This window comes from Parafrankia sp. FMc2 (assembly GCF_041008525.1).
Classification (GTDB): domain Bacteria; phylum Actinomycetota; class Actinomycetes; order Frankiales; family Frankiaceae; genus Parafrankia.
Window position 1 is genome coordinate 1 of sequence record NZ_JBFLUG010000064.1, and the last position, 45298, is coordinate 45298.

The following is a 45298-nucleotide window of genomic DNA, read 5'->3' on the forward strand; positions in this document are numbered from 1 at the left end:
CTTTCGCGAAGCTCTGCGGCGTGAGCCCTATTCCGGCGTCCTCCGGGAGAACGCACCGGCATCGACTCAACCGCGGCGGGAACCGTCAGGCCAACGCCGCGCTCTATCGAACAGTCATCGTCCGCATGAGATGGCATCAGCCTACCATCGACTACGTCGAGCGGCGCACCGCAGAAGGGCTCACGAAGCGTGAGATCATCCGCTGCTTGAAGAGGTATGTCGCCCGGGAAGTTTATCGCCTTCTACCGCCACCGGCCGCTTCCGGTAGCAGCCACGAGAAGGAATCTTCATCGGCACCTCAGGCCGCTTGACATCTATAGGAGCATCAATGCGGTGACCGAGTCGTTCTTTGCGACTCTCGAATGCGAACTCCTCGACCGCGCCACCTTCGCCACCCACGACCAGGCCCGCGGCGCCATCTTCGACTTTATCGAGGGCTTCTACAACCGGCGGCGCCGTCACTCCACCAACGGATACCTCGGCCCCCACGAGCACGAAAACCGCTTCTACGAGTACGATAAGGCCGCATAACCCTTCAAAGCCCTACAGTACCTGTGAACGGAACCGGGCCAACTTCACACTGGTGGGTGATCCAGCCGATGACCTTCTCGCTGTCGTCGGTGAGGACGGGATCCGTCGACCCCGGAGCCGGTGAGTGCGTGCGGGGCGGTCGCGAGGGAGGTGCCGGTGGTGAAGGTCGGGGCGCGACGGCGAGATCGGCGACCGTACGCGGCTTCGTCGCCGGGATCCCTCGGCCGGATGTGAGGCAGTCCTCGGCGGTCACCGCCGCCACGGCCTGCGGATGTGCGGCATGTCTGGGACGATGCTGGTCAGGTGAGCCGGGAAGTCTGGTCGGCATCCGTTGATGCATGTCCAGAAGGGGTCCCTAGTGCCGCGACTGTCTGCCCTGGTTCCTGCTCGGTTGCGTCGGACCACGCCCGCGCCGTTGCGCAGTCGTGACGAGTTCGCCGAGTTCCTGCGACAGGAGACCACCGGCGGTGTGTTCCTGCTGGGCGCGACCGTTCTCGCGTTGGTGTGGGCGAACGTCGCGGCCGGTAGTTACGACGACGTGTGGCATGCCGACCTGGGGTTCGGCCCGTCGTGGTTGCATCTGGACGGGCTGACTGCCGCCGAGTGGGCGGCGGACGGGCTGCTGGCGATCTTCTTCTTCGTGGCGGGGCTCGAACTCAAACGCGAGCTGGTGGTCGGTGAACTCAGCGACCGCCGCTCGGCGACGCTGCCGGTGGTGGCCGCGCTGGGTGGCATGGTGGCGCCGGCGGTGATCTATCTGGCGGTGTCCCGGGGGGCGCCGGGGGCTTCGGACGGCTGGGCGATTCCGGTGGCGACGGATATCGCTTTCGCGCTCGGGGTGCTGGCGTTGGGCGGGGCGCACGTGCCGACGTCGGTGCGGGCGTTCCTGCTGGGGCTGGCCGTCGTCGACGACCTCGGCGCGATCGCGCTGATCGCGATTCTGTTCACGGCGAGTCTCGAGGCCGTCTGGCTGCTCGTCGCGGCGGTCGGGATCGGGGTGTACGCGTGGGGGCAGCGGCGTCGCTGGACGTCGCCGCTGCTCTACGTGCCGCTCTCGGTGGCGGTGTGGGTGGCCGTGCACGCCAGCGGGGTTCACGCGACCGTCGCCGGGATCGCGTTGGCGCTGGCGACCCGGGTGCGGGCCGACCCCGAGGAGGAGTGTGCACCGGGCGTCCGGCTCGAGCACCGGCTCCACCCGGTCTCGGTCGCCGTCGTGGTGCCGATCTTCGCGGTGTCGGCGGCCGGGGTGTCGTTGGCACCGGCGGCGTTGCGCGACGTGGTGACCGAGCCGATCACGCAGGGAATCGTCGTGGGTCTTCTCGTCGGCAAGTTCGTCGGCGTGCTCGGGGCTTCGTGGCTGGCTGTCCGCGTCGGCCTGGCACGGCTGCCGACTGGTCTGGCCTGGCGTGACGTCCTGCCCGTCGGGCTGCTGGCCGGTATCGGCTACACCGTCAGCCTGCTGATCGCGTCGTTGGCGCTGCCCGACGAGGAGTCGGTGGAACGCGCGGCGACGGCGGTCCTGGTGGCGTCGGCACTGGCGAGCGTCGCCGCACTGACGGTGCTGCGACGGCAGGGCCGCAAGGCCGCGCACTCCTCGCCCGCCGGCGGCCCCGAGTAGGTCTCTGGACAGATCAGACGAGGCCGGCGGGCTTCCCAGGTCGCGGGCCGGACCACTGCCGGGCCGGACCACTGCCCAGAATCTCCGCTGAGTCCTGCTGCGCAACGCGGCACCGTCTCCTGCCTGGGCGAGCAGCTCGGCCAACCAGGGTGCAGCTCTGACCTGGCTAGAAGCGGTGAGTGATCTTGCTTTTGGCGAGGGCGGAGCCGGCCTTGGCGGCTTTGACGTACCAGAGGCGGGCGAGTTGCTCGTCGCCTCGGCGTCCGTACATCGCGCCGACATTATGCATGGCGTCGGCGTCGCCGGTGTCGGCCGCGCGCTGGAACCAGTGCTGGGCCTGCCCGTCGCCGCGCAGTTCCAGCAGCCGTCCGAGGTTGGACATGGCGCGGGGATCGTCGTGGGCGGCTGCTTGCCGGTACCGGTGTTCGGCTCCGATGAGGTCGCCGCGTTGCTCCAGCAGCCAGCCCAGGTTCGTCGTGCCCTGGAGGTGCCCGGCCCGTGCGGCACGTTCGTAGAGCTCTTCGGCTTCGGCGTTGCGTCGCTGGCTTTCGCGTACGACGGCGAGGTTGGCGCAGGCGTTGACGCTGCCCTCGTCGACGGCCTTGCCCAGCCACGCTTGGCCTTCAGCGTCGCCGCTGGGCCGCTGGCTGAGCATCCAGCCCAGGCTGTCCATGCCGTCGGGATCGCCGGCGGCGGCGGCCCGCCGTAGCCAGGGTTCGGCCTCCGCCACCATCCCCTCAGCGGCCAGCCAGGTCCCCGCGGTGGCCATGCCGTGCGCATCGCCGGTGATCGCTGCGGACAGCAGCCGCGCGGCCTCACCGGTGAGCATCTGCCGCAACGGCGGCCCTGCGGCGGTGTTCTCTGCGGCCACCGCCCGTATGAGCCAGGACATCGCTCCTTGCCGATTCCCGCGCCGCAGGTGAACGGCCGCCAGGTTGTTCATGGCCTCGGCGAAGCCGTCATCGGAGGCCCGCCGGAAGCAGCGTTCGGCCTCACCGGTCTCGGCCCGCTCCAGCAGCAGCACGGCCAGATTGTTCATCGCGCGGTGGCTGCCCTGCTCCGCGGCGGCGCGGTAGCAGTCCTCGGCCTGCGCGAGGTGTCCGCGCTGCTCCAGCCACTCGGCCAGAACTCCCCAGCCGTACGCTCCGATCGAGGCGGCCGCCGCACGCAGCCGCCGCTCGGCCTCGTCGGCGGGCAGCAGCTCACCCAGCCGCGCCGCCGCGTTCGACCGCTCGAACGGGTCCCCATCGGCAGCCACCGCCCGGGCGTACCACGGCTCGGCGTCACCCGTGTGATGCAGCCGGCAGAAGTCGCCGATAGCCAGCAGCACGGCCGGATCCCCCGCCTCGGCGGCGGCCTCCCGCCACCGGGCGCTCTCGTCTGGACGGTCGCGTTGTGCCAGGGTGACGGACCAGACGAACATTCCCAACGCGTCCCCGGCCTCGGCCGCCCGCCGCCACCAGTCCCCGGCCTGCCGGTCCGGGACCGGACCGCCCGGCAACAGGTAGGTGATCAGGCCGCTGTCACGCTCGCGCGCGGCCACGTCGGCCCGCACCATTCCCAGATTCACCATCGCGGCGGCGTCCCCGGCTTCGGCGGCCCGCTGGAGCCATTCCTTGGCGCCGCGCAGGTCGCCTGCCTGGGCGAGCAGCACACCCAGGTGCCTCATCCCGGCGAGGGAACCGGCGGCAGCGGCATTGGCCAGCCACTGCCGGGCCTCGGACCGCCGGCCCCGCAGCAACAACCAGCACGCCAACTCCACCATCGCGGCCGGATCACCCAGGGCCGCCCGCAGCCGAAGGCCGGCCTGCCCGCTCATCGCCGGCCTCCTCGGACCGCGTGGGAATCGGGGGCGGCTGTTCGTTCGGCGGGGTGCCGCGGACCACCGCGGCTCATCGGCCTGGTCACGGGCGGTTGCGGAATCACCGGTCGAGGTTCGGGCCGGGGGGTGCGCTCAGCCATGGCGACCTCCGGGGAACTAGGCACACATCAAAGGTAAAGATTGTTCAACAATCCTGCAATACTGGGCTCATGGGGACACCTCCAGCGGAAGGCAACTGGGTCGTGCGGCTGACCGACGACCGCGCACGCCTCGACCGCGGCGGCTACGGCGAGCGGGTGGCGGACGTGCTGCGCGAGCGGATCACCGAGGGCGTCTTCCCGCCCGGTACCCGCCTGAGCGAGGACGCCCTGCGCGAGGCACTCGGCGTGTCCCGCAACACGCTGCGTGAGGCGTTCCGGCTGTTGGCGCACGAGGGCCTGCTCACCCACGAGTTCAACCGCGGCGTCTTCGTCCGGAAGCTGGCCGCCGACGACGTTCGCGAGCTCTACGCGTTCCGCCGGATCATCGAGGGCGCCGCGGTCCTGGCCGCGGCCGGCGCGCCACCCGGCGCCCTGGAGCGCGTCCGCGAGGCGGTCGAGGGGGCCGAGTCCGCCGCCGGCGACGGTGACCAGGTCCGGGTGGGCACCGCGAACATGCGGTTCCACCAGGCCATCGCCGACCTGGCCGGCAACCGACGCCTCAGTGAGACCGTGCGCCGCCTGTTGGCCGAGCTGCGCCTGGTGTTCCTGGCGATACCGGCCGCACAGAACCTCCACCAGCCCTACGTCCGGGACAACCGGCAGATCTATCGGCTGCTCGCCGCCGGCGAGCCCGCCGAAGCCCACCGCGTCCTGCTCGCCTACCTCGACGGCGCCGAACGCCGACTCCTGGACGCCTTCCCCCCGCACCCGGCCGGCACCACCCCCGCGGCCGGCTCCGGTCCGCCGGCCCTGCTGGTCACGCCGCCATGAACGCCGTTTTCTGGGTACTGCAGGGCGCGCTCGCCGCGCTGCAACTGCTGTCCTTCGCGAGCATGCCGTACCTGGTACGCCACGGTCACGCGCGCCGGCCGGTCGGAGCCGCAGCGGCGGCGACGTTCGGGTTGTGCTGCGGCCTCGGGCTGGTGGTGCCCTGGCTGACCGGCCACGCGCAGGTCCTGACCCCGATCGCCGCCACGGCCACCGTGCTGGCCGTCGTGTACGACAGCGTGACCAACCGCCTGGACACCGCAGACGTCGCCTTCAACACGACGGTGCTGGTGATGGCGGTGGCCGTCGCGGCGGGCCGCTTCCACGACCTGGCCTCCGGCACCGCCCCGACGCTCACCGGGCAAGGTCCCCTCCTCGGCGGCGCCGCCCTGCTCGTCCTCACCATCTGAAGCACGATGACGATGGCGTAGCCGAGCGGTCTATTGATGGACGTGCGCGCGCTGGCCCTCACGGTCGAAGATCATGATGAGTTCGGCGGGTTCGTGCAGGGCACTGAACGAGTGCGGGGTCATGGTCGAGAACTCGGCTGCCTCTCCGGTGTTGACGTCGATCTCCCGGTCGCCGAGCCACAGGCGCACCCGGCCTTCGAGTACGACGAACCAGTCGTGGCCCGGGTGGACCCGCTGATCAGGCCGGCGCACCGAGGGCTCGAGGCGCATCCTGATCGCGATCGTCTGCCCGCCGGGCCCACTCAGGGGCCAGGTGGTGCGCGTGCCGGAACTGTGAGGTGCCGGGCGGACGACGACGTCCTCGTCGTTGGTGCGCTCGAAGAGCACGTCAAGGCTTATCTGCAGCGCCTCGGCCAGGGGCACGAGCACGTCGAGGCTGAGCGTCCTCCTGCCGGTCTCGACCCGGCTGATGGTGGACGGGCTGAGGTTGGTGCGTTCGGCCAGTTCGTCCAGCGAGTAGCCCAGCGTTGTGCGCAGGCTGCGCAGCCGCGAGCGAGTCAGATCCTCGATGTCGGACACGCTTCTCATTCGCCCATCCTCGCTCGCCCTTGCGATTTCTGCAAACCATTTTTCACTCGGCGCGGGCGGTGCATACCGTCGAGGGCATGGCAGACCACAGCGCGCACCCCACTATCGAACGGCACTGCGACGTCGCGGTACTCGGCGGATCCGCGGCGGGGCTGGCTGCCGCCCTCCAACTCGCTCGCCAGCGGCGCTCGGTCATGGTGGTCGACGACGGCACGCCTCGCAACGCTCCGGCCGCGCACATGCACGGCTACCTCGGCCGCGAGGGCTCACCGCCCTCGGAGCTGGTGACGATCGGGCGCGAGGAGATACGCAGCCACGGCGGGGAAGTTCTGCTCGGTCGGGCCGTCGCCGTCCGTCGCGGTGACGACGGCCGGTTCCACGTGGAGCTCACCGGCGGCCACAGCCTGATCGCCCGTCGCGTGCTCGCCGCCACCGGCATCGTGGACGAGCTGCCCGCCGTCGACGGACTGGCCGAGCAGTGGGGGCACAAGGTGATCCACTGCCCGTTCTGCCATGGCTTCGAGGTCCGTGACCAGCGGCTGGTGCAGATCGTCACCCACCCCATGGGGCTTCACCCGACCGCGCTGTTCCGGCACCTGGCCGACCACCTCACCGTCGTGCTGCACGACGAGCCGGACGTCGACGACGCCGTCCTCGAAACCCTGCGCAAGGCCGGCGTACCCATCGTCCGAGACATGGTCCGGCGAGTCGTGACCACGCCCGCCGGCCAACTGGCCGGTGTCGAACTGGCCGGTGGGACCGTGCTCCAGGCCGACGCCGTGGTCGTGGGCCCGCACTTCCACGCCCGGGCCGAGGCGCTCGCCACCGCCGGCGTCACCACCACGCCCCATCCCACCGGCCTCGGGGATGCGGTCGAGGTCGACCCGACGGGCCAGACCGTCGTGCCCGGGATCTTCGCCGCCGGTAACCTGACCGACCCGAGCATGCAGGTCCTGCAGGCCGCCGCCCATGGCAGCCGGGTCGGCGCCATGATCGCTTCCGACCTCGCACACGACGATCTCAGCACCGACGCCCGGACGTCCGGTGAACGGGCCGACTGGGAGCACCGCTACGGCACCGCCGAACCGATCTGGAGCCGTAACCCCAACGGCACCCTGGTGGGACAGATCGGCGACCTGGCTCCCGGTCGAGCGCTCGATGTCGGTGCTGGCGAGGGGGCCGACGCGCTTTGGCTGGCCGAGCAGGGCTGGGAGGTCACCGCCTCCGACATCTCCGGCAACGCCCTCGCCCGCGTCGCCGCCGAGGCCGACCGCCGGAACCTTGCCGTCCGTTGCCTGCACAGCGACGCGAACGACCCCGACGCCTTCGGCACCGACACCTACGACCTCGTGTCCCTGCAGTACGGCTCCTTCCACCGCACCCCCGACCAGCGCGGCCTGCGCAACCTGCTCGGCGCTGTCGCCCCCGGCGGCACGCTCCTCGTCGTTGGCCACGACCTCGCCCCCCTGCACGATCCCGTCGACGTGAGCAGGCAGACCCGCATCTTCGACCCCTACGCCTACGTGGGCGTCGACGAGATCGCCGCCGCCCTCGACGAGGCCACCACGTGGCAGATCGAACTCCACGAGACCCGGCCCCGTCCCACCGGCGCGGCCACCACCCACCACGTCGACGACGTCGTGCTGCGAGCGACAAAGGCCTCGGCAGGCCGGGCGGGAAGCGGTTCGGTAGGTGTCGGTGCCAGGTTCTCAAGGTAGGTGAAGGTGTCGCAGGCCGGGACGAACGACCGCGGGGTCTTGCGTTCCTCGAAGCCGTAGGCGGTGCGGCCGGTCTCCCGCCTCAGGCGACTGCTGGGAGAAAGATCCGCGTCGGCCGTCAAATCCGGTTTCCTGCCAAATGGGCTTCGAACCCGTGCATGTCACTGCTGACGGGCACCAAGCCCGAAGGAACGAACAGGCGCGGAGTGCAGCCGAACATCGCTGACGGATCTCGTATCGTTACCCAGATTCCGTCAACCAGGCTAGATTTTCACCTTTGGTAGTCGATCAACTACCCTCGGGTGCCCCCAACGGGATTCGAACCCGTGCTACCGCCTTGAAAGGGCGACGTCCTGGGCCGCTAGACGATGGGGGCCGCGAAACCGGGGATGAGGTGGGTGACCACCGCAGCGCCCAGCATCAGAACACCGGTAAGCATAGGCGATCGGCCGTGCCGCCGACAAACGCCGTCGGCGGCACGGATCGGCCCGGCTCAGCGGCGGCGGAGGATCTCCCAGCCCGGTGTGAGCGCGGGCCGCGGGTCGGCGCGGCGGTAGCGGGAGCGGAAGAACGCGCGGACGGGGCGCCCACCGATCGCGATCGTGTGATCGATGCGCAGCGGCGCGGCGGCGCCTGCCGGGCCGAGGACGTCGAAGGACAGCGTGACGTCGTCCGCGGCGGGCCGCGGGGTGTTCGGATCATAGACCCGCAGGGTGACCCGACGCCCACGCTGCTCGTAGCCGTAGGCGAGGACCTGGTGGTTCAGGCCGAGCCGCATCGGGTCGGCCGACCGGGTGGTGATGATGCCGAGCGGGCTGAGCAGGCCGCGGTCCAGGTCGTGGCGGATCAGCGGCCACTCCTTCGCCACGCTGGTCGAGGAGGCGCCGGGCAGCCGCAGCCGGCCGCGGGCGAGCTCGGTGTCGGTGTCGGCGGCGCTCATCAGGCGGTAGTACCGGTAGACCCCGCGGGGGCCGTCGAAGCTGTCGAACAGCCGCCGTACGAGGTAACGGTACAGCGGTGTCTCGGCGGTGGGCGGGCTGGACGCCGGCGGGGGCGCGAGGCCGAACTCGAACAGGTCCCGCACGGTATAGATCATTCCGCCGCACAGGCCTCGGCTCGCGTCCCCGATCGGGATCGAGCCCAGGCCGGCCACCGGGATCCGCAGGACCGGCTGGCGGGGGAACGCATTGACAAACGCGAAGGCGTGGATGCTGGGCACGAAGTTGGACACGGCTGCGCGCGTCAGTGCGCTCCCGTTGTTCACACCTCCATTCTCGTGCCTTCCGCACCATCCGTGGGGGCAAAACGGCGCCCTCTGTGAGGAGTGGCGAAGTTTGTCCGGATGGGAACAGGCCACTGAAAGCCCGGTAGCTACGGGCCGCGTCTGGCTCGTCTCTCCCTGTGTCGTCCTGGTGGTGTACCGGGTAGGCGGATCGGTGGAATCCGGGCAGCGGGGAAACCCGCCGCCGGTCCCGGCTGGAGGCTGCTGCTCGGCCGGCGGCCGTCCTGCGGGTCCGGCGGGTCCGGCCGGTCGGGCCGGTCCCGCGGGTCTGGATGGTCCGGCGGATCGCGGCGGTCGAGTGCGTTCAGTGGGTCCGGCGCGTCGAGCGCCACGCGGACGGCCTCCGCGAGTGCGTCGGGGGTGAACGGCTTGGGCAGGTAGCCGACACCGAGGCTCGCGCCGTGGCCGGCAAGCATGCCGCGGCTGTAAGCGGAGGTGAACACGACCGGTAGGCCGGGGAACATCCTGGTCAGCTCCTCGGCGAGTTGGCGGCCGTTGCGGCCGGGCAGGATGACGTCGGTGACCAGCAGGTCGACGGAGGTCAGGCCGCGAGCCAGATCGATCGCCATCCGGCCGTCCGCGGCGCACACCACGAGGTGGCCGGCGGCCCGTAGGACCCGTTCGGCGAGTTCGCGCACGGCGTCGTCGTCCTCGGCGAGCAGGATGGTCGCCCGCCCGCGACCGGGCCGGCGGTCGTCGTGGCACAGCGGCCACGTCGGCGTGATCTCCTGTGGATGAGCGGGCCGCCGGCCGGCGACGCTGCCGTCCGACGCCCCTGCGGCCAGCTGACCGGCAGCTCCGCCGGCTCTCCCCGGGACTCCGCTGCCTGCGGTCTCCGCGGCGTCGGAAGCGCTGCCGGTGGCTCCGGTGGCTCCGACAGCTCCGACAGCTCCGACAGGGCCGACAGCTCTGGCCGTCCCGACAGCTCTGGCGGCTCCGACGATTCCGGTGAGTCCGGCGGTGGCGGCGCCGACGCTGGGCGGGCCACCGGCAGGGCTGTCCGGGCGGGTGTGGGACGACGCCGGCAGGTCGACGCGGAAGGTGGCGCCGAGTCCCGGCACGGAGTCGACGCCGACGGTGCCCTCGGCCTGCCGCACGATCCCGTAGACGGTCGCGAGCCCCAGCCCGGTGCCGCTGCCTGGTGGCTTGGTGGTGAAGAAGGGCTCGAAGATGCGGGCGCGGACGTCGTCCGGCATGCCGTGCCCGGTGTCGGCGACGGTGAGGCGCACGAACGGCTGGGTGAGTGTGCCGCGAGGCATGGTGAAGCCGTACGCCGGTGTGGTCTCGTCGAGGAGGTCGACCCGGATGAGCAGCCGGCCGCCCTCCGGCATCGCATCGCGGCTGTTGACGACCAGGTTGACCAGTACCTGCTCCAGCTTGCCCCGGTCGATCCGGACGACGGCCGGCCGTGGCGAGAGGATGACCACGAGATCGATGTCCTCGCGGATGAGCCGGCGCAGCATGGCTTCCAGCCCGCGGACCAGGTCGTTGAGATCGACCGGCCCGGGCCGGACGTCGCTCGTCCGGGAGAAGGCGAGGAGCTGGCTGGTCAGCCCGGTGGCGCGTGCCGCGGCGTCGCGGACGGCGGTCAGATCCTGGCGGACGCCGCCGTCGAGGTCGCCGCGCGCGAGCACGAGGGTCGCGTACCCGTCGATGACGGTGAGCAGGTTGTTGAAGTCGTGCGCGATGCCGCCGGCGAGCTGCCCGAGAGCGTCCAGCCGCTGTGCCTGGCGCAGCTGGGCCTCGATGTTCTTCTGCTCGGTGATGTCGGTGACGATCACCAGCGTCCCGTCGACGGCGCCCGAGGGGCTGACCCGGGCGGTCAGCGCCACCTGGGCGCAGACCTTCCGTGCCTCACTGTGTCGTAGCCGCACCTCCAGCCGGCGGGCCACGCCGCCGCGGATGGCGTGGAGCGCGTCGAGGGCTTCGGCCCGGTCGACGTCCAGAACGAGGTCGACGAACGGAGTGCCGGGAGCGGGCCCCCCGACGAGTGCGGCGAACTGGGTGTTGCAGTAGGTGATCTCACCGGTGGCACTCAGGAGGACGACGCCGTCCGAGGTCGTCTCGACGATCTCGCGGTAGCGCTCCTCGCTTTCGCGCAGTGTCCGTTGGGTGGCCTCTCGGAGCCGGAGATCCTCAAAGAGGGCGGCGCCACGGACGAGCGCCGGGAACCTGCCACGTAATGTCCAATACCAGACACCCACCGTGGCGGTCAGGACATCCCAGCCGGTGGCGAGGAAGTGGATGTCGATCAGGCCCGGTTCGGCCGACACCCCGGTTCCGGTGGAGGTGCTGGTTCCGGTGGACGTGACGGTTCCGCCGAGGCCGGTTCCGCCGCCGGTGCCGTGCCCGCTGTGGCTGGTGCCGTGCGGGTCGTGAAAGATGTGCGAGCCGTGGCCGATCGCGCACGTGAAGAAGATCGCGGCTGTCGCCAGGCCGAGCGGATTGTTGCGCCACTGACCGGACCGCCACAGGCCGCGCGCGATCGACAGGCAGATCGCCAGGTACGCGGCGGTCGTGGCGGCGTTCGCCAGCGTGGACGTCGCCGAGCCGCTCATGGGCCGGCGCCTCGACCCAGGGCGAGCTGTGTGCGCGAGTAGGCACTTCTGGTGACGGAATCCCCCACGGGGCCCATCCTGCTCCGTTCCGTGTCCGAGCGGAATACAGACCACTGTGGTCCCGGCCGTGGTCTTCTGTGTCAGACGGGTGACGTCAGGCGTCCAGGCTGGTGGGGGCGATGACGGTGATCCGGCGCTGGCCCGGCTGGGCGATGAACAGCCGTCCGTCCGGCCCGGCGGCGACCTGCCTGGGGTCCCGCACCGGCACCGGGCTGGGCCCGCCCGCCACCACGCGCACGGTTCCGTCCACGCGGATCGCCAGGACTCGATGGCCGGACGGGTCGGCCAGATAGACGGTCCCGTCGCCGGCGAGCGCGACACCTGTCGGGGTGCCGATGTCGGTACTGGCCGCGGCGGCGCCTTCGGCCGCGGGGCGGCCCCCGTAGCTGGTGCCGGCGAACGTCCGGATCCGTCCGTCCGGCTCGACGCAGCGCACCCGCCGGTGCTCCGGGTCGGCGAGGAACAGGCGTCCCTGCCGGTCCACCGCGAGCGCTGCGGGACGTCCGATCGCCGCGTGCCGGGCCGGGCCGCCGTCCCCCGAGAAACCGGGGGAGCCGGTGCCGGCGAGGACCTCGGCGGTGGATCCGTCCGGGGCGAGCCGCCAGACGCGGTGCCCGTCGGTGTCCGCGATCAGCAGCGCGCCGTCCGCGGCCACGGTCACGGCCCGTGGACGGCGCAGCGGCAGGGACGCGGAGACCGTGGTGATCGTGCCGTCCGGGGCGACGCGGCGGATCCGGTCGTTGAAGTGGTCCGCGATCAGCAGCGCACCGTCGGAGGCCACCGAGAGACCCGCCGGGCTGTCGAGATCCGCCGCCGTCGCCGGGCCCCCGTCACCGGAGTGCCCGCCTCGCCCCGACCCGGCCACCAGGATCGGCACCACCGGATCGGCCGCGGTGTCGACACAGACCACCCGATGCAGCAGCGGCTGCGAGACATACAGCATGCCGCCGCTCCCGACACCGCCGCTCCCAGCACCGCCGCTCCCAGCACCACTGCTCCCAGCACCACTGCTCCCAGCACCACTGCTCCCGGCACCGCCGGGCCCGGCGACGACCGCCAGCCCGAGCGGCCCGTCCACCGCCAGGTGCACGACACCGGACGTCTCGCTGCTGGTGGCCGGAACGCGGGAGCTGCCGTGGGGGCGGTCGCGGGAGCTGCCGCGGGGGCGGCCTGGCTCGGCTCTGAGTTCCGGCCGGGGGCGTCGCGGCCACCAGCTGCCCCGGCTGGAACCGGCGGGCGCCGTCGCCTCGGGCGCCGGAATGGTCGCCGCCGCCGGCACGGTCGCCGCCGCCGCAGCAGCCGTGGTCGCCGCGGTGCGGACGGCGTCCGGAACGTGCAGCGGAGCGGAACACGTGCGCAGCCAGCCCGAACCGAGGTCGCGTACGGCCGCGCGGGCCAGGGCCAGCGCGAGATCCAGCGCGCTGGCTGGCCGTGCTACCGGGTCAGAGTTGAGGGCGTGGCGCACGACGGCGCCGATCGCTGGTGGCATCGCGCCCGCGCCCGGGCTGGACGGCCGCCGTCCGGTGAGCAGTTCATGGAGGACGGCGCCGAGAGCGTAGAGGTCGGTCGCGGGGCTCAGCACCGTACCGGTGAACTGCTCCGGTGCCATGTACGCCGGGGTGCCGACGATGGTGTGCGGCCCGGCACCGCCCGTGGTGCCCGCGGCCAGCTTCGCGACCCCGAAGTCGGTGACCTTGAGGGTGCCCGGGGTGCCTCGCGTACCCGGGGCACCGGCGCCGGCGCTGGTGCCCGTGCCGTCGCCGGAGGAGGTGAACAGGATGTTGTCCGGCTTGATGTCGCGGTGGATCACCTGGTGGCGGTGTGCCTCGTCGAGGGCCGCGGCGATCGCCAGGCCGAAGCCGACGGTGTCCGCCACGGGCAGGCCGTTCGCGGCGCGGGCGCGCAGTGTCCCGCCGGCGCACATCTCCATGATGATCATGCAGAGGTCGTCGGCCTCGACGTAGTCGAAGATCTCCACGATGTGCGGGTGGCGCAGCCGGGCGAGCAGCCGCGCCTCGGCGGCGAACTCCGCACCGCCCGTTTCGCCGCCGCCGGGCTGGACGAGCACCTTGATCGCCGTGTGTCGCTCCAGCCGCCGGTGACGGGCCTCGTACACCACCCCGAAACCGCCCGACCCGAGAACGCCGAGCACCTGGTAGCCGGGCAGCGCCGCCTCGACTCGCCGACGGCGGCGGCGGTCAGTCACATGGCGGATCGTAGGACAGATCCGGGACGAACTGGCGCCACTCGGACTCGGTGACGCCCACCCCGGCCCGCTCGCAGATCCGGGCCCGGACCCGGTCGAGGTCGAGATCCCAGACCACACCCGGCTCGGTGTAGACGACACCCACCAGGCGCTCCCCGTCCCGGGTGAACGCGATCGCGCCGACCCCGGCCTCCGCCCCGGACGACCGGGCCAGCCGCTCGACCAGCGTCGGGTCGTCCCGGTCCGTGACGTCCCAGACTCTCACCGTGTTGTCGTTGCTGCCGGTGACGAGGGACCGACCGTCCGGGCTGAAGGCCACAGTGAGCACCGCGATGGTGTGTCCTGGCAGGTCCGCGAGCTGGCGGGGCGCGGCCGGGTCGGCCACGTCCCACAGCGTCGCGAACGGGCCGGCACCGCCGACCGCCAGCGTCCTTCCGTCGGGGGAGAACCGGGCCTCCCACACGCCGCCGGGGAACTCCGGCAGCTCCGCCCGCGGCCGCACCTGCCGCCGGCCCGAGACGTCCCAGATCCGCACGGACCGGTCCGCCACCGACACCAGCGACGTCCCGTCCGGCGAGAAGTCGAGGTAGCGGACGACCGAGCGGTGCCCGACCGCCGAGGCAAGCCGTTGCGGGCGGGCCAGGTCACCGACGTCCCACAGCTCCACCCTGACCTCGAAGGCCCGCGCCGGAGCCGCCACGAACCCGCCGACGGCGAGGGTCCGCCCGTCCGGGCTGAACAGCACCCGCGAGGCGCCACCCAGCGGACCCGCCACCGCCGAGATCCGCACCGGCCGCGCCGGGTCGGCGACGTCGTAGAAGACGATGTTCCTTGCGGTGCCGACGGCGAGGGTCCGCCCGTCCGGGCTGAACGCGGCCGAGCCGGTCGGATCGAACTCGTCCACCACGGCGTCGCGCAGCACCCCGCGGGCCCGCGGCGCGTAGGTGTCGGTGACGTCCCACAGCTCGACGGCGGTGTCCGTGGTCAGCGCGACCAGGTCCGTGGCCGGGCTGACCGCCACCTCCTGCTGCTCGCCGTCCCGCCCGATCAGGGCCGGGCCGGGGACCTCCCAGACCCGCAGCGACCCGTCGGACGACGCCGTCGCCAGGCGGGACCCGTCCGGGCTGAAGGCGACGTCCCAGACGTTCGGCCCCTCCTGCAGAAAGGTGAGCGGACGCTCGCCGGCCCCGAGGTCGTACAGCGAAACCCCCAGGAACCGTGGCCCGGCGACCGCCACCAGCCCACCGGACGGCGCCGCGGCCACCGTCGTCATCTCCGACTCCCCGGTGCCGCCCCGCCCGGCGAACCGCAGGTTCAGCAGGTCAGGACCGGTGAACCTGCGGACGTAGCCGCTCTCCCCGGTGGTGTAGACCGTCCGCCCGCCGTCGGCGAACGCCACCGACCGGATCGCACCCGCCTGCTCGAGGCTCGGCCCCTCGTCCTCGACGAGGACCTTCACCGGCAACGGCCTGGACGGATCACCGACGTACCACACCAGCGCCGAGCCGCCTCTGTCCCCGGCGACCAGGAACTGGCCGTCCGGGGCGAACTCCAGCGCCACCACCGGCGCCAGGTGCAGGTACAGCTCACCGACCTTCGCCGGGCGTCCCGGGTCCGCGACGTCGAACAGGTAGGCGGTGTTCCCGTAGCCGCCGACGGCCAGGCGGTCTGCCACCGGGTCGAACGCCAGCCCGTACACCTCCGCCTCCGCCCGCGGCAGTGTCGCCAGCAGCCGCGGCGCCGACCGGTCCGTGATGTCCCACAGCTTCGTCAGTCCGTCCGCGCCGCCCGTGGCGAGCACCGACCCGTCCCGGTTGAACGCCACCGCCTTCACCGCCCGACCGTGCCCCCCACCCCGCTCGTCAGGGAGGCGGGCGAGCGGTGTCCGCCGGCGCGGATCACGCGCATCCCACAGGGTCGCCGTCCAGTCGTCGCTTCCCGTCGCGATCAGTGCCCCGTCCCGGCTGAACGCCACCGCACCCGCCGACCTCCCATGCGCCGGATAACGAGACGGGACGCCCGCACCCCCGTTGAACGCCGACAGGACAGCGCCGCGTGCCTCCGGTGTGTCCGCCGTGCGCAGCGCGACCAGGCTGAGCTGCGCCGCCAACGCCGGATTGTCCCGGCGCGCCGCCTGGGCCTGGGTGGCGATGCGCTGGGACAACGCCTGATCCCGCTCCCGCGCCGACGACACGCTCTGCTCGTAGGCAAGGCCCGCCAGTGACGCGGCCACCAGCAGCAACACCGCCAGCGCCGCCACCAGCCGGCGCAGCCGCCGACCCCGCCGTCCCGCCGCCCGCTCCCGCTCCGCCTCCGCCGCGACACTCGCCTCGAAGAACCGCCGCGCCACCGGCGACAGCCCACGATCACCGCTCGCCTCCCGCACCCACTCCCGCGCCGCCGCCAACCGGCTGCCCGAGAACAGATAGGACGGGTCACGCCCCCCGCGCTCCCACACCTCGGCGGCATCGCCGAGCTGCTGCAGCGCCACCGCCCCCGTGCGATCCATGTCCAGCCACTCACGCAGCCGCGGCCACGCCCGCACCAGAGCCTCGTGCGCGATCTGCACGCTGCCCCGCCCGGCTTCGCCCGTACCTGCGTCGGTCCCGGCTTCGACGCCGGCGTCGCCAGCGACCCCTGCGTCGGCCTCGACGAGGCGGGCGGCGATGAGGGCGTCCAGCGCGGACGCCGCGGCGGGCGAGGGCACTTCGGCCAGCAGCGCCGCCCGGCTCGTCCGGCGCCGGGTGTCCGCCCCGTTCTCCCCGATCCGGATCATCCGCATGAGCAGCGGGCGTACCGCCTGCTGCGCCTCGGCGTCCAGACCGGTGTACACGGCCTCGGCTGTCTGCGCGACGGCGCCGGTCAGCCCGCCGACCCGCAGATAGTCCGCGACGGTGAGGGTGTCACCGGACCCGGCCAGCCAGGTCGCGCGCAGCGCGTGCGCCAGCAGGGGCAGTGCGCCCGGATCGGCGATGAACCCCGCCACCGCGTCACCGCCGCTCCCCGGACTCGCGCCCGCACCCGTCGGCGGAAGCAAAGGCGCAGTGCTCTCCAGCGGAAGCGGCGCCGCGACGGCCCCGAGGTCGCGCAGGACGAGTTCCACCAGCCCCGGCTCGACGTCCCGATCCGCCGCCCGCGCCGGCCGCACCACGATCTCGCGGATGTCGCCCGCGGCCATCGGCCCCACCACGACCTGATTGACCTGCAGCATCTCCACCAGCTCGGGAAAGGCCGCACACTGCCCGTAGAAGTCGGCCCGCAGGCCCAGCACCACGACGGCGTCGCCCCCGCCCGCCGCGGCCGAGCACAGCGCCCGGACGAACGCCTCCCGCTCGGCCTGATCATCACACTGGGTGAAGATCTCCTCGAACTGGTCGACAGCGATGACCACCCGCCGCCGTCCGTCGAGCTGCTGGCCGTCGAGCTGCTGCCCGTCCAGCCGCCGCTCGTAGGCCAGTCGCCCGTCTGCTGGCCCTCCATCGGCCGGGCGGTCGTCCGTGGGACGTCCGGTGAGCAGCTCGCCGATGACCTCGCCGAAGCGCTCCGGCTCCCCGCGCAGACTGTCGCGCAGCAGGCGCGCCATCGCCGGCATGCCGATCGTCTCGACGGTCCGCTGGACGAGAATCTCCAACGGACGCTCCCCGGGCGTCATGACCAGCCGCGGCCAACCGGCCGAACCAGCCAGCGCCCCGCCGGCGAGCGCCGGCAGCAGCCCCGCGCGCAGCAACGACGACTTCCCGGACCCCGAAGCACCCACCAGCACCAGCGGCCCGTGCCACGGTGCCTGGGCAGGGACCTGTGCATCGTCTGGGACGTGGACCTGGTTCAGGTTCTGGTCCTGGCTGCGGACGCGGGCGGTCGAGGCCACCCTCGCCAGCAGATCCGCGACCATGCGCTCCCGGCCGAAGAACCACTGCTCGCTCGACTCGTCGAACCCACGCAACCCCGGGTACGGACACGCTCGGGCGTCCCCGCCCGCCTCCTCAGGACCCGCTGCGTCGGCGCTTTCCGCAGGTGACTCCCCGGTCGACATGACCGCGGGCCGGTAGACGGCGTTCGGCACGAAACTCTCCGGACCAGGCGGCGCGGCCACCGGTGGGCTCCCGATCACCCGAGTGGGGCCGTCCTCCGCCTGCCCGCCTGGTTCAGCCACTCGATGCTGCGAGCTCCGGTCCGCCGCTCCCGCCGCTCCCGCCGCTCCCGCCGCTCCCGCCCGAGTCGCGTCCGGTTCCTCCTCACGGCCGGGCACCTGGGACGCCATGAACTCACCCGCTTCTCGGCGAACAGATCGAAATCACGCAATCGTGACCGATTATTCTCTGTGCGCATCGATCTTCGAGCAGCAGTCGCCCAGCCGACAGGCTCCGATCGTGACGGTCGGCGGTGTCGCCGGATCCGTCCACCCTTGCGAGGAAGGGGACCTACTACGAAGATCGCGGACGTCTCGTTCCTCTCGCAGCCCGTGGAGCTCCGGCCGGCCCGGCGACACAGGCGCCGACCGCCCCTCGACGCGGAGCGGATCACCGCGGGCTCGTGCCACGTGGCCAAAACTTCCTGGCCCCCGGCGCCCGGATGGGGTGCGGCGTCCTGTAGCATGACCTCCAGTTCGACAGCAGCCGACCTGGTCCGCCAGGGAAGTCGCTTGGAGCAAAGCCACCCGATCCTCTAGGATGGGGCCGGCAGACAACTGAAGACAGACATGGTCCCGTGGTGAAGTCTGGAGTTCACGCCGCCCTGTCAAGGCGGAGGTCGCGGGTTCGAATCCCGTCGGGACCGCGTTGTATGTGAGTGTCACAAAATAGGACATGGGCAGGTAGCTCAGTCGGTACGAGCGTCCGCCTGAAAAGTGGAAGGTCGGCGGTTCGACCCCGCCCCTGCCCACCCACACCAGCAGGAAAAACGAAGCCCGCCGAGATCATCGGCGGGCTTCGTGGTCTCAGCCCGGGTCTCGTTTGTACCTGTTACCCCGTCGGCGCGAGCACCCCGGACAGCCCGTCGTCGCCGTCGTCACGCTCGTGCTGGACGGTCTGCCAGAGCAGCCCGCCGACCAGATCGGCGATGCCGGCCAGAACCTCGGTTGGCACGTGCTGGTACCTCGTGGCCATGGTCGCCTGCGACCAGCCCATGATGTCCATGACACGCGGGTGGGCGGGGCCGACCAGGCCGACTGCGCGAGCGTATCCCCGCCTGACGGGCCCAGCCGAACGCGGTGTTCCGGTTCAATGCCAAGCGGCCTGGCCGCGACCGTGACGCTGCCGAGCGGAGAAGCCTGCCGCCGATGGCGGTCCCACGCCGATTGAAATCGAGCTTGTGATCGGCACTGACGCACTAACGCTCCGGTCAGTTCCGGGCTGCCCGCCGGAGACCCCCCGAACCCGAAAAAACCACAAAAAATTTTCTCCCCGGAAACAGTCGTTTCCGGGGAGAAAATTCTTCTGGTAGCGGGGACAGGATTTGAACCTGTGACCTCTGGGTTATGAGCCCAGCGAGCTACCGAGCTGCTCCACCCCGCGTCGGTATTTGTTCACTATACAGGGGCGCTGAGGTCAGATGTCAAACGAGCGGGCCGACCAGATTTTTCGGCTACCACGGGTCCACCCGATACCCCGTGCTGCCCCTGTCCTGCTGCGGCTGGGCGCATCGCCACCTCGACGCCCCTGCCTAGCGGCACCCGGCCTGCCCGCCGGCTGGTGGAACCGCCGGTGAGCCTGGGGGTGTCAGAACTTGGCCACTGGTGGTGACCTGGGGTTGTAGGCGGCTCGTTCGTACTCGTTGATCAGGCCTCCGAGGACGGGCTGGCGCCGCAGGTGAACCTTCGACTTCGACCGCGCTCTGCACCAGCGGGCGACGGACCTCGCCGAGGTGTGCGGGCGAGCGCCACTGACGCTGCTCGGCGCGCGACTCAGCTCGTGCCGGACGTCGCAGACGTGTGGGAGCGGGTGACCATCTCGCGCAGCACGGTGGTGTCGACCGTCGCGAGCGACGTCACGTAAAGGCAGCTCTTGCCGGTCTTGTGCCTGCCGAGCCGGGCGAGCAGGTCGGCCTGGTCGTCGAGCCCGCCGGCGAGGTAGATGGCCAGGTTCGCCTTGCGGGGCGAGAACCCGACCGTGAACCAGTCGTTCGAACGACCACCCGCGGACAGGTACTGGTAGCTGCCGAAACCGACGATGCTCGGGCCCCACATCGCCGGGGCCTCACCCGTGACCTCGGCCATCAGGGCGCAGATCTGCTGGGCATCGCCGCGGCGGCGCTCATCGGCCACGGCACCCAGAAAAGCCTCGACGTCACCCTCGTTGCGCTGCGTCTTCAGCTCCGCCATGGCGGCAGTGTAGGGCCCGTAGCGACGGCGGCAGCAGCGCGACCCGACCGGTGCTATGCCTCGGAGCCGGGCACGAGGCCAGACGCGAGAGCGACGAACACGGAATCCGCCTTTCGCGCGGCACACGTTCTCGAAGCGGCGGACGGTTCAGGACACGCCCCGCTGACGGCTGAGTGGACGGATGGCCTCTGCCTCGGAGCGGCTGACCGAGGTGACCTACCAGGTCTGACGTCATGGTGGGAGCTGTCGGGCCAGCCATTGCCGCACCTCGCGCGGGCTGCGTAGCCGCACCACCCGCGCCCAGGCGTCGGCCTCGTCGAGGGCGGCCGAGACGCGGGCGCGACCCTGCCGAGGATAGGCCCACACCCACCGCAGGAACTCCCAGCTTATTCTTTCGGAACAGCCCGGGGTGATGTCGGGCCGATGCCGGTGATGCCATCTGATCCTGCGCCACATCACCCGGGAAAGGGCGACGTGGCGAGGCAGGTCGAGGAAGAGGATGACGTCGGCGGCGGGTATCCGCAGGTCGAGCGTTCCGGCATAGTTGCCGTCCATGATCCACCGGGGTTGGCTGATGAGCTCGTTCACCGTTTGTCGCCAGGATTCCTGGGGCATCTCGATCCAGCCCGGGCTCCAGAAATGCTGGTCGAGATGTATCACCGGAATGTCCCAGGGAACGCCGAGCCGCCGGCTCGGTGTGCTCTTTCCCGTCCCGCCGCTGCCGACTACCAGGATCCGTTTGGCATGCACCTGGTCAGTATCCTGCTGGTGCAGGCTGCATGGTGTCGGAAATGGGCGGAGTGGTACCGCCCAGTCCGGGGCCGGGCACGTCGCTGAGCTGCGCGGGACGTCCAGAAAGGGGCGGTACCGGGGCAGGGTACCGGGGCAGGGTGCAGGGTGCCGGGTGCTGGTCAGCGCAGGCCGTGGCGGCGGGCGACGGCACGCTCGACGGCGGCGCGGGGCAGCAGGCGGCGCAGCGTGAACACCAGCGGTGCGTTGCTCCCCACGGCGTAGAGCGATCGGGGGTGGTGTGCCTCGACGGCGCGGATCACGACCGCGGCGACTGCCGAGGCCGGCGCCCCGGCCGCCTCGTTCGCGTCGAGCGCCGCCAGCATGGTGCGGTACTCCGCCGTGAACGGGGAGTCCGCCCCGATGTACTGCGTGCGCCGTCCGCCGATCCCGGTGTTGATGGAACCGGGCTCGACCGTGCTGATACCGACGCCGTACGGCGCGACCTCGCGCCGGGCCGCGTTCGCGAAGCCCTTGATCGCGGCCTTTGACGCCACATACGACGAGCGGTAGGCGAGCGGGAAGCTGGCGAGCATCGACCCGATCATGATCACTCGCCCGTAGCCGCGCTCGCGCATCCCTGGCAGCAGGAGCTGGGTCAGCCGGACGGCACCGAAGACGTTCACCTCGAACAGCCGCCGGACCGCCGCCGGCGGCAGCTCCTCCAGCGGCCCGCTCTGGCTCTCACCGGCGTTGTTGACCAGGACATCGACCCGCCCGACCTCGGCAGCCACCCGCCCGACCGCGGCGGGATCGGCGAGGTCGAGCGCGACGTACTCCACTCCCGTGACCGGGTCGGTGACCGCCGCCGGATCGCGGCTGGTGCCCACCACCCGGTACCCCCGCTCGACGAGCGAGGCAGCCACCGCCGCGCCGATGCCGGACGAGGCGCCGGTGACCAGCGCCGTGTGCGGCACGGGCGGGGTGGCGGCCGCCCCGGGGCGTGTTCTCCTGGCCGTCGTCGTCACCTCCCGCGTGAGTGGTCGCCACATTCTGCTCCGGGAACATCTCCCTGGGCAGCGGTCTCATCGGTGTCCGAGCTGATCGGGGTGTGCCCTGCGGTAGCTGAGGGGACGGGTGACCGCTCCGGCGGGCTGCTCGGCGGCTGGCTGGTCGGCGGCTGGCTGGTCGTCGGTTCCGCTGACGGTGTCACTGCCGCTGTCGGCTGGTGTCGGCTGACTGTCGACACGATGGCGGCGGGACGCCGCGAGTGCGGCGATGGCGGTGGTGAGGGGGACGGAGGCGACGAGGCCGATGGTGCCGGCCGCGGCGCGGACGATCTCGGCGGCGACCAGGTCGGTGGTGGCCACGTCGGCGTTGCCGCGGTCGGCGAGGGTGAACAGCAGCAGGCTGGGCAGGGCGGCGCCGGCGTAGGCGAGGACGAGCGTGTACACGCTGGAGGCGATGTGGTCGCGTCCCACGCGCATGACGGAGCGGTACAGGTAGAGCGTGGACGCCTTCGGGGTGGCGTCGGAGACCTCCCAGACGGCTGCCGCCTGGGTGACGGTCATGTCGTTGATCAGCCCGAGCGATCCGATGATGAGGCTGGCGAGGACGAGCCCGGGCAGGCTCAGCTCGCCGGCGAAGGCCTTGAGCATCACGTCCTCGTCGGAGCCGAGGCCGGTGACGCGGCACAGGTCGATGGCGAGGGCGCCGAGTACGGCGGTGAGGACGAGGCTCGCGAGGGTGCCGAGCAGCGCGGCGGTGGTGCGGGCGGAGACGCCGTGGGCGAGGTAGAGGAGCAGGACGAGCAGCGCCGCTCCGGTGGTGAGGGCCACCGCTACCGGTGAGTGGCCGTCGAGCAGGGACGGCAGGGTGAACTGCACGATCACCAGGTAGCTCAGGACGAGCCCGGCGAGGGCGGCGAGCCCACGCCACCGGGCGACGGCGACGACCACGACCGCGGTGAGTAGCGCGATCCAGGCGAGCGGCGCGGCACGCTGGAAGTCGGCGACGCGGTAGGTGGGACGTCCGCTGATGTCGGTGGTGGGTGCGAGACGGACCTTGTCACCGGCTTCGAGGACGGGAGCGGTGGGGTCGACGAGGGTGTCGAGGTGGAGCCTTGCCGAGGGGCCGGTCTGGCCGTCGAGAGCGACGTCGAGCTGGTCGCAGGTACCGACGGTGGTGCCCTGGCCGAGAAGGTCCGGGCAGGGCCCGCGCCCGGCTCGCTCGATGGTGGCGTCGACCAGCTCGCTCGATCCGCCGGCCAGGTCACGCAGGTCCTCGGAGGGTTCCCGCGGGGCGGACGACGGCCACAGGAGCACGACGCCGAGCACGGTCATTGCCAGGAACGCGGCCATGGCGGTGGCCATCACGACGAGGGTGCTCCGCGACGTCCGCCTCGCCGTGCTCGCGTCTCCCGCCACGCTTCCGGCGGCGGTGGTCGACGGCAGGTGGTGGTGGTGTCCGTGCCCCATGGACCGAGTGTGGACAGCTGCATCCGGTGGCTTTCCGCCAGGCCCCGGCGCCGGTGTCTGCGCGGCGCGGGAGCCGTCGGGTGAAAGGGCTTGCGGGTCGACCGTAGATCCTCTACTGTCCGCTTATCGGAAATGGTTTCCGATATCGTTGTCAGGAGGACGGTATGAGCGAGGTCCTGATCGAGCAGGTCGGTGCGGTGGCGCCGGTGGCGGCGCCGCAGGGTCCGGGCACGAACGCGCTGGTCCACAACCCGTTCGTCGTCGGGCGCTGACGGTGCGGCCGGGCCCGGCGTGCTCGCGCCGGGCCCGGTCCCCGGTGTCTGTCCGGTGCGTCACCGAAAGGTTCTCGATGAAGCTGGCTGATGGCCATCACCTCTATCCGTTCCCGGGCGGGGGCTGGCGCGTGGCCGGACCAGGCGAGGTGTTCCTGCGGGTCCTGGGGCCGTCGGCACTGGTGGCCCAGCTACAGGACCGGCTACGGCCGGGCGGGGCTGAGGGATCCGACTTCGAGCCTGTCGCCGGCGAGATCTCGGGCGTGGAGCCCACGCTTGCGCAGCTGGTTCAGGCGCTGGCCGACCGGGGCGTCCTGGTCGACGGAGGTGACGGAGCATCGACACCGGCCCGGACCACCCCGCCGCTGCTGCACGTTTCCGGAGACGGTCCGGTCGCCCGGCTTGTCGGGGACCTTGCGGCTGACTGGGCACGCGTGCGGCGTGGTCCGGTCGACGAGGAGGCCGTGATGAGCGCGGACGTGCTGGTGGACTGCGCACACTGGTTGCCTGACACGCACTGGCGTCAGGTGGAGCGCTGGTGCCAGGCGCACTCGACGGCGTGGACACGCTGCCATGCGGAGGGTGTGTCGTTGTTCGCCGGCCCGCTCAGCGTCCCTGGGCGTACCGCGAGGTACGAGGACGTGCGCGGTCGTCGGCTCGCTGCTGCCGACGCGCCCGAGGAACTACTGGCCCACTGGGCCTGGCTCGACCGGTCCGGTGAGGCACACCCCGAGGTCCCCTGGCCCGGGCGCGGCGTGCTGGCCATGGTGGCGGGTCTCCTGCTGGCCGAGGTCGAAGCCTGGTGGGCGTCCGACCGGCTACCGGAGGTCGACGTCCAGGTGGAGGTCGCCGCACCGGGGTCGGTGGCGCGCCATCCGGTGCTGCCCCTGCCGGTGCTCGCCGACCCGGCCCGCCTGGACGGCGGGTCCACCCTCGGCGTCCCGGTCAACGCGGTACGCGCATGACGGCCGCGGGCGCCGGAGCGTGGGCGAACCTGTCGGTAGCGGGAGGCGACGGCACACCGCTCGCGGTGGATGCCCATGTTCCGCCACGCGCCACCTGGCCGGCCCCGGTGATCGTCACGCGGACCGCCTACGGGCGCTCCGCCCACCTCGCCGAAGGGCAGGGCTGGGCCGGACGCGGATTCGGCTATGTGGTGCAGGATGTCCGGGGCCGGTACGACTCGGAAGGAACGTGGCGGCCGTACCGGGATGAGCGGGCCGACGGCGCCGCGCTGGCGGACTGGATCCTCGCCCAGCCCTGGTGCGATGGCAGGCTGGTGGCCTACGGCGGTTCATACGCCGGCTACACCGCCTGGGCGCTGGCGGTGGAACGGCCCGACGCGGTGCGGGCGGTCGTGAGTCTCGGCCCGTCGATGGGGCTGCACCGCACGAAGTTCGAGCCCGGTGGAATTCTGCGCCTGGCTGAGCACGCGTACTGGTGGTTGGAACGCGCCGACGCCCGCACCAGCCGTGACGGTCTGGTCCGGCTGGTGCATGCCCGTCAGCCGGACATCCTGGATCACCTGCCGGTATGTGAACTGCCGGAGCGGATGGGCGCCGTTCTTCCCCACTGGGGTGACGTTCTGCGGACCGGCACCGCGCCGGGGCCGGAGGCGTTCACCGACGGTGAGCTTGCCGCCGTCCGCGCCGCCGCGTTCCATGTGGGCGGCTGGTACGACCTGCTGATCTCCGAGACGGCGGAGCACTGGCGACTCGTCGGATCGGCGGTGACGCCCCGACCGCCGCGGCGTCTGCTCATCGGGGCATGGGGGCACGACCTCGCCTTCGCCACGACGACGCGGGTCGGTGATCGTGACCATGGGCCGGGCTCGCGCTATGACTTCGCGGCGAGCTGCGTCGGGTGGCTGCGCGAGGTGCTGGCGGAACGCGCGACGCCCACAGCCGCGGACACAGCCGCGGACACAGCCGCGGACACCGCCGCGGACACCGCCGCGGACACCGCCGCGGACACCGTTCCGGTGACGGCCGTGTCCGGTGCCGAGGTTTTCGTCCGTGGCGCTGACGAGTGGTTCGTCGGTGCCGGCTGGCCGCCGCAGGAGGTCGGCGAGGCTGTCTGGCACGCCCACGCTGACGGGACCCTGACCGCGGACCGGCCCTGCTCGGACGGATCGTGCGGTTTTCGCTACGACCCAAGGGATCCGTTTCCCTCGACCGTGCCCGGCGCGGACCGCCGGTCGTTGCTCGCCCGGGCGGATGCCGTCCGTTTCGTCTCCGACCCGCTGGCAGCAGCAGTGACAATGTCTGGCTCCGCCACGGTCGAACTGGCGGCGTCGACGGACGCTGTCGAGGCCGACTGGATTGTCCGGGTTCTTGCATGCCTGCCCGCCGGCCCTGCCTACGAGCTCGCGGTCGGCAGTGCCACCTGGGCGGCTCACCCCGGGGCCGCGGTCACCGGGACGATCGCGTTGTCCGGTGCGGCGGAGCGGGTGCCCGCTGGCGCCCGGCTCGTCCTGGAGATCACCAGCAGTGATCATCCGAATCTGGCGCGCGGTCTGGGGACGGGGCGGAACCGCTACACCACCACGACGACGCGCGTCTGCGAGCAGGCAGTACTGGTCGGATCCGGGAAGACCGGCACCCGCCTGACCTTGCTGACCATGGGGACGACGGCACGGGCGGCCGGGCCCACCTCGGCCGCCCGCGAGATCGCCGCCCAGCCGGCCGGCGTGTCGATGGCTACCGGCGGGGGGAGTGCGTCGTGACCGTCGAGGATCTCGTCGATTCACGGCTGGGGCTGCTGACAGCGGTGGTGGATCAGCCACCCGCTCCCGGTATGCCGGCGGGCTGGCTGGGGCGCAGTGCGCGGGTGGCCCGCGCCGACCGGTTCGCCGGATGGCGGGCGGACGGGTTCGGATTCGGTGCCACCCTCGGTGACGCCGGCCGGGCACGTGGTGCGGCGATCGGTGAGGCGGTGGAGCGGTACTGCGGCAACGCCGTGCCCGCGGTGCTACCGGTCGCGAGCTGGGAGGGGCTGCGTGCGCGGGGGATCGCCGCGACCGACCCGTCGGAGTTCGCGCTGTACTCCGACCGGCAGTACGCCACAGCTGGTTTCCCGTTCGTCCGCGTCACCCGCGATCTCGAGGTCGCCTGGGTGGAAGGCACGGATCTCGTCAGCGGTGACAGCGTGCTCGTGCCGGCCTCGCTGGTCTATCTCGACTACTTCCACGGCCCGCATCGTGCCGAGCCACCCACCAACGCTCTCATGTACTCGGGGATCGCGGCCGGGCCGAGCCGGGCCGATGCGGAGACAGCGGCGTTGGAGGAGCTGTTCGAACGGGACGCGACCACCATCTGGTGGGCCTCCGGCGCACCGACACACGCGGTGGACGACGGGGGCGTCGTCACCGGCCAGCTCGGCCGGCCGTACCGGGACCGTCCCCTGACCGTCCGACTGCTCGCCGTTCCGTCCCAGCTGACGGTGCCTGTTCTCGGGGCGTTTCTCGCGGATGAGGCTGACGGCATCATCGCGTTCGGCAGTGCGTGCCGCGCCGATCCGTCCGCCGCCGCGGTGAAGGCGCTCGTGGAGTCCCTGCAACTGCTCACACTGACCCGGCAGCTCGCGGCCCCCGACAGCGACGTGTGGCGGGCGGTCGCCGGGGGCGACATCGAGGAGCACGTCTTCCTGCCGTTTCGCGCCGACCGCCGCTACGCGGGGTCGGTGAGCGCGGACTACCGGGAACTGGTGGACCTTCCTGCGGTCGCGCAGCTCTACCTCGACCCGGCCCTCCAACAGGGTGCCCGGGATCGGCTGTGCCCGCGGACCAGCATCGCGCTCGACGCGATCCCGCCGGTAGAGGCCGCGAGCTCCCGCGCCGCCTACCTCGAGCTCCTGAGCGCGGCCGGACTGCGTGCCGTGGCCGTCGATCTCACCACACCGGACGTCGCACGTACGGGGCTACGGGTGGTTCGTGTCGTCGTCCCCGGGCTGGTCGGCAACGGGCCGCCGGCCTATCCGCTGCGTGGCGGGCACCGGCTCTACGACGTCCCCGTCGCCATGGGCTGGAGCACCGCGCCGCTGGCCGAAGGCGACCTGGTGAACCAACCCCTACCGCTGGCCTGACGGTTCCGCGTGATGACGAGACGGCGAGAAATGGCGACAGGCGAAGAATGGCGACAGAAATGAGCACCGCCACGGGATCCGTTCCTGACGCGGCAGCGGCCGGAGTCCCCTATCCCCGGCTCGTCGACGGAAGAACCGGAATCGTGCGCCGCCTGGTGCCACGCGCCGTACCTTCGTGGTTTCCTCCGTCGTTCGCCCTGACGCATGCCTGGTTGTGCGACACGACCCGCTTCGGGCCGTGGCCGGCGGACGCCACCGGCGCGGGGTACGGTTTCGCCGACCCACGGCGCACCGTCGCGGCGGCGCTGGGCGAGGCTGCCGAACGGTACTGCGGCAACCTCGTCCCACCCGGGCTGACCAGCGCCAGCCACGCCGAACTGGTCGACGCGGGGGTCGACGCCGTCGACCCGGACAGCCTCGCGCTCTATGCGCGGGCACAGTACGAGACCCCGGGCTTCCCCCTGGTCCCGATGACCGCGGACCTCGTCCAGCAGTGGGCGCGCGGTCGCGACCTGCGGACCGGTGCCCCGGTTCTCGTTCCCGCCTCGCTGGTCTGGGTCTCGTGGAACGCGCCGTCGGCCGGCAACCAGGCGCCCCGGACCAACCCGGTCATGCAGGCCGGTCTCGCCGCCGGCCCCGACCGGCTGTCCGCCGAGACCGGGGCATTGCTGGAAGTGATCGAACGCGACGCCATGACGCTGTCCTGGTACGGCGGGCGTGGGCTACGCCGCGCCGTCCCACCCCGATGGCTACGCGACTTCTGCCAGGGCCCGCGGGGGGTCCTCGACGTGCACTTCCTTGCCTTCGACGACGAGTTCTCCGAGCCGGTGATCGGTGCGCTCGTCGCGGACAGGCACACCGGCTACCTCACCCTCGGCATGGGAGTGCACCACGATCCCCTCGACGCGGCGATGAAGGCATACGGCGAAGCCCTGCAGCTGCAGCTGTTCGTCGCGGACTACGACGACCCGACCGGTTCCTACGCCCGGATGGCGACCCGCCCGACCAGCCCGCTCAAGGCGTGGCGGGCCGACCGGGCCTACCGGAAGTCCTATCGCCAGGACTTCTGCGACGTCGTCGACTATGGCTGTCACCTCCAGCTGCACCTTGATCCGGCCGTGCGCGCGGAGTTCCACCGCGAGCTCGCGGATGCCGTCACCGGGGAGACCAGGCTGGCGGATCTCGCACCGCCAGCCATGTGGACCCCGGACCGGCGGCTGTCGGCCCTCGTCGACCGGCTCGCCTCCCGCGGGCATCGGGCCGTGGCAGTGGACGTCACCACCGCGGACGTCCGCCGCGCGGGCCTGCACGTCACCCGGGTGATCGTTCCGGGCCTGTACTGCAACGCCCCGGTCGGGATGCCCTTCCTCGGCGGCCAGCGGCTGCCCGCCGCCCGGTCCCGGCCCCGGACGGCATCCCTGCCGGCGATGCCCCTGCCGCACTGAGCGCCAACCCGTCCGCCCGTCTCGTTGGGAGAGGCCCTGTACGCCACCGGCGCGGTCGTCTCGTCGCCCGCACACCCGAACCACCGCGCAGCGGTCTCCGAACAGACGCGGTTCAGGCTTGCCCTCACGGTCCTGATCGTCGCGACACCCCTGATCCTCGCTGCCGCGATCAGCGTGGGCGCGGTCCGGCTTCCGCTGCGCGAGGTCTGGTCGAGCGTCGTCGCTCACCTCGTCGGGCCCGTCGTCGGCATGGACAGCCGGCCCGGAGTAGACGACGAGATCATCTGGCAGGTTCGCACCCCACGGGTGCTGCTCGCCTTCGTCGTCGGTGCGGGACTCGCGGTCGCCGGCGCCACGCTGCAGGCGGTCGTGCGCAACCCGCTGGCTGACCCCTACGTCCTCGGTGTCTCCTCGGGAGCCTCCCTCGGCGCCGCCGCGGTGCTCACGCTCGCTGGCGCTGGCGCTGGCGCTGGCGCCGGTGGTGCTGGTGCCGCCGGCTGGCTGTCCACACTGGGCGTGTCCGGCGCTGCCTTCGCCGGCGCCCTCCTCACCCTGGGCGCGGTGCTCGTGCTGGGCCGGCGGGCGGGGCGGATAGAACCGACCCGACTTCTGCTGGCCGGCGTCGCTCTCGGGTACCTGCTCCAGGCCGCGACCAGCTTCCTGCAGCTGCGCGTGTCCAGTAACCAGCTCGCGCACCTGCTGTTCTGGCTGCTTGGGATGGTCTCCGGCGCCGACTGGCACAAACTGGGTCCACCCGCCGCCATCGTCACGGCCTGCACCTGCTGGCTCATCCTGCGAGGACGGGCGCTCAACGCACTGCTCCTCGGCGACGACACGGCCGCCTCCGCCGGGGTCGCGGTCAGCGCGCTGCGTACCGAGCTGCTCGTCATCGCCGCGCTGCTCACCGGAACCGTCATCGCGGTCGCTGGCGGCGTGCAGTTCGTCGGCCTGATCGCGCCGCACTGCGTCCGCCTGCTGGTGGGTGCCGACCACCGCCGACTGCTGCCGCTGGCCGCCCTGCTCGGCGGCAACTTCCTCGTGCTGGCAGACCTCGTCGCGCGGACAGCGACCCAGCCGCTCGAACTGCCGCTGACCATTGTCACCGCCGTCGCCGGCGTTCCGTTCTTCCTCGTCCTGCTGCGGCGCGGCAACCCCGGAGGCACCTCGTGACCGGCCTGCGCATCGACCGCGTCGAGGTCCGTATCGACCGGGCCACGATCGTGCGGGAGCTGACCGTCGACTGCGCTCCCGGGACGTTCGTCGGGCTGCTCGGACCGAACGGCAGCGGCAAGTCCACCGTGCTGCGGACCATTTACCACGCCCTGCGACCGCACGCCGGAACGGTGCTGCTCGACGGCCGTGACCTGCACCGCGACCTGGGACCACGGGCCGCCGCCCGCCAGGTGGCCGCACTCGCGCAGGAACACGGCGGTGACGTCACACTGTCGGTGCGCGCCGTGGTCGGCACCGGACGCCTCCCGCACCAGAACGCCTGGAGCCCCACCTCCCCGGGCGACACAACAGTCATCGACGAGGCGTTGCGCACCGTACGGATGGCCGAGAAGGCACAGCGACCGTTCACCTCGCTGTCCGGTGGGGAGAAGCAACGGGTCCTGCTGGCCCGAGCCCTGGCCCAGCAACCCCGCCTGCTCGTGCTCGACGAACCCACCAACCACCTCGACATCGGGTCACGGCTCGACCTGCTCGACCTGATCCACTCGCTGGGAATCACCGTCCTCGCCGCACTGCACGACCTTGACCTGGCGGCGGCGTACTGCGACGTGGTCCACGTCATGGCCGACGGGCGGGTCGTCGCCTCGGGTACCCCCGTCGACGTCCTCACGCCCGACCTGCTGCGCACGGTCTTCGGGGTGCGCGCCCACCGCGGCATCCATCCGCTCACCGGACGGCCTCACTTCGCGTTCACCTCGCTGACCGGCGGCCAACCGCCACCGCCCGCTGCCCAGCAGCCGCTGCCGCCGCCACGGGAGCCGTCCACCCCGCCGATACCGGCTTCTGACGGTGCAGCCTTCTCCCTGGAAGGATCCATATGATCACCCGCCGCGTCCCGAGAACGGCGCTCGCGTTCGGTCTGGCCCTCCTGGCCGCCGCCGTGACCTCCACCGCCTGCGGTGACTCCTCCGCGCCGTCCTCGACGCCGTCCGGACAGCGGCTCGGTGCCGCTGACAGCCAGGCCGGCTATCCGGTCACCGTGAACAACTGCGGACGCGCCCTGCGCTTCGACCGGGCACCCACCAGAGTGATCTCCGGATGGCCCACGAGCACCGATCTTCTTGTGGCGCTCGGACTCGGGGAGAGGGTCGTGGGCCAGTACAACACCGGCAACGGCAGTCCCGCGACCGCCTACGCCGCCGCCGTCACCGCCATCCCCGTCCTCAGCGAGAGCGCGCCAACGCGGGAGCAGCTCCTTGCCGCACGTCCCGACCTGATCTGGGCAGACGGCTCGTACCTCTTCGACGGCCAGCAGCTGCCCGGCATCGACGACCTCACCGGCCGAGGAAGCCCGGTTCTGATCCTCAGCGGCTTCTGCACCGATGACGCGACCAGGGCGAAGGTCACCGACGTCACCACCGACCTGAACACCCTGGGCCGCATCTTCGGCGTGGCGGAGAAGGCGGCCCAGCTGAGTTCCGACATCGACACCCGCCTCGCCGCGGTGACATCGAAAACCGACGGCCAGTCGCCCGTGGCCGTCGCGATGATCAGTACCTACAACGGCTCCCTCTACACCTATGACGGCGTCTACACCGACATCGCCCAGCGCGCCGGTGCCCGCAACATCTACGCCGGCACCCTTTCCGCAGGCCAGTACTACGGCGAGCTGTCAAAGGAAACCATCATCAAGGACGACCCGGCCACCCTCGTGTACCTGCTCAGCGGCGGTGAAAGCGAGACCGACGCCCGGACCTTCCTCACCAGAACGCTGCCGACAGTCACCGCCGTCCGCACCGGCACCATCGTCTTCCTCCCGCAGTGGAACTCGACGAACCTCGCCGGCGTCGAAGGTGTCGAAGCCCTGGCCGCGGCGCTGCATCCATGACCACACCCCCCCACCCGGAGCCGCCGGCGACCGGCATTGACGCTGATCGGGCCCTCGACCGATCCGGGTATCGGCACTTCCTGACAGCACGGGCAGTCTCGTGGGCCGGATCGGCCGTCAGCCTCGTCGCGCTGCCGCTGCTGATCTACCAACGCAGCGGCAGCGCCGCCCTCACCGGGCTGCTGACCGCCCTCGAAGCCATCCCCTACCTGCTGCTCGGGCTACCCGCCGGAGCCTGGGCCGACCGCCTCGACCCCCGCCGCGTGCTGGTCGCATCGAACCTGGCCAGCTGCCTCCTCCTCGCCAGCATCCCGCTGGCGAACATGATCGACGCGCTCACCACCATGCAACTGCTGATCGTCGCGGCAGGCAACGCGGCAGCCCTGACCTTCTCCGACGCGGCCGGGTTCCGAGCGCTGGCCGCGTTGGTCCCCCCTGGTGCGATGGGGCAGGCCACCGGGCGGATGAGCTCCGTCAGCACGGTGATCGCCCTCGCCGGCCCCGCGGCGGGCGGCCTGCTCGCCGCCACCGTCGGCGCCGGCCCCGCCCTCTCCGTCGACGCCGCCAGCTTCGCCGCCTCCGCACTGCTGATGGCACGGCTTCCCCCGCACTCCCCGACAGCGCGGCCAGTCCGCCGGCCGCTGCGCGCTGACATCGGTGAAGGCCTGCGTTGGGTGTGGGAGCACCGGCTCGTCCGCACTCTGACACTCATCGGCCTCGGTAACAGCCTGACCGCGGGCTTCGTCACCGGCCTGATCGTCGTTGTCGCAGTACGCCGGCTCGGGCTGCCTGACGACGACGGGCGGATCGGACTGCTCTACGCCGCTGCCGGCGCCGGCAGCCTGACAGCCAGCCTGCTGATCGCGCCGCTACAGCGGCGCTTCCCGGTCGGCTGGCTGACCCTCGGTGGCCTGGCCGCCGGCCTGGTCTTCCTCGGCTGGTGGGCGGTGAGCACCGCGCTGATCCCAGGTGCACTGGCACTGCTCGCCTGGCAGGCGGCCAACACCACCGTCAGCCTCAACGGCATCGTCGTACGCCAGACCGTCGCACCCATCGAGCTCCAGGGCAGGGTCAACACCACCGCCAGGATCATCGCCTGGGGCGGCCAGCCCATCGGCGCAGCCGTCGGCGGACTCACCGCCCAACACACCGGACTCGGCCACGCCCTCGCCCTCGCCGGAAGCGGACTCACGATCTCCCTCGCGGCGGGTTCGCTCACCCGACTACGTGACCCACACCGCCTGGCCGCACTTGCCGTCGCGGCACCGGCCAGCCGCACACGGGTACCCACAGAACAGGCGGAAACCTCGCATTCAGAGAAACCAGGGTTCGCGAAACCCTGACCGCCGAGCCCTGTCAGTCCCGGCACCAGCATTCTCCTGTCAGGATTCACCGCCTCGACAAAAGATGATCTTCAGGTTGAGGCTCGACCGGGCTGGTACCGCAGGGCGACCGCCCCCGACCGGAACTCCTGGCGCCCCACGAGCTTCAGCTCGAGCCGGTCGCTCAGGCCGGCGAACAACGTCGGCCCATGGCCTGCCACGACGGGGTGCACGACGAACTCGTACTCATCGATCAAACCCAGCTCCGCCAGGGCCAGCGGGAGGGTCACGCCTCCCACGAACAGGCCTCTGCCAGGCTCCCGCTTGAGCTGCTGCACGGCTTTCCCCAGGTCACCCTGCACGAGCTCCGCGTTCCAGTCGACCTGGTCCAGGGTGCTCGACACGACGTACTTCTTCGCCCCGTCGATCGTCCGGGCGAAGGGGATCATCCAGTCGGCCATCCAGTCAGGCCACGTTCCCGCCGCCGGCTGCCGCCACGCCTCCTCCATCATCCTGTAGGTCACCCGGCCGAAGAGAAGGGCGTCGGCTCGTTCCAGGCTGGCGGCCCAGTAGCGGTGCGACTCGTCGTCCGGGGTCATCGTCCGGTGGTCGCAGCAGCCGTCGAGGGTGATGTTGATCGAGTATCGGAGCGGTCTCATGGGTGGCTCTCCCTGCTGCCGTCGCGGACGTCTGACGAACCGTCGTCATCATCAGACCAGCGCCGCCGCGATTTCTCATCGTTCTCCCGTTCGACCTGCCAGGCGCGAGGATCGCGCACCCGCACCCGCACCCGCACCCGCAGCTGTGCTGTTGCCCGACCATGTCATGGTCGAGGTCGTGCCAGCCGAACCGGTGGACCGGGTCGGCTGGGCCCAGTGTCGCGTGGGCACCGTGCAGATAGCCGACCAGGAGGTCGCCTTCGGCCCGCCAGGCCGTCACTTGGTCGCCCATGGCGACCCGGTCGTCCGCGACCTGGGTCACGCCCGAGGAAGGGGCGTGTCTGTCTCTTTGCCAACGACACGTGTCCCGCACGGCGTCCCCACCGGCAACCCTCACGACCAGCGTTGATCTGACAGACGAGGCGAACCGGTCAATCCTCGAACACGCCAAATCTCTGCCTCGGTCGTGGTCTGATTATTTCGCGTGTGCTCGATAGGTCGCTGACCAATCCGCACCATCGCCTCGTTGTCTCGGCAGATACCTGCCGGCCGGATTCAGGACCCGGCCCTTGAAACGGTCCTGACGCGGGTGCTCTGCCGCGCCGCGCGGTTCGTGGCATCGCACTACCCGTTCGCATCCGCGACGTCGTCGGGACCATCATCGCCTTCAGTCTGGAGATCACCGGCGCGTGATCAGCGCATCCAGACCGCCAGCTACGGCGAGTTCGGAGCCGCCGCGACAACGTGACAGGGGTTCGCCCGGTGTCCGGGTGGCGACAGTGCGAGTCGATGAACGGGCGCAGAGACAACCTCTGAACAGGCTTTCTTGTCCGCTGGCAGGTGGACCGACACAGCGCGGTCAGCGTGCATGTGGACGAGACAAGGCCGGGAGGAGTCGAACCTCGTGGTCACAAAAGAGAATGTGTGTTCCAATAGGAACGGCTGTGGAACGAAGGAGTTCCGGACCGGCGCAATGATGACGACGGGATCCGGTGTCCGGCGGAGGGATCTTCTTAGTGGACGCGCACCGTTCTCATCCCACCCACGAGATCGCCTGGAGCGAGGTCGCCGATGACTTCGTCACGGAGTGCAGCAGGCGGGTGCTGATGTCGTTGCCGCGCCGTGACCAGCGAGAACGCGGCGAGCTCTACGTTTCTGGGCTGCTGTCGCTCACCGGACGCAAGTCGATGCGGTCGATAGCGTCGATCACCGGAGGTGGTGCGGCCGAGCAACGGCTGCACCACTTCATCAGCAAGTCGTCGTGGGACTGGGTTCCGGTACGCAAGGCGCTGGCCGCCCATCTGGACCGAGCGCTCGATCCGTGCGCCTGGGTGGTGAAGCCGATGGTCGTGCTGAAGGCGGGAAGACACACCGTCGGTGTCGCCGAGTCGTTTGTCCCGCACCTCGGGCAGGTCGTCAACAACCAGCGCTCCTACGGGGTGTGGCTTGCGAACGACAGGCACAGCGCACCGGTGAACTGGAGGCTCCTGCTGTCCGGGGACTGGCTGGGCGACGCCCGCCGCAGGCGGCGCGCGGAGATTCCAGAGCCAGTCGGTGCCGGTGACCTGGCCTCCTTGCCCGCGGCGACGGCGACGACGACTGCCCTTGAGATCGCGCGGGGGTGGGGGCTGCGGCGCCGGCCGATCGTCATGGACGCGCGAGACGAGAACGCGGCGGCGCTGGTAGGAAGCCTGTCTGCCGCCGACGTCCCGTTCGTCCTGCGCATCAGCGGGGCGACGCGGCTGATCGGCGTGGACGCGACGCGGGCTGGCGGCAGACTTCAGGTGGCCATGGCGCAGCGCCTGGCCGAGGCGGCCGGCCGGGCCGGGTACGCGATGCAGTGGATGCACCGCGCCGGCCCCGGGACTCCACCCGTCCAGGTCGTCCGAACGGAGGTCATGCTGCCGCCCGAGACCGGGGCCACCGGCCCGCTTCTGATGGTGGGGGCGTTGCCTCCGGGTGAGCCCCGGTCGCAGGAGCTCTGGCTGTCCAACATGACGAAGGTGCCGGCGACGGCCGTCATCCGCCTCGGTGGTCTCGTCGAGCGCGTCAACCAGGACTTCTCAGAGATCAGCGTCCGGGTGGGAGCGATGGATTTCGAAGGCCGGACGTTCGGCGGCTGGCACCGCCACATCACGCTCAGCTCCGTGGCGCAGGGCATCGTGACTCTCTCCGCCGTCCGTAACAAGGCCGGCGATCCGACCCTCGACGATTTCCAGTTGGCCTGACGACCGGGCGGGAGCCCGGATTCGCCAGAAGATAGACGAAAGGGGCCCGGAGCCATCGTGGATGCGGGCTGGGCGAGCGACTCGATAGCGGATCCGGACGTCCTGATCGTCGGCGGAGGCCCGGTCGGGATGTTGCTGGCCGGTGAGCTGGCCCTGCACGGGGTTCGGACGACGGTACTGGAGAAGGAGCTAGTTCCGTCAGACGAGTCGAAAGCCGGAACCCTGCACGCCAGGACTGCCCAGTCGTTGCACCGGCGCGGTCTGCTGGAGGCTGTGCAGCCGGGCGGATATGTCGCGAGTCGCACTCCACAGGCACACTCACGTTTCCATTTCGGTGGTCTGTTCGACCTCGATCTGGCACCGGTGGTCGAGGAGTTCCCCGCGATCGTTGGTAGTCCGCAGGCGTTCGCGGAGGCCGTCTTCGCCGATCGCGCGCTCGTGCTCGGTGCCACGGTGCTGCGGGGCGCCGAGGTGACGGACGTCTGCGAAGCACCGGGGCATGTCGCAGTGACGATCCGCCGGCCCGACGGCCGGCCCGCGGCCCTGCGGGCGAGTTGGCTTGTCGGCTGCGACGGGGCTCGCAGCGTGACGCGGGCGAAGTCCGGGATCGCTTTCACCGGAACACCGCCCACCATGTCGTGTCTCATGGGCGAGGTCCGCCTGCCCGACCCGCGGTCCATCGCCTCCGGCTGGCGGCGGACCGCCCGTGGCTGGACCATTGCCTGGGTTGATCCGGGTGGCCACAGCCGCATCGGGACATACGACTTCCGGGGTTCGCATCCGGACCGCGCCGCGCCTGTGACCTTCGAGGAGTTCCGGTCGGAGGTCGAGCGCATCACCGGCCAGGCCGTACCGATGCGCGCTCCTCGGCACCTTTCGCGGTTCAGTGACGCGGCATTCCAGGCCGAGCGGTACCGGTCGGGGCGTGTTCTGCTGGCGGGGGATGCGGCCCATGTGCACTTTCCCGCCGGGGGGCAGGGGCTCAATACCGGCCTCCAGGACGCGCTGAACCTGGGATGGAAGCTGGCCGCATGCGTCCGGGGCCATGCCCCGGATGGGCTGCTCGACAGCTACCACAGTGAGCGGCACCCGGTCGGGGAACGTGTGCTCGCCAATGTGAGCGTGCAGGTCGCACTGATGAACCCGGACCCGTCCAGCGATGGGCTGCGCCGTCTGTTCTCCGACCTCCTCAGGTTGGACCAGGCCAACGCCTATCTGGCCGGCATGGTCAGCGGGACGGACATCGTCTACGACTGCGGGCGGCCCGATGATCCCCTCGCCGGGCGGTTTGTCCCGGAGACACGGCTGCGGACGTCGGGAGGCTCGGTGAGTCTGGCGGCCCTGCTGCACGCGGGGCGACCGGTGTTGCTGGACCTCGCCGACCGGGCGGATCTGCGACACGCCGCCGCGCCGTGGGCGGACCGGGTGGACGTCGTGCCGGCCCGGGCGCAGGAGCGGCTCACCGCCGAGGCGTTGCTGCTGCGTCCGGACGGCTACGCGGCCTGGGGTGCGATGGGCGGGGCACGCGACGTCGAGGACCTGAGTGTGGCACTGGGACGCTGGTTCGGTGATCCCGGCGAGGTGGGTCTGCCAGGTTGACGGTCAGCAGGCGGCAGGTGCGGGTCGCCTCCCGGCTGGTCCGATGCTCTGCGACGAGGAGAGGGTCAGTCCAGCGAGGCCAGGGCGAGTCGGGCGGCGGCCTGAAGCCGTTCCGCATCCGGCGCCGCCCGCGCTACGACACGGACGCCCTGCATCACCACGAGCAGGAAGTTGGCGATCTCATGCGCGTCCTTGTCAGCCGCCAGCTCGCCCTGAGCCTGGGCCCGCAGCAGGGAGGACAACAGCGCCGTCTCCACCACGCTCCAGCTGACGGCCACCTGGCGGGCGACCTCGGGGTCCCGTGGGGCGAGCTCGATGGCGGCGTTCACTATGAGGCAGCCTCGCCGGTCCGGGTCGGCGAGGGCCTCGCTGACCCAGCTCTGGACGAACGCGCGTACTGCCGACAGCGCGGGCCCGGGCTGGGCGAGGGCAGTGACGAAGCCTGCCTCGCTACCGCGCAGGTAGCGCCGCATGGCGGCCAGGTACAGATCGTGTTTGCTACCGAACGTACCGTAAAGGCTGGCTCGGCCGATCCCTAGATGCTCGACGAGGTCCGCCATGGAGGTGGCCTCGAAGCCCCGTTCCCAGAACAGGTCCATCGCACGCTCGAGCATCACGTCGGGATCGAATTCCTTGGTCCTGCCCATGCTCTCGAGGCTAACAAGACCGGGCAATCAAGAAAAGGCCGCTGCGATGGGGGCGGGGACTGGTTTGTTCGGTCGTCTGCGATCGGGTTGCCTGGGCGTGGCGCTGGGCGGCCGTGACGTGGGCCCTCGCCGACGCGGGCCCTCGCCTGCGCGAGGCTGGGCTGATCAGCGCCCTGGCAGGCGGATGGACTGGCTGTGCCGGAAGAAGTCGCGCGGATCCCAGGCCGCCTTCACCCGTTGCAGGCGCGGATAGTTCTCGCCGTAGTACAGCGTGGTCCAGGGCACTCCCGACCGGTTGCGACGTGGATCGCTGAGATCGATGTCGGGATAGTTGACGTAGCAGCCGTCGGTGACCTCGCCGGATACCGGTACGCCGCCGGTGTCGGCGTACACCGCTTCGTAGATCTCCCGCAGCCAGGCGATGTTGGCGGCATCCGCGCCAGCCGAGTGCCAGTACGTCTGGTAAAGGAGCTTGAACGCCGAGTCACGGTGTACCGAGGAGGTGGCGGTCCGCGATGGTGCGTTCACCGCCGCGCCATAGGAGCTCAGCAGCACCATGGCGGAAGGGTTGGCGAAGTCGGTGCGGGTCAGATGACGGTAGATGGTGGCGATCTGCCGCTCGGGCATCGAGCGGCGCAGGTAGGCCGACTTGTGGTCGCCGCGAAGTGTCGGATCGACCAGCACCTGGTTGGTGACACCGAGGTAACGCGTCGCCTGCAGCCAGGGAAGCCGCTGCGGCGTGCTGAACTCGGGCATCGGCCCGTGTTCCCCCATGGCGCTGGTGACCGGCCCCCGAGGTACGCCCACCCCGTCCGAGACAGCGCGCAGGAAGTCGTCGAGCAGTCCCTCCGCGCCCGGCACGGTCGCGTCCATCTGGGTGAGCAGGCCGATCTGGCCGTTCGACCGGTGGTTGAGGCTCAGGTTGGCAGCAAGCCCGTCGTACGGACCACCGGCGGTGGTATGGGCTTCGTGCCAGTCGCCATAGTTGCGGACCAGACGGGTGAAGGCCTGCTCGGTCACAGCCTCCCAGGGCCAGGAGACCGCGCTGAGCAGCACCTCGGCCGGGGGCCTGGGTAGCTGCGCGCCGGGGGCACGGCCCGAGGTGCCGCGGGAGCGGAACCAGTACCGTGTGACCACGCCGAAGTTGCCGCCGCCGCCCCCGGTGTGGGCCCACCACAGCTCGTGGTTGGGGTCGCCGTCGTCGCTGGTGGCTATCACCGTGCGTGCCCTGCCGTGCGTGTCGACCACGACGACCTCGACGGCGTGCAGATGGTCCACGATCAGACCGTGCCGGCGGCAGAGCATGCCCCAGCCTCCGCCGCTGACGTGCCCCCCGACACCGACTGAATAGCAGACACCACCGGGGACCACGACCCCCCACACCCTGTACAACCGCTCGTAGACGTCCATGAGGATGGCGCCGGCCTCCACCTCGAAGGCCGAGCGTTCCGGGTCGTAGCGCACCCCGGTCATTTCGGAGAGATCGATGACGGTCTCGACCTCGCTGTTGAAGACGAAGTCCTCGTAACAGTGGCCGCCACCGCGCACGGTCACCCGGCTGCGCGCATCGACCGCCTGCTGGACGGCGTTGCGCACCTGGTCCGTTGTGGCGACCAGACGGACGGCACCAGGTCGCGCGGTCCAGCGTTGGTTCATGCCGCGTACCAGGTCGGGGTAGCGGGCATCGCCTGGGCGCACGGACACCTCAGTAAACGGGCTCACGTCCACCGAAGCCGTGGCCCCGGTCGTCCCGGTGACCGCGGCGGCCACGCCCGGCACAGTGGCCGCGGCGAGCGCGGCGCCGCCGGTCACGATGCGGCGGCGCGACCAGCCGTTGGCCGGGCCCTCCTGCCGGTCTCCTGCGCCCGGAGTGGTGGCTGGGGTCATGGTCATGCCGCCTGAATCGACAGAGAGTGGGTGAAGAGGTTCTTCGGGTCCCATTGGGCCTTCGCAGTCCGCAGCTTCGGATAGCCAGCCTTGAAGTACAGCTCGTGCCAGGGGATTCCGGAGGTGTTGTGGACCGGGTCGGCGAGATCCGCGTCGGCGTAGTTGATGAAGCAGCCGTCGGTGTCGGGGCCGGGAGCGGGGACTCCGCCGGTCGCCGCGTACACGTCGCGGTACAGGGAGCGCACCCAGTTCAGGTGTACCGCGTCCTCGGCGGGATCAGTCCAGAAACTCACGTAATGGAGCTTGAGAACCGAGTCGCGTTGTGGCACCGCGGTATCCGCGGTGGGCACGGTGTTGATTCGGCCGCCGTAGGAAGTGATCATTACGAGTGAGGCGGGATGCGCATAGTCGGTCCGCGTCATGTGCCGGTAGAACGCCCGGAGGTTGGCGTCGCTGAAGCCGCGTTTCATGTACGCCGACTTGCCTTTGAACCGTGTCGTGGTGTCGGTGCCGGTGAAGCCAGGCCACTGGGTGGCCGCGTGCAGCCAGGAGATCGTGCGGCGTTCGTCGACGCGGTAGCGGACCCCCGTCCCCTCGTTGACGGCGGCGAGATAGGAGTCGAGCAGAGCGCCGGCCCGCGGCACCGACGCGTCGATCTGCGTCGTCATCGAGAAGGAGCCGGCGGCCGCGTGTTGGGGCTTGAGCTGGCTGAACAGCGTGGCATACGGCGAGTCGGGCGAGCTGTTGGCCTCGTACCACCTGCCGAAGTTGCGCAGGATGCGGCTGAAGGCCGCCTCGTCCAGGTCACTCCACGACCAGGTGACGGTCGCGACGATGACCTCCGACGGAGGCCGGGGTAGTTGGTCGGCCGGGCTGGTGCCGGTGACGCCCGGCGACCGGAACAGGTATCGGGTGACAACGCCGAAGTTGCCTCCGCCACCACCGGTGTGCGCCCACCACAGGGCTCGGTTCGGGTCGTCACGCTCCCGGGTGGCGACAACTGCGGACGCCCGGCCGGCTCGGTCCACGACCACCACCTCCACACCCCACAGGTGGTCGACGATCAGACCGTGGCGCCGTGACAACGGTCCGTATCCACCACCCGCGATGTGGCCGCCGGCGCCGACAGTCGGGCAGCTTCCTCCGGGCAGGGCGACGCCCCACTGCCGGTACAGCGTCCGGTAGATGTCGCCGAGGCGGGCACCGGGCTCGACGGTGAACACCCGACGGGCCTCGTCGAAGCCGACCCTGTTCAGCCCGGAGAGGTCGAGGACGGTGCGGACCCGCCGGTTCGAGACGAAGTCCTCGTAACAGTGACCGCCGCTGCGGACCGCGAAGGCGGTGCCGCTGTCGACGGCGCGCTGGACCGCGGCCTGGGCCTGGTCTGCGCTGCTGATCAGCTGGATGGTCTCCGGAGAACCCACCCAGCGTTGGTTACTGCCCCAGTTCAGGTCCGGGAACTGGCGATCGCCGGGCCTGATCACCACCGGGGCGCTCCCGGGGGCCGGGGCCGCGGCGGCCGCTGCCGCGCGGGTCGTGGCGGCAGGCAGAACTGCCACCCCGCCACCAGCGAGCGCGACACCTCGGAGAAAGGCGCGACGGGAGTCGCCTGGCATCGTGGGGTACTCCCTCTTCGGGTTTCAGATGATCATGCTGGGGCGGGTGTGCCGGCGATCAGCGGGTGCAGCGCTGGACGAGGCCATCGACGATGAATCGAAGGGCGTCCGAGAAGTAGCGCGCCGTCTCGTGGCGGAAGTAGCGGGTCTGCTCCGCCTTCTCCACCCCGGCCGGGCTGAGGGTGACGCGGAGGCTCAGGGTGGGATGGCCGTCGTCGTCCCGGCCGAGCTCGTTGACGATCTCGGCGATGCACGGGTCGTTGAGTGGCCGGAAGATCACTCGCCTGTGATCCTCGAAGGTCACACGCTCCCGCACCTGCTCCGTGTCGCGGACGGTGATCTCCCGGAGGAAGCCGTCCGGGTAGCGTTCCAGAACGCGGCAGGCAGTCACCGCGGGCACGTAGGGGCTCGGGTGCTCCGACTTGTGCAGCAGCCCTTCCCAGACCTGGTCGGCGTCCGGCCTGAACGGGTCGTCACCCGGGCCGGCGATGGCGAGTGTCCAACTGAGCGTGGCCATGTGGCCCTGCCTTCCTGCTCTCCCAGTGACGCCAGGAGTCTTTCGCGGCCGGCGGCGCCGGCACATCGCATGAATGTGCGATGCCGGCGATCCGCCCGCCAGGCAGGATGCGGGCGGATGGGCATCCTTGTCGCGCCGGGACCGCGTGGCTCTCTAGACCGATCGTTATAGATCGTGGTAGCTTGCGATCACCATCACCCCAGGGAGACCGCGCTACCTCACGGCCCCATAGTGGAATGGGTGGTCTCCTATGGAAACCCTCACCGCGGACGCCTCATCCGACACGGCTCCACCGAGTGGCCTGCGACCCAGGCTGTGCTTCGCGATCCTCGGCGCCGTTCAGATCGTCCTGATCGCGACGATCACCGTCATCACCGTGGCGCTCCCGGCGATCCAGCACGATCTGCGCCTGAGCGACACCGACCTGGTGTTCGCCACCTCCGCCTACAGTCTGTCGTTCGGCGGGCTGCTGGTCCTCGGCGGACGACTGGCCGATCTTCTCGGCCACCGAGCGGTGTTCGTCGCAGGAGTGATCGCCTTCGGCGCCGCCTCGCTCGTCGCCGCGACCGCCACCACGCTGTGGGTCCTGGCGGCCGCGCGCTTCGCGCAGGGCGGCGGTGCCGCCCTCGCCGCCCCGTCCGCCATGGCACTGCTCAGCTCCGTCTTCCCGGACCAGGCCCGCCGGACTCGGGCCCTGGCGGTCTGGGGTGTGCTCGCGAGCATCGGGGCGAGCTCGGGCACCGTCCTCTCCGGGGTGATCCTCTCCTGGGTGCACTGGCGCTGGGTGTTCGTCGCCCCGGCCATCGTCTCCGCGGTGATCGTGCTCTGCGCGCCATTGCTGCCGGCCGGCCAGAAACGCCAGGCCAGCCGGCTGGACGTGCGCGGTGCCCTGCTCATCACCGCCGGGCTGACCTCGTTCATCTTCGGTCTCGGCGAACGGGAGTGGCTCTGGATCGGCATCGGCGCAGCCATGCTCTCCGTGTTCGCGGTGACCCAGGCGCGGTCACCCCACCCGCTCGTTCCCCCCGCGCTGCTGGCATCGGCCCAGCGCCTGACGGCCCTGCTCGCCATCTGTCTGACTGCCGCCGCGATGGCTTCCTACTTCTTCATCCTGGCGTTGTTCTTCCAACGGACGCTGGGCTATTCGCCACTGCGTACCTCGGCGGCGTTCATCCCACCCGTTCTCGCGGTGCTGTTCACCGCGGCGACCGGCGGCTGGGCCGCGCGCCGGTGGGGGACGGACACCCTGACAGCCGTCGGGCTTGCCCTCGCGGCTGTCGGGATGGGACTGCTGAGTCGGCTGGAGGAGACCTCCTCCTACGCGGGTCTGCTGGCAGCCGGCATGACGCTCATGCCGGTCGGCGCGGGCTTCGCCTTCTCCGGCGCAACGGTCTGGGCTGTGTCGGGGACATCGGCACGGCAGGCAGGCCTGGCGGGAGGCATTGTGAACACCGCCATGGAGATCGGCCCGCCCCTCGGGCTCGCAGTTCTCGTACCGCTGGCCACCGCGCATGCAGCCGGAACCGGCGGCGGTGCCAGCGCTCGTGGATACGGCTTTGCCTTCGGCATCGCGGCGATCACACTGCTCGTCACCTCCGGGCTTGTCCTGCTTCAGCGCAGGACCGTCACAGCAGGCATCAGCTTACCCAGCTGAATCCATCAGCGCTGAATCCCATCGGCCTGCATCCTGTCTCACCACCGCCTTGTCTGATCTATTTCTGTCAGCCCTACCGAGAAGGAGTCACGTCATGGTCGCACGTTTCACGGGCAAGGTTGTTCTTGTCACCGGTGCCGGTGGGGTACTGGGCCGGACCACCGCCCTGTCATTCGCGAACGAGGGTGCGACCGTCGCTGTCGCCGACGTCAACGAGAGCTCCGCGAAGGAGACCGTCAGGCTGATTGAGGCTGGCGGCGGGAACGCCTCCGGCATCGTCGTCGATGTCACCAGCTCCGAGAGCGTGAAGGCCATGGTTGACACGGTTGTCGCCCGCCACGGTCGCCTGGATGTCGCGTTCAACAACGCCGGAATTCTCGATGGTGGGACACCGGTCGGTGAGCACGACGAGGACGTGTGGAACCGCGTCCTCGCGGTCAATCTGACCGGCATCTTCCTAGCCCTGAAGTACGAGACCGCACACCTCGCCGCCAACGGCGGTGGCACCATCGTCAACACCGCCTCCAACCTGGGCGCCCACTGGCGCCTGGCCGGCATGAGCGCCTACTCGACCTCCAAGGCGGGAGTCAGCTTCCTGACCCGTACCGCCGCGCGCGAGTACATCGGGCGCGGGGTGCGTATCAACTCGATCAGCCCCGGCCCGATCGACACCCCGATGTCCTATCTCCCAGGCGAGAGCCGTGAGCAGCGCGACACCCGCCTCGCGCCCACCGTGCCGCTCGGCCGGGTTGCCGACCCGCAGGAAATCGCCAACGCCGTGCTGTGGCTGGCCTCCGAAGAATCGAGCTACGTCGTCGGTCATGACCACGTGATCGACGGTGGCGCCACCGCCTGAACGGCCGGTCGGCATCTGTGCCGACCCCATCTAGTACTTCAGCCGGACTTTAGTGATCATTTTGATCTGATGGGTCATGGTTGAGATGCGACGTTGAGGTGGAGCCGGTCCAGGCACGCAAGAGGCCACCGGTGATCATCGAGGTTTGTGACGACTCTCGAAGATC

The 45298-nt window shown here is 70.9% G+C and carries 34 protein-coding genes, 4 tRNA genes and 1 pseudogene; 21 read left to right on the forward strand and 18 right to left on the reverse strand.

Annotated elements, in window-relative coordinates; all coding sequences use genetic code 11:
• From AB1460_RS21220 to nhaA, 3 genes and pseudogenes are all read left to right on the forward strand, one after another.
• On the forward strand, nt 1-311 hold a 311-nt coding region (locus AB1460_RS21220; RefSeq protein ID WP_368963545.1), incomplete at its 5' end, for a transposase.
• A gap of 16 nt (nt 312-327) precedes the next feature.
• Nucleotides 328-531 (forward strand): annotated as a pseudogene (locus AB1460_RS21225) (IS3 family transposase); the annotation flags it as partial.
• Between the two features lie 391 nt (nt 532-922).
• Nucleotides 923-2149: a Na+/H+ antiporter NhaA gene (gene nhaA / locus AB1460_RS21230; RefSeq protein ID WP_368963546.1), complete on the forward strand. Its 1227-nt coding sequence runs from the start codon at nt 923-925 to the stop codon at nt 2147-2149.
• Nucleotides 2150-2315: 166 nt separating this feature from the next.
• Here the strand turns inward: nhaA and AB1460_RS21235 are convergent, their stop codons facing one another.
• Nucleotides 2316-3968, reverse strand: a complete 1653-nt coding sequence (locus AB1460_RS21235; RefSeq protein WP_368963547.1) for a tetratricopeptide repeat protein — start codon at nt 3966-3968, stop codon at nt 2316-2318.
• Nucleotides 3969-4180: 212 nt separating this feature from the next.
• Here AB1460_RS21235 and AB1460_RS21240 point away from each other — a divergent pair, with 212 nt between their 5' ends.
• Together AB1460_RS21240 and AB1460_RS21245 are read left to right on the forward strand one after the other, a co-directional pair.
• Nucleotides 4181-4942 carry a GntR family transcriptional regulator gene (locus AB1460_RS21240; protein ID WP_368963548.1) on the forward strand — a complete coding sequence of 254 codons (762 nt, stop codon included), beginning with the start codon at nt 4181-4183 and terminating at the stop codon, nt 4940-4942.
• Nucleotides 4939-5349, forward strand: coding sequence for a hypothetical protein (locus AB1460_RS21245; protein WP_368963550.1), 411 nt, complete (start codon nt 4939-4941; stop codon nt 5347-5349). Before AB1460_RS21240 ends, AB1460_RS21245 begins: the two co-directional genes overlap by 4 nt.
• 30 nt (nt 5350-5379) lie before the next feature.
• On the opposite strand, the gene AB1460_RS21250 is transcribed toward AB1460_RS21245, so the two are convergent.
• The gene (locus tag AB1460_RS21250) at nt 5380-5937 is read right to left on the reverse strand and encodes a helix-turn-helix domain-containing protein (RefSeq protein ID WP_368963552.1); all 558 of its coding nucleotides are present in this window, start codon (nt 5935-5937) and stop codon (nt 5380-5382) included.
• Nucleotides 5938-6014: 77 nt separating this feature from the next.
• Between AB1460_RS21250 and AB1460_RS21255 the strand changes: the two genes are divergently transcribed.
• Entirely contained in the window at nt 6015-7655 is a 1641-nt protein-coding gene (locus AB1460_RS21255; RefSeq protein ID WP_368963554.1) for an FAD-dependent oxidoreductase, read from the forward strand.
• A 303-nt stretch (nt 7656-7958) separates the two neighbouring features.
• Here AB1460_RS21255 and AB1460_RS21260 read toward each other — a convergent pair.
• The 5 genes from AB1460_RS21260 to AB1460_RS21280 form a co-directional block, all read right to left on the reverse strand.
• Nucleotides 7959-8031, reverse strand: a tRNA-Glu gene (locus AB1460_RS21260).
• A 117-nt stretch (nt 8032-8148) separates the two neighbouring features.
• Nucleotides 8149-8919: a hypothetical protein gene (locus tag AB1460_RS21265; protein WP_368963555.1), complete on the reverse strand. Its 771-nt coding sequence runs from the start codon at nt 8917-8919 to the stop codon at nt 8149-8151.
• Between the two features lie 107 nt (nt 8920-9026).
• Nucleotides 9027-11495 carry an ATP-binding protein gene (locus AB1460_RS21270; protein WP_368963557.1) on the reverse strand — a complete coding sequence of 823 codons (2469 nt, stop codon included), beginning with the start codon at nt 11493-11495 and terminating at the stop codon, nt 9027-9029.
• A 154-nt stretch (nt 11496-11649) separates the two neighbouring features.
• On the reverse strand, nt 11650-13761 hold the full coding sequence (locus AB1460_RS21275; protein WP_368963558.1) for a serine/threonine-protein kinase: 2112 nt from the start codon (nt 13759-13761) through the stop codon (nt 11650-11652).
• Complete coding sequence (locus AB1460_RS21280) at nt 13754-17824, reverse strand: hypothetical protein (protein WP_368963559.1); 4071 nt, start codon at nt 17822-17824, stop codon at nt 13754-13756. The genes AB1460_RS21275 and AB1460_RS21280 overlap by 8 nt, the downstream gene beginning before the upstream one ends.
• A gap of 638 nt (nt 17825-18462) precedes the next feature.
• Between AB1460_RS21280 and AB1460_RS21285 the strand changes: the two genes are divergently transcribed.
• Both AB1460_RS21285 and AB1460_RS21290 read left to right on the forward strand, forming a co-directional pair.
• A tRNA-Asp gene (locus AB1460_RS21285) sits at nt 18463-18537 on the forward strand.
• A gap of 31 nt (nt 18538-18568) precedes the next feature.
• Nucleotides 18569-18642 (forward strand) — tRNA-Phe (locus tag AB1460_RS21290).
• Nucleotides 18643-18722: 80 nt separating this feature from the next.
• On the opposite strand, the gene AB1460_RS21295 is transcribed toward AB1460_RS21290, so the two are convergent.
• From AB1460_RS21295 to AB1460_RS21320, 6 genes are all read right to left on the reverse strand, one after another.
• Nucleotides 18723-18845 (reverse strand): hypothetical protein, encoded by a 123-nt coding sequence (locus tag AB1460_RS21295; protein ID WP_368963561.1) that lies wholly within the window; start codon nt 18843-18845, stop codon nt 18723-18725.
• A 352-nt stretch (nt 18846-19197) separates the two neighbouring features.
• Nucleotides 19198-19274 (reverse strand) — tRNA-Met (locus AB1460_RS21300).
• A gap of 389 nt (nt 19275-19663) precedes the next feature.
• Nucleotides 19664-20080, reverse strand: a complete 417-nt coding sequence (locus tag AB1460_RS21305) for a DUF1801 domain-containing protein (RefSeq protein ID WP_368963562.1) — start codon at nt 20078-20080, stop codon at nt 19664-19666.
• Between the two features lie 231 nt (nt 20081-20311).
• Nucleotides 20312-20830, reverse strand: coding sequence for an adenylate kinase (locus AB1460_RS21310; RefSeq protein ID WP_368963564.1), 519 nt, complete (start codon nt 20828-20830; stop codon nt 20312-20314).
• A 161-nt stretch (nt 20831-20991) separates the two neighbouring features.
• The gene (locus AB1460_RS21315; protein ID WP_368963565.1) at nt 20992-21861 is read right to left on the reverse strand and encodes an SDR family oxidoreductase; all 870 of its coding nucleotides are present in this window, start codon (nt 21859-21861) and stop codon (nt 20992-20994) included.
• A gap of 33 nt (nt 21862-21894) precedes the next feature.
• The gene (locus AB1460_RS21320; RefSeq protein ID WP_368963567.1) at nt 21895-23286 is read right to left on the reverse strand and encodes a YibE/F family protein; all 1392 of its coding nucleotides are present in this window, start codon (nt 23284-23286) and stop codon (nt 21895-21897) included.
• A gap of 164 nt (nt 23287-23450) precedes the next feature.
• On the opposite strand from AB1460_RS21320, the gene AB1460_RS21325 reads away from it, so the two are divergent.
• From AB1460_RS21325 to AB1460_RS21365, 9 genes are all read left to right on the forward strand, one after another.
• On the forward strand, nt 23451-23558 hold the full coding sequence (locus AB1460_RS21325; RefSeq protein ID WP_368963569.1) for a streptamidine-related RiPP repeat protein: 108 nt from the start codon (nt 23451-23453) through the stop codon (nt 23556-23558).
• A gap of 77 nt (nt 23559-23635) precedes the next feature.
• A complete protein-coding gene (locus AB1460_RS21330; protein ID WP_368963570.1) occupies nt 23636-24523 on the forward strand; it encodes a hypothetical protein in 888 nt (295 codons plus the stop codon).
• Nucleotides 24520-26283, forward strand: a complete 1764-nt coding sequence (locus tag AB1460_RS21335) for a CocE/NonD family hydrolase (protein ID WP_368963571.1) — start codon at nt 24520-24522, stop codon at nt 26281-26283. Before AB1460_RS21330 ends, AB1460_RS21335 begins: the two co-directional genes overlap by 4 nt.
• Nucleotides 26280-27641, forward strand: coding sequence for a YcaO-like family protein (locus AB1460_RS21340; RefSeq protein ID WP_368963573.1), 1362 nt, complete (start codon nt 26280-26282; stop codon nt 27639-27641). The genes AB1460_RS21335 and AB1460_RS21340 overlap by 4 nt, the downstream gene beginning before the upstream one ends.
• A gap of 59 nt (nt 27642-27700) precedes the next feature.
• Complete coding sequence (locus tag AB1460_RS21345; RefSeq protein ID WP_368963574.1) at nt 27701-29086, forward strand: YcaO-like family protein; 1386 nt, start codon at nt 27701-27703, stop codon at nt 29084-29086.
• Between the two features lie 24 nt (nt 29087-29110).
• Complete coding sequence (locus AB1460_RS21350) at nt 29111-30256, forward strand: FecCD family ABC transporter permease (RefSeq protein WP_368963575.1); 1146 nt, start codon at nt 29111-29113, stop codon at nt 30254-30256.
• The gene (locus tag AB1460_RS21355) at nt 30253-31140 is read left to right on the forward strand and encodes an ABC transporter ATP-binding protein (protein WP_368963576.1); all 888 of its coding nucleotides are present in this window, start codon (nt 30253-30255) and stop codon (nt 31138-31140) included. The genes AB1460_RS21350 and AB1460_RS21355 overlap by 4 nt, the downstream gene beginning before the upstream one ends.
• Entirely contained in the window at nt 31137-32147 is a 1011-nt protein-coding gene (locus AB1460_RS21360; protein WP_368963577.1) for an ABC transporter substrate-binding protein, read from the forward strand. The genes AB1460_RS21355 and AB1460_RS21360 overlap by 4 nt, the downstream gene beginning before the upstream one ends.
• The gene (locus AB1460_RS21365; protein WP_368963578.1) at nt 32144-33490 is read left to right on the forward strand and encodes an MFS transporter; all 1347 of its coding nucleotides are present in this window, start codon (nt 32144-32146) and stop codon (nt 33488-33490) included. Before AB1460_RS21360 ends, AB1460_RS21365 begins: the two co-directional genes overlap by 4 nt.
• A 71-nt stretch (nt 33491-33561) precedes the next feature.
• Here AB1460_RS21365 and AB1460_RS21370 read toward each other — a convergent pair whose 3' ends face one another.
• The gene (locus tag AB1460_RS21370; RefSeq protein ID WP_368963580.1) at nt 33562-34128 is read right to left on the reverse strand and encodes a dihydrofolate reductase family protein; all 567 of its coding nucleotides are present in this window, start codon (nt 34126-34128) and stop codon (nt 33562-33564) included.
• A 1016-nt stretch (nt 34129-35144) separates the two neighbouring features.
• On the opposite strand from AB1460_RS21370, the gene AB1460_RS21375 reads away from it, so the two are divergent.
• Together AB1460_RS21375 and AB1460_RS21380 are read left to right on the forward strand one after the other, a co-directional pair.
• Entirely contained in the window at nt 35145-36356 is a 1212-nt protein-coding gene (locus tag AB1460_RS21375) for an IS701 family transposase (protein WP_368963581.1), read from the forward strand.
• A gap of 57 nt (nt 36357-36413) precedes the next feature.
• Complete coding sequence (locus AB1460_RS21380) at nt 36414-37955, forward strand: FAD-dependent monooxygenase (protein WP_368963582.1); 1542 nt, start codon at nt 36414-36416, stop codon at nt 37953-37955.
• 65 nt (nt 37956-38020) lie between these two features.
• Here the strand turns inward: AB1460_RS21380 and AB1460_RS21385 are convergent, their stop codons facing one another.
• The 4 genes from AB1460_RS21385 to AB1460_RS21400 all read right to left on the reverse strand — a co-directional run bounded on the left by AB1460_RS21385 (nt 38021) and on the right by AB1460_RS21400 (nt 42622).
• Nucleotides 38021-38602 carry a TetR/AcrR family transcriptional regulator gene (locus AB1460_RS21385; protein ID WP_368963584.1) on the reverse strand — a complete coding sequence of 194 codons (582 nt, stop codon included), beginning with the start codon at nt 38600-38602 and terminating at the stop codon, nt 38021-38023.
• 165 nt (nt 38603-38767) lie between these two features.
• Nucleotides 38768-40495 (reverse strand): FAD-binding oxidoreductase, encoded by a 1728-nt coding sequence (locus AB1460_RS21390; protein WP_368963585.1) that lies wholly within the window; start codon nt 40493-40495, stop codon nt 38768-38770.
• The gene (locus AB1460_RS21395; protein WP_420497331.1) at nt 40492-42105 is read right to left on the reverse strand and encodes an FAD-binding oxidoreductase; all 1614 of its coding nucleotides are present in this window, start codon (nt 42103-42105) and stop codon (nt 40492-40494) included. The genes AB1460_RS21390 and AB1460_RS21395 overlap by 4 nt, the downstream gene beginning before the upstream one ends.
• A 58-nt stretch (nt 42106-42163) precedes the next feature.
• Nucleotides 42164-42622, reverse strand: a complete 459-nt coding sequence (locus tag AB1460_RS21400; RefSeq protein ID WP_368963588.1) for an AtaL-like protein — start codon at nt 42620-42622, stop codon at nt 42164-42166.
• 250 nt (nt 42623-42872) lie between these two features.
• Here AB1460_RS21400 and AB1460_RS21405 point away from each other — a divergent pair, with 250 nt between their 5' ends.
• Both AB1460_RS21405 and AB1460_RS21410 read left to right on the forward strand, forming a co-directional pair.
• Nucleotides 42873-44276, forward strand: coding sequence for an MFS transporter (locus tag AB1460_RS21405; protein WP_368963590.1), 1404 nt, complete (start codon nt 42873-42875; stop codon nt 44274-44276).
• Between the two features lie 94 nt (nt 44277-44370).
• A complete protein-coding gene (locus tag AB1460_RS21410; protein WP_368963591.1) occupies nt 44371-45132 on the forward strand; it encodes an SDR family NAD(P)-dependent oxidoreductase in 762 nt (253 codons plus the stop codon).
• Nucleotides 45133-45298 lie beyond the last annotated feature (166 nt).

What these genes read in the sequence shown, in the direction of transcription:
- AB1460_RS21235 (WP_368963547.1), bottom strand. Translation starts at nt 3,968, where the DNA reads ATGAGCGGGCAGGCCGGCCTTCGGCTGCGGGCGGCCCTGGGTGATCCG.
- AB1460_RS21240 (WP_368963548.1), top strand. Translation starts at nt 4,181, where the DNA reads ATGGGGACACCTCCAGCGGAAGGCAACTGGGTCGTGCGGCTGACCGAC.
- AB1460_RS21245 (WP_368963550.1), top strand. Translation starts at nt 4,939, where the DNA reads ATGAACGCCGTTTTCTGGGTACTGCAGGGCGCGCTCGCCGCGCTGCAA.
- AB1460_RS21250 (WP_368963552.1), bottom strand. Translation starts at nt 5,937, where the DNA reads ATGAGAAGCGTGTCCGACATCGAGGATCTGACTCGCTCGCGGCTGCGC.
- AB1460_RS21255 (WP_368963554.1), top strand. Translation starts at nt 6,015, where the DNA reads ATGGCAGACCACAGCGCGCACCCCACTATCGAACGGCACTGCGACGTC.
- AB1460_RS21270 (WP_368963557.1), bottom strand. Translation starts at nt 11,495, where the DNA reads ATGAGCGGCTCGGCGACGTCCACGCTGGCGAACGCCGCCACGACCGCC.
- AB1460_RS21305 (WP_368963562.1), bottom strand. Translation starts at nt 20,080, where the DNA reads ATGGCGGAGCTGAAGACGCAGCGCAACGAGGGTGACGTCGAGGCTTTT.
- AB1460_RS21315 (WP_368963565.1), bottom strand. Translation starts at nt 21,861, where the DNA reads ATGTGGCGACCACTCACGCGGGAGGTGACGACGACGGCCAGGAGAACA.
- AB1460_RS21320 (WP_368963567.1), bottom strand. Translation starts at nt 23,286, where the DNA reads ATGGGGCACGGACACCACCACCACCTGCCGTCGACCACCGCCGCCGGA.
- AB1460_RS21325 (WP_368963569.1), top strand. Translation starts at nt 23,451, where the DNA reads ATGAGCGAGGTCCTGATCGAGCAGGTCGGTGCGGTGGCGCCGGTGGCG.
- AB1460_RS21330 (WP_368963570.1), top strand. Translation starts at nt 23,636, where the DNA reads ATGAAGCTGGCTGATGGCCATCACCTCTATCCGTTCCCGGGCGGGGGC.
- AB1460_RS21335 (WP_368963571.1), top strand. Translation starts at nt 24,520, where the DNA reads ATGACGGCCGCGGGCGCCGGAGCGTGGGCGAACCTGTCGGTAGCGGGA.
- AB1460_RS21345 (WP_368963574.1), top strand. Translation starts at nt 27,701, where the DNA reads ATGAGCACCGCCACGGGATCCGTTCCTGACGCGGCAGCGGCCGGAGTC.
- AB1460_RS21360 (WP_368963577.1), top strand. Translation starts at nt 31,137, where the DNA reads ATGATCACCCGCCGCGTCCCGAGAACGGCGCTCGCGTTCGGTCTGGCC.
- AB1460_RS21365 (WP_368963578.1), top strand. Translation starts at nt 32,144, where the DNA reads ATGACCACACCCCCCCACCCGGAGCCGCCGGCGACCGGCATTGACGCT.
- AB1460_RS21370 (WP_368963580.1), bottom strand. Translation starts at nt 34,128, where the DNA reads ATGAGACCGCTCCGATACTCGATCAACATCACCCTCGACGGCTGCTGC.
- AB1460_RS21385 (WP_368963584.1), bottom strand. Translation starts at nt 38,602, where the DNA reads ATGGGCAGGACCAAGGAATTCGATCCCGACGTGATGCTCGAGCGTGCG.
- AB1460_RS21390 (WP_368963585.1), bottom strand. Translation starts at nt 40,495, where the DNA reads ATGACCATGACCCCAGCCACCACTCCGGGCGCAGGAGACCGGCAGGAG.
- AB1460_RS21395 (WP_420497331.1), bottom strand. Translation starts at nt 42,105, where the DNA reads ATGCCAGGCGACTCCCGTCGCGCCTTTCTCCGAGGTGTCGCGCTCGCT.
- AB1460_RS21400 (WP_368963588.1), bottom strand. Translation starts at nt 42,622, where the DNA reads ATGGCCACGCTCAGTTGGACACTCGCCATCGCCGGCCCGGGTGACGAC.
- AB1460_RS21405 (WP_368963590.1), top strand. Translation starts at nt 42,873, where the DNA reads ATGGAAACCCTCACCGCGGACGCCTCATCCGACACGGCTCCACCGAGT.
- AB1460_RS21410 (WP_368963591.1), top strand. Translation starts at nt 44,371, where the DNA reads ATGGTCGCACGTTTCACGGGCAAGGTTGTTCTTGTCACCGGTGCCGGT.